The following is a 48,946-nucleotide window of genomic DNA, read 5'->3' as shown; positions in this document are numbered from 1 at the left end:
CCCGCCATTTTTATTATACGGGGGATGAATGAAAGAATTAAGCATTTTTGTAGATGAATCTGGGGATTTTGGAGTTTATGATTATCATGCACCATTTTATATTATATCTATGGTATTACATGATCAGGCAGTTAACATTGTCGACGATTTGAAAATATTGGAGAATGAACTTAGTAATATTGGATGGCCAAAGCATAGTGTTCATTCTGGACCGGTGATAAGGTCGGAAGAAGAATATCGAGGATATGATTTAAAAGAACGACAAAAAATTATTATGAAAATGATGAGTTTTGTACGTCGTTTGAATATAAACTTTAAGTCAATATACATAGAAAAGAAACATATAGAGGATTCTATAGAAGCAACCGGAAAGCTTAGTAAGCAATTGGCTGTATTTATTCGTGATAATTATGCTTTCTTTTGCAATTATGATACTGTTAAGATATATTATGATAATGGACAAGTGGAGGTAACAAGAATTCTATCATCAGTTTTTAACGCATTATTGGAAAACGTTGAATTTCGTAAGGTAATTCCAGCTGATTATAGATTGTTTCAAGTTGCAGATTTGATATGTACACTTAAGTTGACGGAACTAAAGATGGAGAATCATTTGTTGTCAAAATCAGAAATATATTTTTTCAATGATGAGAGAACATTAAAGAAGAATTATTTGAAGCCGCTATCAAAGAAAGAATTGTAGAGCAAAATTATAGAAAGAATCGGTAGACAGTAAAATGTCAGCCGGTTCTTTTTATTTTATCCAGAAAATGATGTAATATTGTGTTATATTGCAGTTAGTGCAAGAACAGGTAGTAGTTTAAACAAAGGAAGGGCATAGCCAACGACTTTATCGTTGCTGTGCCCTTCCCTTAAAAATATTTACTCTGCCAGTTCTTCCCACTGCTCGTATAATTTCTCCAACTGTTCCTGGCAGGAAGTCTGCTCTTTGGACAGCTCCTGCAGCTTTGCCACCTGGGTGCCGATGGCGGGATCGGACATTTCGGTGTCGATCTCGGAGATGCGGGCTTCCAGTTCGGCAATCTTTTCTTCGCATTTTTTCAGGTCGTTTTCTTTCTTGCGGAGTCTCGCCTGTTCTTCCTTCTGGGCTTTCCAGTCCAGTTTGACTTCGGATTCTGCAGCTTTAGCTGCAACTGTGTTATCTGCGTCAGTATTCTGCGGAGCACTGGCTTCTATGGCAGCCATCACCGTGTCGTGCTTTTCGAGATAATAGTCATAATTTCCAACATAATTTACGAATTGTCCCTCCGTCAGATCCAGGATCCTGTGGGCGGTACGGTTGATGAAGTAACGGTCATGGGAGACATACAATATGGTACCTTCGTAACCGTTCAGGGCATCTTCCAGTATTTCCTTGGACATAATGTCCAGATGGTTCGTTGGCTCATCGAGGATAAGGAAGTTCGCATTGGAGAGTACCAGCTTGGCGAGAGATACACGACCGCGCTCGCCGCCACTCAGATCACTGATACGCTTGAAAACATCCTCCCCGGTGAAGAGGAAAGCCGCCAACACATTGCGGATCTGGGTATTGTTCAGGTAGGGATAATCGTCGGAGATCTCTTCGAACAATGTCTTGTCACTGTGCAGGACATGATGCTCCTGATCGTAATAGCCGATCTCCACATTGGAACCTAATCGGAAGGTGCCCTGATCGGCAGGAACGAGACCATTTAAGATCTTAAGCAGAGTGGTCTTGCCGCTGCCATTATCACCGATGATCGCCACGTGTTCGCCGCGCTTGATCTCGAAATTAACATCGGTAAAAAGCTTATGGGAATCAAAGCTTTTGGACAGATGCTCCACAGTCAGCACATCATTGCCACTTAAGATCCGGGGCGTCAGTGTCAGCTTCATATCCGTGCGGACCTCGGAGGGTTTTTCGATGACCTCGATCTTGTCCAGCATTTTCTCACGGCTTTCCGCCCGTTTGATGGACTTTTCCCGGTTGAAGGATTTTAATTTTTCGATGACCTCTTCCTGATGTTTGATCTCACGCTGCTGGTTCATATAGGCATTCCAGGCAGCAACGCGCAGCTGTTCCTTTTTTACGGCATAATCGGAGTAATTGCCCATAAAGGTTGTAGCCTTGGACTGGTCGATCTCGATGACTTTCCCGGCGATCCGGTCCAGAAAATACCGGTCGTGGGAGACGATGAGAACGGCTCCCTTGTAATTCAACAGATAAGTCTCCAGCCAGGCGATGGAATTCATATCTAAGTGGTTCGTCGGCTCGTCTAGGATGATGAGATCAGGGTTCTGTAACAGAAGCCGTCCTAACGCCACACGGGTCTTCTGACCGCCGGAGAGTGTGGCAACCGGCTTGGAGAATTCATCTTCGGTAAATCCCAGTCCCTTTAACACACCGACCAGCTCACTGCGGTAGAGATAGCCGCCGCCGGTCTCGAAAGCATGGGTGAGAGAGGTGTACTGCTTCATCAGGTCTTCCAGCGCATCTCCTTCGGCATGCTTCATATTGTTTTCGCATTCCCGGATCTTTTCCTCCAGGCGCAGCAGATCCGCCTTGACAGATAACAGTTCCTCGTAAATGGTGTGAGAGGTGTCCACAGTGCTGTTCTGTGCAAGGTATCCCAGGGTCTTGTCCCTCGCCAGAACCACCTGCCCGTCATCGGGAGTCATTTCCCCTACGATGATGCGGAGCAGTGTCGTTTTCCCGGCACCGTTGATGCCCACGATGGCAGCTTTTTCATGATCCTCTATATGAAAAGAGACATTTTTCAATACCTGATTTTCTACAAATGCTTTTGAAATATTCTGACAAGATAATATCATGGTAGTAAGTATCCTTTATTTCCAACCCACGGAGACCGGGCTTTTTAAATTTCATTGTAACGAAAAGAAGAAAACCTGTCAATTCATTGACAAGTTTTTAACACATGGTGTATACTAAAAAAAACGGAGGTGAAAGTATTGGAAGTAAAAGAAATTTCACAGGCTGTGATTGGCAGACTGCCCAGATACTTTCGATATTTGGGGGAATTGAAGGATGAAGGTGTGGAACGTATTTCTTCGCAGGAACTTTCCGGACTGATGAAGGTGACCGCATCCCAGATACGTCAGGATTTTAATAATTTCGGCGGTTTCGGCCAGCAGGGCTATGGATATAATGTAGAATCTCTGTATCGTGAGATTGGTAAGATCTTAGGACTGGATAAGCAGCATAATTTCGTCATCATTGGAGCAGGCAATCTGGGAAGAGCGCTGGGCAATTATATGAACTTCGAACGTCGTGGATTTATCTTCAAGGGAATGTTCGATGCGAACCCGGAACTGGTGGGTAAGGATGTCCGTGGCGTGAAGGTTATGCCCATGGATCAGCTGGAATCCTTTATCCGGGAGAAGGACATCGATATCGCTGTACTGACGATTCCCAAGACCAGTGCTGTGGAAGTGGCAGATAAGCTGGTGGCTAACGGGATCCGTGCTATCTGGAATTTCGCTCATGTGGATCTGAATGTTCCCGAGGGAATTCAGGTGGAGAACGTGCATCTGTCTGACAGCTTAATGAAGTTATCCTATAATATTAACCGTTACAGTTCAGACATGAAATAAGCAAGCGTATGATTGCTTATTTCATAGGCGGAGTGTCTGAAAATGAATAAAAGGAAAAGTCGCAAGGCGATGACGGATGCGAAGCAGCCGCTTTTATGAATTTCAGCGCACCGAGAAATAATACAACATGAAGTAAGGCATCAAAGGAGTGATTTTATGGGCAACGGTAACGCAGAAGAAAATGCACAGGACCGACAGGCTGCTTTCAAAAATGCATTGACGGGAAAGCATCTGCCCGTACTCACCCTGGATAATAAATGGTATCGGTTGTTGAATAAGACCGGTTCCGTTCCGCTAAAAGAAACGGAAGATGCCCTGAATCAGCTGTTGAAACGACAAGGTAAGCTCAATACCGAGTCGAAGGATATCCGGAATCTGAAAAAGAAGCTGATGAAAGAAATCGTCCCTATGGTGGATGAGGCGGAACAGCAGGGCGAAAACAGTAAGCTGAACAAACAGATCGAGGATCATAAGCGCCTGATCGGGGAATGCAATGAGAAGCTGGAAGCATACGAAGATGAGTTAAAAGATATCCCCAGAGAGATCGAAAGAATAAATCTTCAGCTTATGATGTTTACTATGGACTGCTGCTATGATATTATGAAGGATAATGACAAACAGATCAAAGAGACTGCGGAGTGGGTGGGTGCGATCCGTATCGAACTGAAAAAACGTCTGATCGAAAAACAGCAGATGGAACAGCAGAATCAGGAGATCTACAACTACATGCATGATATTTTTGGTGCAGAAGTGGTCAATCTGTTTGACATGAAATATAATCCGGAGCAAAAATAGTATGAGATATCTGGTAACTGCACAGGAAATGAAGCAATACGATAAAAATACCATAGAGTACCTCGGCATCCCGGGGCCGGTTCTGATGGAAAGAGCGGCTCTGGCTGCGGAGGATTTTCTGAAAGAGCGCTTTGATGCCGTGAAGGAACGGACAAAAGTGCTCATTTTTGCTGGTATGGGAAATAACGGAGGAGACGGTCTGGCTTTGGCGAGACTTCTTGCGGCGGACGGTTATACGGTATCGGTACGACTTGTGGGAGATCCGGAGAAAGCCACAGAGCAATGGAAGAGCCAGTGGCAGACCCTGCAACATTTTCCGGTGAAGACAGACAGTAATACGCAGGCAGATGAATATAATGTGATTGTAGATGCCTTGTTCGGTGTAGGATTGAGCCGCCCGGTGGAAGGCATCTATGCGGAAGCCGTAGAAGAGATGAATGTGGCGGAAGGATTTAAGCTGGCACTGGATGTTCCCAGTGGGATCTGCTCGGACACCGGCCGGGTGCTTGGTTGTGCTTTTCTGGCAGATGCAACGATTACTTTTGGTTTCTGTAAGAGAGGCCTTGTAATGTATCCGGGAACCGATTATGCTGGGCAGGTACACATTGCAAATGTGGGGATCGGACCGGAGAGCTTTCTGGGACAGAGCCCGGAGATGTATACTTATGACAGCTGTGAACAGCATCTGCCGGACAGAACATCCTCCGGGAATAAGGGAACCTTCGGCAAAGCTTTGCTGGTGGCCGGGAGCAACGGCATGGCCGGAGCAGCAATCCTGGCGGCAAGAGCGGCGTATCGTACCGGAGCCGGTATGGTAAAAGTAATCACCGCAGAGGAGAACCGGCAGATCTTACAGCAGGGAATTCCGGAAGCTTTGTACGGATCCTGCAGACAGCTGTCCGAGAGCATGGAATGGGCGGATGTTATTGCTGTCGGTCCCGGCATCGGCAGAGAGGAACAGGCACTGGAATGCCTGAAAAAAGTAGTGGAAAAGAGCAGAAAACCATTAGTGATGGATGCGGATGCACTGAATCTTCTGGCGGAAGAAAACGGTAAGGAATTGGCAGAGAAGCTGCGTACTCAGGGGGCAGAAGGCAGAATTATCATTCTGACTCCCCATGTGGGAGAATTGTCCAGACTGCTTGCGAAGACCATCCCGGAATGCAAGAAGGAGCTTCCGGAGTGTGGCAGAGAACTGGCAGAACGGTTTCACGGTGTGGCGGTTGCCAAGGATGCAAGAACGATTGTATGTAAAGAACAGGGAGAATTTTATCTGAATACTACAGGCAACAGTGGTATGGCCACTGCGGGCAGCGGAGATGTCCTGACGGGTGTGATCCTGGGACTTTTAGCTCAGGGTATGAATGCAATTGATGCAGCTGTGAACGGTGTGTATCTCCATGGCAGAGCCGGTGAGCTGGCGGCAAAACTCCATACGGAGTATGGGGTAATGGCGGGAGATATTGCGGATTGCCTGATGAAAGACTATGATGAGAAAGAAAGTGTGAAGAAATGACAAGCAAACTACAGGAAAAGATGAATTCCTACCAACGGGTATGGGCGGAAATAGATCTGGATGCCATTTGGGAGAATATGATCCATATGAAGGAAAATATTGCCCCGGAGACGAAGATACTGGCGGTCATAAAGACTGACGGTTACGGACACGGCGGTGTTCCCATCGCCAGAATGCTGGAGGATGTGGATTTTATGTTCGGCTATGCGGCAGCTACCTACGAGGAGGCGCATGTCCTCAGGGAAGCCGGTGTGAAGAAACCGGTCCTGATCCTGGGATATACTTTTCCTTATTGTTATGAGGAAATGCTCCGGGAGGAGATCCGTCCGGCAGTGTATCGCAGGGATACCGTGGAAGAACTGGCAGAGGCCGCTGCAAAGGCCGGTAAGAAAGCCAAAGTGCACATCAAAGTGGATACCGGCATGGGAAGGATCGGTATCACTCCGGACGACGAAGGGCTGGATTTTGTAAAATTTGTCATGGAACATCCCGGACTGGAAGTGGAAGGCATCTTTACTCATTTTGCGAAATCGGATGAAGCGGATAAGACTTCTGCCAACCATCAGCTGGAACTGTTTCAGAATTTTATTGATAGAATACAGTCGGAACTGGGACTGGAGATTCCGGTAAAGCATTGTTCCAACAGTGCGGCGATTCTGGAAATGCCCCAGGCCAACATGGATATGGTACGGGCGGGAATCACGACCTACGGTTTATATCCTTCCGAAGAAGTAAGTAAGGATATTGTACCTCTGCGGGCTGCAATGTCTCTCTACAGTCATATCATTTACTGCAAGACGATCCATGCGGGGCAGAGTGTCAGCTACGGTGGATTGTTTACCGCAACAAAAGATACCAGAGTAGCCACCATCCCTGTAGGATATGGAGACGGGTATCCCAGAAGTTTGTCGGGAAAAGGCTACGTGCTGATCCACGGGAAAAAGGCCCCCATTCTCGGAAGGGTCTGCATGGACCAGTTCATGGTGGATATTTCCGGAATTCCCGGAGCCATGGAGGGCGATAAGGTGACGCTCCTTGGCGCGGATGGTCAGGAGCGGATCACGGCGGAAGAACTGGGAGAACTTTCCGGCAGATTCAATTATGAGTTTGTCTGCACACTGGGAAAACGAATTCCCAGAGTCTACCGTCGAAATGGTGAGATCACAGAAGTAAAAGATTATTTTGAAAATTTCTGACGGATCTAAAGTGTTCGTATAACTCCGGAAGAATCGGCAATACTTATGTTAAATCGCTGATGAAGGAGTAGAAATGAGAAGAGGAGATATCTATTACGCAGATTTGAGACCGGTCATCGGCTCGGAGCAGGGCGGCATCCGGCCGGTGCTGATCATCCAGAACGATGTGGGGAACAAACACAGTCCCACCGTGATCTGCGCTGCAATCACCTCAAAGATGAACAAGGCGAAGCTGCCTACGCATATTGAACTGAATGCCCGCCGCTACGATATGGATAAAGATTCCGTAGTGCTGCTGGAACAGCTGCGCACCATCGATAAAAAGAGGCTGAAAGATAAGGTATGCCATCTGGACGGAGACATTATGCGGAGAGTGAACCGGGCACTGAAAGTCAGCCTGGAGCTGGATACATAGCCCGATGCATAGTGTATCCGAAAATAGGATAAAATACGAAAGGATGAAATAAAATATGGACATGAGTGGGCCTGTGGCCATTTTTCTCTTTTTCCTGCTGTTGCTGGTGGATATGTTTTTCTATGGATTTGATGCCGCCATCGACAATCTGAATGAAAAGGAGATCCTACATAAAGCAGAGGAAGAAAAGGATCGCCGGTCCATGCGGCTGAGTGAAATGATCAGCCGTCCGGGGATCTATATCAATACGGTACAGCTGGTTATTACTCTGATCAATATTTTAATGGGAGCTTTTTATCTGAATATCTGGCTGCAGACCATTGACAAGGGACTTCATGTGATCAATGTGGGAGGCATGTCTCTGGAGAATGTGCCTACGGGAGTGCTTTCAGGGATTGCCACGGTATTGTCTTTTATTGCCATGATCTATATCCTGTTGACTTTCGGTGTGCTGATTCCCCGGAAAATGGCATCCAGACAGCCGGAGAAGTGGGCGTATGCCTGTATTGACCCGATTTATATTATCACCAGACTGCTGGCACCCCTGACGGGGCTGGTGAATCTGACAGCCAAGGGAATCCTGTTCCTCTTCGGTGTCCGCAACAATACGGATGAAAATGATGTGACCGAGGAAGAGATCATCAATATGGTGCAGGAAGGTCATGAGCAGGGTGTCATTCAGGCCAGTGAGGCGGAGATGATCTCCAACATTTTCGAATACGGAGACAAGGAAGCCCAGGATATCATGACACATCGTGGAAGTATCGTGGCCATTGATGGTGAGACGAAACTGAAGGATGCCATTGCTTCCATGCTGGGAGGCAAGAACAGCCGTTACCCTGTGTATGAGGAGAATATTGATCATATCATCGGTATCCTGCATCTGAAGGATGCCATGCGGTTCCATATCAGTGATGACAAGCTGGACCTGCCTATCGCAAAACTGGACGGGCTGCTCAGAGAGCCTTATTTTGTGCCGCAGACGAAAAATATCGATGAACTGTTCAAGGAAATGCAGTCCCAGAAGCTGCAGATGGCCATTGTGGTAGACGAATACGGACAGACCGACGGACTGATCGCCATGGAGGATATTCTGGAGGAGATCGTCGGCAATATCATGGATGAGTATGATGAGGATCAGGAATACATCAAGAACCGTGGCAAGGGCGAATATGTCATGGAAGGCAAGACTCCGTTAAAGGAAGTGGAAGAGCTTCTGGGTATTACCTTCGACGAGGAAGAATTCGAGACTTTGAACGGTTTCCTGATCTCCAGACTGGACCGGATCCCGGAACCGGACGAGCAGTTCGATGTGGACTATAAGGGATACAACTTTAAAATCCTTTCCGTGGTCAAAAAAATGATAGGAAGTGTGTTGGTCCGGAAGCTTCCGGAGGAAAAAACACCGCAGAATGCAGAAGACGGACAATCAGTGCTTGAAGAAAAAAGAAAATAATGCTATGATAGAAAGAGCGTTATTGCGTAAAGACTATGCATACAAAGAGAAAGAAACTTTAAGTTCAAAGGAGTAACAAAAATGTCAGGACATTCCAAATTTGCTAATATTAAGCATAAAAAAGAAAAGAACGATGCTGCAAAAGGTAAGATTTTTACCATTATCGGCCGTGAGATCGCAGTCGCTGTAAAAGAGGGCGGTCCCGATCCCGCCAACAATTTCAAACTGGCAACCGTTATTGCCAAGGCAAAAGCCAACAACATGCCCAACGACACCATCGAGCGCGGCATCAAGAAGGCAGCCGGAGATGTGGGCAATGTAAACTATAAGTATGTGACTTACGAAGGTTACGGCCCCAACGGTATCGCCATCATCGTAGATGCACTTACCGACAACACCAACCGTACCGCTGCCAACGTAAGAAGCGCATTCACCAAGGGACAGGGTAATGTAGGTACTCCCGGATGTGTATCCTTTATGTTCGATAAGAAGGGACAGATCATCGTGGACAAGGAAGAATGTGATATGGAAGCGGACGATCTGATGATGATCGCTCTGGATGCCGGAGCGGAAGATTTCTCCGAAGAGGATGACAGCTTCGAGATCCTGACTGATCCCGATAACTTCGAAGAGGTACGCAAGGCTCTGGAAGATGCCGGAATTCCCATGATCAGTGCAGAAGTTACCATGATTCCCCAGAATTATGTAACACTGACCGATGAGACTGCAGTGAAGAACTTACAGAGAACCCTGGAACTGCTGGAAGATGATGATGACGTTCAGGCAGTATATCATAACTGGGACGAATAAATTGAAAGGTTAGGGGTAACAGCATGGAGAAACTTGCAATTGTAGTTCCTTGTTATAATGAAGAAGAGGTGTTAAAGATTGCTTCCGAGGCACTGAGGGGTGTGCTGGATGATCTGATCCATAAGGGAAAGATCGCGGAAGACAGTTTTATTCTGTTTGTAAATGATGGCAGTAAGGATCGTACCTGGGAGCTGATCGAAGAAGAGCATCAGGCACATCCGGTGCAGGTATGCGGTGTAAAGCTGGCCGGCAATGTGGGACATCAGTTCGCACTGACTGCCGGACTAATCACTGCCATGGATCTGTCTGATGTGACGGTTTCCATTGATGCAGATCTGCAGGATGATGTAGCTGTGATCGAGGAAATGATCGATAAGTTCCACAACGGCTGTGATATCGTATACGGTGTCCGTAAGGAGCGTAAGACCGATACTTTCTTCAAACGTACCACGGCGCAGGGATTTTATAAAGTCATGGAAATGATGGGGGTCAAGACTGTTTACAATCATGCGGATTTCCGACTGATGTCCAAGCGCGCGGTAGAACAGTTCTCCAAGTATCAGGAGACCAATCTGTTCTTAAGAGGTATGATGCCTTTGATCGGTTATCAGACGGACTGTGTATACTATGACCGTAAGGAAAGAGTGGCCGGTGAGTCCAAGTATCCTCTGAAGAAGATGCTTGCACTGGCATTCAACGGTATTTCTTCCTTCAGTGTGAAGCCTATCAGTATGATCCTGGGTGCCGGTATGATCATTGTGGCCTTAAGCCTTCTGGCTGCTATTTATGCGCTGATCTCTTATTGTACCGGACATGTGGTACCGGGCTGGACTTCCCTGATCCTGTCCATCTGGTTCCTGGGCGGTATTCAGTTAATGGCCATTGGACTGGTGGGCCAGTATATCGGCAAGATTTACATTGAGGTAAAACATCGTCCCAGATATAACATCGAAAAGGTACTGAAATAATGAATTATAAAAAGAATGTAATAAGTGTAATACTGTGGTTACTTTCTGCAATTATGGCGGGAACCGGAGCGATGATGGTCACTATGCCAAGCGCTCCGGAGGAATCCCAATGGATCGGCCTTGTGATAGCAGGTGTATGGCTTGCTGTCACAGGGCTTGTTGCTTTTCTGCTGTCAAGAGGACTGCAAAAGAGCAGAGAGAAAAAAACAAACGTAGATAATCGGCAGACTGCACTTGTGGTCGAGGGAATCCTCACAGTGCTGTTGGTAGCGGCGGGGATTGTCCTGAGGATTCGTGAAATCCAGCTGATGGATCTGGATGTAGCGGCGGAGGATGTCTGGTTTGATACGGTCCGAGTGACAACACAGACGCAGATCCCACAGGTAGTACATGGCGCGGTTTATCTGTATCTGCAGATACTGCACGGGCTTTTGCTGCTCCTCGGCAATAAGATCACCGTGGCACTCGGATTCCAGGCGGGCTTACAGATTCTTGGCTGGATTCTTTGTTATTTTGCGGTCCGCCGATTAACTGGACCGGCTGCGGCAGTTACGGCGCTGGGATTTGGAATGCTCTGGCCATTGTGCTGGAAGGTAGTAGTATTGGGACCGGAGGAACTTTATCAGATGTTATGGATGATAGGCCTGTGTCTGGTTGCGGCAGCACTGAATACCTTCCGACGAAAAGGTGAACAGAAGGGCGTCCGCCCGATTCTCAGTTTTTTTATCGCTGGTGTGGCAATGGGAGTGCTGACCTATCTGGATATCACGGGTTTATTACTGTATCTTCCGATACTTTCGGTTTTTGCACTGGAGACAGCGGAAGAGGAAACTGTGGGATTTTTACATAGAATGTGGGCAGCATTACTGGCAGCTTTCGGAGGCGCAGTCGGATTCTTTGTTTCAATCGCAGTAGACGCCTGTGTCAGCGGGAAACTTATGGGAAATGTTCTCACTGCATGGGGACGGCTGTTCCAACCGTCTGCTTTTTCCTGGCCGGTTGCAATTTACGACGGTACTATGACGACCGGAGCGGATACTGTGGTAGCCGGCAAGATTCTGATCTTTTTATTGGTAACAATGCAAATTCTCGGTGTATTTGGTTTCTGGTGTCAGAAACGCAGAGAACGTCAGAGTATCTGGATCCTTTTGTGGATTGTGTTGGAGTTACTGATGACGTTTCAGATCACAACCCCGGATATTCAGGGAATGTGGATGCATGTCCGGCTTCGTTATCTTCTCATTGGAGCCGGAGTACAAAGCCTGATTCCCTATGTGACCATGATGCAGGAAAAAGAAAGGGAGAGTACGGAAACGGTGAAACGCAGATCCCGGCTGAAAGTACAGGATCTGGAGACCGAGGAATTCCCGGAGGAAGAGCCAGCGGATTTCCAGGAAGAGCCTGTAGAAACGGAAAAAATACAGCTGATCGAAAATCCACTGCCCCTGCCGAAAAAGCATGTGCCTAAGGTACTGGATTATAAGCTGGATAATGACGATGACAGTGATTTTGATTATCCGGTAGCGGATGACGATGATTTTGATCATTAAAAATCTGTTGGTTTCCTAATGAAATGTTGGATTGACGGACATACTAAAAGACGATACGAGAGGTGGAATGCCTTTGTGTCGTCTTTTTTTGTTATTTAAATTTTCAAAATCATAAAATCATTGAAACTGGGAGGAAACAGGCCATGCAGAATCAGAAAGATAACAATCAGAACAAGAATGAAGCGCCGAAGACCGAGGCGGAAGAACACAGAGACGAAAGAATTGAAAAAACGGGACAACTGACGCTGTCGGATGCGGCATCCGGGGAAAAGATCCATCTGCTGACCATTATCGGTGAAATCGAAGGGCATGATAATCTCTCCGGTAATTCGAAGACCACGAAATATGAGCATATCCTGCCACAACTGGCAGCCATCGAAGACAGTGAAGAAATTGGCGGTGTGCTGGTACTTTTAAATACCATGGGCGGAGATGTGGAGGCGGGACTGGCTATTGCAGAGATGCTGGCATCTTTAAGCAAACCCACCGTATCCCTGGTGCTGGGTGGCAGTCATTCCATCGGGGTGCCTATTGCGGTGAGTTGTGACTATTCCTTCATCGTACCCACTGGAACCATGGTGATACATCCGGTAAGAATGAATGGCATGGTGATCGGTGTGCCCCAGACCTTTGAATATTTTAAACTGATCCAGGACCGGATCACGGGCTTTGTATGCAAACACTGTAAAATCAGCCGGACAAAACTGGAAGAACTCATGATGGAGACCGGATTCTTAACGAAGGATGTGGGAAGCATTCTGGTGGGAGAAGAAGCGGTGAACCACGGTATTATTGACGAAGTGGGAGGTATCGACCGGGCCATCTGCAGGCTTCGGAAGATGATCGAAGGGAACAGAAAAAGGGATGACAAGGCCATGGAAAAATGATATACTTCTAATTATGACTATAATGAAGTTAGGAGTATGATGACATGGCATCTTCATCAGGCAAAAGAACATCATCTTCCAATAGGACGAGAAAAAGTACCACAAACAGCCGCAGCAGGCAGGCACAGAGAACAGCACAGGACAGTGAACTGTTCCATGAAATCGGTCTGATCGTTTTGTTTGTGGTAATGGTGATATTATTTTGTTGTAATTTTGGTATTATCGGCCCGGTCGGCAATGCGATCAGCGGGGTCTTATTCGGTATCTTTGGATTTACTGCATATATAGCACCTATTGTGATATTTCTGGCTGTGGCTTTCTGGTTCGCCAATGAGGGGAACCCTACCGCTGTACGCAAAATGATTGCAGGTGTCGTATTGTTTCTGATGCTCGGTGTGATCTGTGATCTGATCGCCAGGATTGCCGGCTCTATGGAACAGTATGATATCAAACTGTTATATACAAACTGCAGTACCGGTAAAAAGGGCGGAGGTATTCTGGCAGGAAGTATCTGCTATCTGTTGCTGCATTATCTGGAGACGGTAGGAACGGTTCTGGTGGTCTTATTGTGTTCTGTGATCAGTCTGATCCTGGTAACGGAGCGTTCTTTCTTAAACAGTATGCGAAACGGTGGTGACCGGATCCGGGAACTGTCCAGAGAGGATGCAGTGCGCAGACGGGAAAATGCACAGATCCGCAGACAGGAACAGGAGGAACGTAATTCCCAGAGAGAGGAAGCCCGTCGTATCCGGGAAGAGGAACGACGGATCCGTGAGGAAGAGCGCAGACTCCGTGCGGAAGAGAAAGAGAATGAGCAGATCTTAAACGCCATTCCCCGCAGAGAGAAAAAAGTCAGCGGTGTTATGATGGACACTTCCCTGAAAAAGCAGGAGACACAGCCTGTGGGAAGACGGGAAGATATTCATGAGATCGTTTATGAAGAGGATGCACAGGAGATTCCTGTTGTGGAAGAGACCAGAGTGACCTCCAGCGATTTTGATAAGATCAAGGTAACGGGAATGCATCAGGTGACCATGCAGGAGGCTGCAGCAGAAGAACCTTACGAGGAGATCCCCGTGGAGGAAGTGACCAGTGCTGCTACCTTCAAAAAACCTTTTGAACGCAGAGAATCCTGGCAGGAGGAGGCAGCACTCCTGACACCTCAGGCGGAATCTATCCGGATTCACAAGGAAGATATCCCGGAGCCTGTAGAGGAACCGGTTACGGAATGGCAGTCATCCTCCGATATGCGGCAGCTGCAGCCGGAGACTGAGCCTGTCGTGCGGGAACCTGCAGAGACAGCAACGGCGGAAAGCCGCATACGACCGAAAATCACGGCACCGGAGCCGCCAAAGGGTAATTCTCTGGCAGAGGATCAGATACATAAGGATATTGCGAAAGCGGCCAAACAGCCTCCAGCAGAATACCGGATTCCGCCTCTGAGCCTGTTACAGAAGGGAAAAGCAGCTACCGGAGATTCCTCCAGAGAATTGAAAGAGACCGCCATGCGCTTGCAGCAGACGTTAAATACTTTCGGTGTAAAGGTAACGATTACCGATATCAGCCAGGGTCCCAGTGTTACCCGCTATGAACTACAGCCGGAACAGGGCGTAAAGGTATCCAAGATCGTAGGCCTGGCAGATGATATCAAGCTGAATCTGGCGGCAACGGATATTCGTATTGAGGCACCGATCCCCGGAAAGGCAGCTATCGGTATCGAAGTCCCGAACAAAGAGAACATGACAGTAGCACTCCGGGATCTGTTAGAGAGCAAAGAGTTTCAGGAGTTTAATTCCAATATTGCATTTGCCGTAGGTAAGGATATCGCGGGCAAGACTGTGGTGGCGGATATTGCCAAGATGCCTCATATGCTGATCGCCGGAGCTACCGGTTCCGGTAAGTCCGTATGCATTAATACGCTGATCATGAGTATTTTGTACAAGGCGCATCCGGATGATGTGAAACTGATCATGGTGGATCCGAAGGTCGTGGAACTGAGTGTCTATAACGGCATTCCTCATCTGCTGATCCCGGTAGTGACAGATCCCAAGAAAGCATCTGCTGCATTGCACTGGGGCGTCAGTGAGATGGAAGACCGTTATCGGAAGTTTGCCGATTATAATGTCCGTGATCTGAAGGGGTATAACAAGAAAATAGAGACTATGCCTGTTCCGGAAGGAGAGGAAGCACCGAAGAAGATGCCGCAGATCGTCATTATCGTGGACGAGCTGGCGGATCTGATGATGGTATGCCCCGGCGAAGTGGAGGAATCTATCTGTCGTCTGGCACAGTTGGCCAGAGCCGCAGGTATCCATCTGATCATCGCTACCCAGCGACCCAGTGTGGATGTCATCACCGGACTGATCAAGGCCAATATGCCCAGTCGTGTGGCATTCTCCGTATCCAGCGGTGTGGATTCACGAACGATCCTGGATATGAACGGTGCGGAGAAATTGCTTGGTAAAGGCGATATGTTATTCTACCCGCAGGGTTATTCCAAACCGGCCAGAGTACAGGGTGCTTTTGTGTCCGACAAGGAAGTATCCGATGTGGTGGATTATCTCAAGAACCAGGCACTGGGCAATACCTATAGCAACTATGCAGAAGATATTGAAGAGAAGATCAAAAATATCGGCTCGTCAGGTGGTTCCTCTGGAAGCGGCTCTGGTGGCGGTAACGACAGAGACGAATATTTTGAGGAGGCCGCAAGGTTTATTATTGATAAAGACAAGGCCAGCATCGGCATGTTGCAGCGTGTGTTGAAAATCGGTTTCAACCGTGCTGCCAGAATCATGGATCAGCTTTGCGAATACGGCGTGGTAGGTGAAGAAGAAGGCACTAAACCCAGAAAAGTACTTATGAGCATGGAACAGTTCGAACAGCTGTTGGAGGAAATCTGACATTCGTTCGAGACTGTCTGAATAAACGGAGGGAAAAAGGACATGAAAACAGATATTGAAATCGCACAGGAAGCGGTAATGGAGCCCATCACCAAAGTGGCTGAAAGTATTGGCATTGAAGCAGAAGACCTGGAACTTTACGGAAAATACAAGGCAAAGCTTTCCGAAGAATTTTTACGTAAGATCCAGGATCGTCCCAATGGAAAACTGATTCTGGTAACAGCTATCAACCCAACTCCTGCAGGAGAGGGTAAGACCACGACCACGGTAGGTATGGGAGAAGCTTTCGGCAGAATGGGCAAAAAGGCTGTAATTGCGCTCAGAGAGCCGTCCTTAGGCCCCTGCTTTGGTATCAAAGGTGGAGCTGCCGGCGGCGGTTATGCACAGGTAGTGCCTATGGATGAACTGAATCTGCATTTTACCGGTGATTTTCATGCCATCACCTCTGCCAACAACCTGTTGGCTGCGTTGCTGGACAATCATATCCAGCAGGGCAATGATCTGGGCATCGATACCCGGCAGATCGTGTGGAAGCGCTGTGAGGACATGAATGACAGAGTCCTTCGTAATATTGTGGTAGGACTTGGCAACAAGACAGACGGCTTTGTCAGAGAGGATCATTTTGTCATTACCGTAGCCAGTGAGATCATGGCGATCCTGTGTCTGGCAGACGATATGAAGGATCTGAAGGAGCGCCTGTCCAGAATCGTTGTGGCTTACAACTATCAGGGTGAGCCGGTGACCGCCGGCCAGCTGAAAGCAGTCGGTGCCATGGCAGCACTGTTAAAGGATGCCATCAAGCCCAATCTGATCCAGACCTTAGAGCATACTCCAGCATTGGTACACGGAGGTCCGTTTGCCAACATCGCTCACGGATGTAACTCCGTCAGAGCTACTAAGGCAGCCATGAAGATGGCAGACTATTGCATCACGGAAGCCGGCTTCGGTGCGGATCTGGGAGCAGAGAAATTTTTCGATATCAAATGTCGTAAGGCAGGACTTACTCCTGATGCAGTGGTACTGGTAGCAACCATCCGTGCACTGAAATACAACGGTGGCGTTGCAAAGGCGGATCTGGGAGCAGAGAATCTGGAAGCGTTGAAAAAAGGTATTGTGAATCTGGAGAAACATATTGAGAATCTTCAGAAATATGGTGTGCCTGTAGTGGTTACCCTGAACTCTTTTATCACCGACAGTGAGGCGGAGACCGCTTATGTCAGAGAATTCTGTGAGACAAGAGGCTGTGAGTTCGCACTCTCCGAAGTGTGGGAGAAAGGCGGAGAGGGTGGAATCGCTCTGGCTGAGAAAGTATTAAAAGCAATCGACGAAAAAGAGAATCACTTCCATGTTTTATATGAAAATGAACTGTCTCTTCAGGATAAGATCAAAAAGATCGCGCAGGAGATCTACGGAGCGTCTGATGTAGTGTTTGCTCCGGCGGCAGCAAAACAGTTAAAGAGACTGACGGAACTTGGCTTTGGTGATCTGCCGGTATGTATGGCAAAGAACCAGTATTCTCTGTCAGATGATCCTACGTTACTGGGAAGACCTTCCGGTTTTGAATTGAATGTAAGAGAGGTCTATGTGTCTGCCGGTGCCGGTTTTGTTGTAGTGCTCACCGGTGCGGTCATGACCATGCCCGGCCTGCCCAAGGCTCCAGCTGCTTACAATATCGATGTGGATGACAGCGGTAGGATCGTAGGCTTGTTCTAGTAAGGAGGAAAGTGTCTCATGGCACAGTTAATAGATGGAAAAGTTATTTCCGCACAGATTAAAGATGAAGTCAAAGAAAAAGTTGCAGGGTTAAAAGAGCAGGGCTGTGAAGTAACGCTGGCGGTGATCCAGGTAGGTGCGGATCCCGCATCTTCCGTATATGTCCGCAACAAGAAAAAGGCCTGCGAATATGTAGGTATCCGGTCTCTGGCATATGAACTTCCAGAGGAGACAACAGAGGAAAAATTACTGGAGCTGATCCGGGAATTAAATGACAGAACCGATGTCAACGGCATTCTGGTGCAGCTGCCGTTACCGAAACATATTGACGAAGAAAAGGTACTGGATTCCATTTCTCCTTTAAAGGATGTAGACGGATTTCATCCCCAGAATGTCGGTGCACTCTGCATCGGCAAGCCGTGCTTTGAGTCCTGTACTCCTGCAGGAGTCATACAGCTGCTGAAGCGTTCCGGTATTGAGATCGCCGGAAAAGAGTGTGTGGTGGTAGGCAGAAGTAATATCGTCGGCAAGCCCATGGCATTGTTGCTGCTTCGGGAGAACGGTACGGTGACGGTGGCTCACAGCCGTACCAAAGATCTGGAAGAAGTAACCAAAAGAGCGGATATTCTGGTGGTGGCTGTCGGCAAGCCGAAAATGATCACGGCAGAATATGTAAAAGAGGGTGCGGTTGTCATTGACGTGGGAATTCACCGCAACGAAGAAAACAAGTTGTGCGGTGATGTGGACTTTGACAGTGTGGAGCCTGTATGCAGCGCCATTACTCCGGTTCCCGGCGGCGTAGGTCCTATGACCATAGCTATGCTGATGAATAACTGCCTGGAATCGGTATCCTTGCAGGCAGTAAGAGGATAATTATATGAAGTGTCCGAATTGCGGGGCGGAAATGAAAGAAGGTACGCTTTACTGCGAGCACTGCGGGGAGGATATCCATATTGTTCCCGATTTTGAACCGGAAATTGAATACAATATGGAGCAGACTCTGCATGATATTGCCAGGGAAATGACACCGGAAGAAGATGCCACGGACGATCAGGATGCACAGCAGAGCATGACGGAATTGCAGGACTGGGATGAAGAACCGCTGGAAAATACGGCAAAACATCCCTTTCGCTGGAAATTCATTGTGCTGATCCTGGTGCTTGCGGTAGTAGCGGTGGTATGTACCGGTTTCGGAATCTCTTATTCCCACTATCATTCCGCTGAATATCAGATAAAGAGTGCGAGAGAGTATGTAGCTTCCGGGGAATACGATCAGGCGGTCACCTGTTATGAACGTGCGCTGGAAATCGATCCGGGGAACATCACCTTAAAATTTGAACTGGCGGATATTTATTTTCAGAAGAACAACAAAATGGAATATGAATATCTGCTTCGGGAGATTGTTGCGGATGCCGCGGCTACTTCCGAACAACTGGAAAGTGCTTATGGAAAGCTGATCGCCATCTATGCGGCCAGGGAAGATTATAAGACCATTAATGATCTGTTGTTGAACTGCGGTAATGTAAATATTATGAGTAAATACCAGAGCTATATGGCAATGGAACCGGAATTCAGTCTGCAGGAGGGATATTATACCAGCATCCAGCCTTTGAAACTGACAACTTTCGGAAGTGGTAAGATCTACTATACTACCGACGAAACCGAACCGGGAGAACACAGTCTGCTGTATACGGCACCCATCCTTTTAGAGAGCGGTGATTACTGTATCAAAGCCGTCTACATCAATGAGAATGGGATCAGTAGTCCAGTGGTTACCAAAAATTACCATATTGAGATCGAGGAACTGAGTGCTCCGGAGGTAACGGCGGTCAGTGGGGATTATGAATTCCCAATCAATATCGAGGTGACCGACGGATATGATGTTTATTACACAACGGATGGTTCCGATCCTACGCAGAATTCCACGGTGTATAATGGACCGATCCCCATGCCTCTTGGCAAATCAGTCTTCCGGTTTATCCGCATTGCGGAAGGAAGAAAGAGCGAGATCGTGGAGAAAAGCTACAATCTGGTCATGAACACGGAGTTTATGCCGGAGGATGCCGTGACAAAAGTAGTGAATTATGCCATAGAAAGTGGTAAAATAACGGAAGCATCCGGAAGCTTTGATGAATCCGGTGCCGCATATCTCTATCAGTATCAGTATGTGACGAACATCAACAAGATAGATGATTTCTATGTTGTTGCCGAGATCTACCGGGGAGAAGATGGGACAGTCACAAAGACGGGGAATCTGTTCGCCGTAAATGCCTATACCCGGGAACTGTACAAATTGCAGACCGACGAAAGCGGCCGCCATTATACGCTTGGTGACCGTTTAGATATATAATCCTAACAGAAGGGACGGAAAAAGAGAAATGTATAAGATCGTAAAAAAACAGGAGCTGACAACCAACATCTATCTTATGGAGGTAGAAGCAAACAGAGTGGCAAAGACCTGTGAACCCGGTCAGTTTGTCATCGTAAGAATGGATAGCGAGAGTGAGCGTATCCCTCTGACTATCTGTGATTACAACAGAGAAAAAGGAACAGTAACCATTGTGTTCCAGACCGTTGGTGCCGGTACAAAACTGATGGCACAGCTTTCCGAGGGAGAATACTTCCATGATTTCGTAGGTCCTCTGGGATGTCCTTCCGAGCTGGTAGAACAGCCTCTGGATGAGGTAAAGGCAAAGAAGATCCTCTTCGTGGCTGGTGGTGTCGGTGCGGCACCGGTATATCCCCAGGTAAAATGGCTGCATGAGCATGGCGTTGCTGCAGATGTTATCGTGGGAAGCAAGACCAAAGATCTTCTGATCCTGGAGAAGGAGATGGAAGCTGTCGCAGGAAATCTGTATGTAACCACCGATGACGGCTCCTATGGAAGAAGCGGTATGGTAACCCAGACCATCAAGGATCTGGTGGCAGAAGGTAAAAAGTACGATCTGTGTATTGCCATCGGTCCTATGATCATGATGAAATTCGTGTGTCTCTTAACCAAAGAACTGGAGATTCCCACAGTTGTCAGTCTGAATCCTATTATGGTAGACGGTACGGGAATGTGCGGCGCATGCCGTGTAACTGTCGGCGGCAAGGTAAAGTTCGCCTGTGTAGACGGACCGGAGTTCGATGGACATGAGGTAAACTTTGATGAGGCAATGAGACGTCAGCAGATCTACAAGACTGCAGAAGGACGTGCAATGCTGGCCATGGAAGAGGGAGATACCCATCACGGTGGCTGCGGCAACTGCCAGTAGTCATACAAAAGTTTGAACACGATAAATCAGAAAGGCATGGTTAAAATAAAATGGATGTATTAAAGAGAATTCCTGTCAGAGAGCAGGATGCGAAGGAACGTGCTACCAATTTCAAAGAGGTTTGTCTCGGATATAACAAAGAAGAAGCAATGGAAGAGGCTTCCCGCTGCATTAACTGTAAAAATGCACAGTGTGTAAAGGGCTGCCCCGTAGCAATCCAGATTCCACAGTTCATTGAACAGGTGAAGAACGGCAACATTGAAGAGGCTTATCGTATTATCAGTGAATCCAGCGCCCTTCCCGCTGTCTGCGGCCGTGTATGCCCTCAGGAAAGCCAGTGTGAAGGAAAATGTATCCGTGGCTTCAAGGGAGATCCGATCTCCATCGGTAAGCTGGAGCGTTTTGTGGCTGACTGGGCAAGAGAGAATGGCATCAAGCCCACTCCCGCAGCACAGAAGAACGGTAAGAAGGTAGCTGTGATCGGTTCCGGCCCTGCTGGTCTTACCTGTGCCGGAGATCTGGCAAAGCTGGGATATGATGTGACCATTTTCGAAGCACTGCATGAGGCAGGCGGTGTACTGGTATACGGTATTCCCGAGTTCCGTCTTCCCAAGACCGGTGTTGTGGCAAAAGAAATCGAGAATGTAAAATCTCTCGGCGTTCATATTGAGACTAACGTGGTGGTAGGTAAATCCGTGACCATCGACCAGCTGATGGATGAGGAAGGTTTTCAGGCTGTATTCATCGGTTCCGGTGCCGGACTGCCGAAGTTCATGGGTATCCCCGGTGAGAATGCCAACGGTGTCTTCTCTGCCAACGAGTACCTGACCAGAAGCAACCTGATGAAGGCTTTTGATCCCGACTCCAGAACTCCTATCATGCATGGTAAGAAGGTAGCCGTTGTCGGCGGCGGTAACGTGGCGATGGATGCAGCAAGAACCGCACTTCGTCTGGGTGCGGAGGTACACATTGTATACCGTAGAAGCGAAGAGGAGCTGCCTGCCAGAGTGGAAGAAGTACATCATGCAAAAGAGGAAGGCATCATCTTTGATCTGCTGACCAATCCTACTGAGATTCTTTCCGATGATAAGGGATGGGTGACCGGTATGAAGTGCATCCGCATGGAACTGGGTGAGCCCGATGAGAGCGGCAGACGCCGTCCGGTAGAGGTTCCGGGATCTGAATTCGTGATGGAACTGGATACCGTGATCATGTCTCTGGGTACTTCCCCGAATCCTCTGATCTCTTCTACAACCAAGGGACTGGATACCAACAAGTGGAAGTGCATCATTGCGGACGAGAACAATGGTAAGACCACAAAGGAAGGTGTCTATGCCGGCGGAGATGCGGTAACCGGAGCAGCGACCGTTATTCTGGCCATGGGCGCAGGAAAAGCTGCTGCCAAAGGCATTGACGAATATCTGAGTACAAAATAAACACCCCGGATCCTGTCCACAGACAGGATGGAATGGAGGATTACATGGTAAGACATATTGTTCTGTGGAGTCTGGAAGGCAATCTGACAAAACAGGAAAAGAAAGAGACCGTCGGGAAGATCAAGGAGTTACTGGAGCCCATCAAAGAGAAGGTTCCCGGTGCCGTAAAGGTGGAAGTGATCATCAATGAACTGGACAGCAGCAACCGGGATGTGGCTCTGATCTCTGAGTTTACAGATACTGAGGCGCTGGCTGCCTATCAGGTGCATCCGGATCATCTGGCAGCAAAGGAATATATTGGATCCGTGGCAGGCAACAGAGCCTGCCTGGATTACGAGTATTAAGGATGGTGTTGGTATATGGCATGGTGTCCGAAATGTAAAAACGAATATCGGGAAGGAATCACCGTATGTCCCGATTGCGGAGAAACGCTGGTAAGCGAGGAAGAATTGACGGACTGGACTTCCGTGCTGTTCGGTGAACAGGACGAAATGGAGAAACTGAAAGATTTCCTTACATACAATGGGATCCGCAAGAGCAAACTTTCCTTCGATGAGGCGGAACAGGTCTATGAACTGTTTGTAGATGCAAAAGAGGAAAAACAGGCGAAGACGATTGCCCGGGTATTTCTGGAACAGCAGGAAAAAGAGCGGACGGAAAATGCTGCTGAGGAAGAGGCTGCGGTAGATGAATTCCTGATGCCGGAGACAGAAGAAGCATCGGAGGAAGTCAATCCCGGAGAACTGCTGAAAACAGCTTCCGCCCAGGGTGGACTTACTTATATGAACAGTGGAGCCAAAGCAGAGGAGAATCGTTCCTCTGCCTGGGTACTGCTGGTGGTGGGAATCCTCGGAATGCTTGTCATGATCCTGGGAATTACCGGCGTACTTCCTTTGAACATCGGCAATCCCTATATGTTCTACGGAGTGATGAGTGCTGTTTTCATTCTGTTCATTGTCATGGGCGTGGTATCCATGCGGAATGCAAAGCTTTTTGAGAAAAAGGCAGAGTCCGAGAACTCTCTGGTGGATACTCTTCTGAAGTGGAGTGAAGAAAATCTGACGGCGGAAAAAATTGACGCTCAGATTGAAAATGCTGCAGATACACCGGAAGAGGCTCTTTATTACAAGAGATTCGAAGTAATCCGCAGCCAGATGAATCATCAGTTTATGAATCTGGATCAGCAGATGCTGGAGAACCTTATTGACACAAAGATCTATGAACAGATCTTCCCGGATACAAACGGAGCAGAAGAATGATCAAAATATCCATCGTATGTGTAGGGAAGATCAAGGAGAAATTTTTCCGGGACGCCATAGAAGAATACAGCAAACGTCTGGGGCGTTATACGAAGTTAAATATCATCGAAGTGACGGATGAAATGACACCGGATGGAGCCAGTGCGGCTCTGGAAGATCAGATCCGTGAAAAAGAAGGGGCAAGGATCCTGGCGAAACTGCCACAGGATGCCCTGATCGTTACGCTGGAGATTGCCGGTAAAAACTTTTCTTCCGAAGAATTTGCGGCATGGATTGAAGATTGCACTGTCAGAGGAAAAAGCCATATCTGCTTTGTCATTGGCGGATCGCTTGGTTTGCATCCAAGTGTCTGTAAAAGAGCGGATCTGGCCTTAAGCTTTTCCAAAATGACATTTCCTCATCAGTTGATGCGAGTGATCCTGTGCGAACAGATCTATCGTGCATTCCGGATCATTCAGCACGAACCTTACCATAAATAAAGAGTAAAAGTAGAAGTATATGACAAAAAAACAACGTGCATTAGAAATTATAGAACGTCTGAAAAAGGAATACCCGGATGCCGGATGCACTCTGGATTACGATCAGGCATGGAAACTGCTTGTCAGTGTCCGCCTGGCAGCTCAGTGTACCGATGCCCGGGTAAATATCGTAGTGGAAAAGCTGTATGAGAAGTTCCCGGATGTGGATGCCCTGGCAGAGGCTCCGGTGGAAGAGATCGAGGCCATTGTAAAGCCCTGTGGCCTGGGTCACAGCAAAGCCAGAGATATCAGTGCCTGCATGAAGATTCTGCGGGATAAATATGACGGAAAGGTTCCAGACGATTTTGACGAATTATTGTCTCTGCCTGGAGTGGGCAGAAAAAGTGCGAATCTGGTCATGGGGGATGTCTTTGGCAGACCTGCCATTGTGACAGACACCCACTGTATCCGCCTGGTGAACCGTATGGGACTTGTGGACGGGATCAGGGAACCGGCAAAGGTGGAGAAGGAGCTGTGGAAGATCATTCCGCCCGAAGAAGGCAGCGATTTCTGCCACAGACTGGTATATCACGGCAGAGAAGTGTGCACCGCCAGAACCCATCCTTACTGTGAAAAATGCTGTATCAGTGACATCTGTAAAAAAGTCGGCATATAAAAGGCGGACAGGGAAATCTACTGCCGCAGACAGGAGCAAAGCCTATGAGAATGTATGACATTATCATGAAAAAAAGAAACGGCGGAGAGCTTTCGAAAGAAGAGATCCACTTTTTTATCGAGGGCTATACCCGTGGAGAGATTCCTGATTATCAGGTATCCGCGCTGATGATGGCGATCTACTTTCAGAAGATGACCGAGAAGGAGACTTATGAACTGACCATGGCCATGGCACACAGTGGTGAGATGTTGGATCTGTCCGGAATCCATGGCTGCAAGGTGGACAAACACAGTACCGGAGGTGTGGGGGATAAGACTTCTCTGGCATTGACACCCATGGTGGCTGCCTGTGGGATCCCGGTGGCCAAGATGAGCGGCAGAGGCCTGGGCCATACCGGAGGGACCATTGACAAGCTGGAAAGCTTTCCCGGATTTTCCACATCACTGACCACGAAGCAGTTTATTGAAAATGTGAATCGGATCGGCATTGCCATTATGGGACAGACCGCAGATCTGGCACCGGCGGATAAAAAGCTGTACGCCCTGCGGGATGTGACAGCTACCGTAGATAATATGTCCCTGATTGCCAGTTCCATCATGAGCAAGAAACTGGCAGCCGGTGCAGATGCCATTGTACTGGATGTCAAGACCGGAAGCGGTGCCTTTATGAAGAGCAGGGAGGATGCTTTTGCTCTGGCGGAGGAAATGGTGAAGATCGGTAAGAATGCCGGACGTAAGACTATTGCCATAATCTCGGATATGGATCAGCCGCTGGGCCGGGCCGTGGGAAATGCCCTGGAAGTGAAGGAAGCCATTGCAACCCTGCGGGGAGAAGGCCCGGAAGATTTCAAAGAACTTTGTATGGTACTGGGAAGTCGGATGTTACTTGCCGGTAGTAAGGCGGAGAGTGTCGAAGAAGCCAGAAATATGCTTACAAATGTCATCAGAGATGGCAGTGCTTTACGGAAGCTGGAGCAGTTTGTGGAGGCCCAGGGCGGTGACCCTGCGGCGGTAACGGATCCGGAGCTTCTGCCGAAGGCATCCATGGTGGTTCCTGTCTGTGCGGACAGAGACGGCTTTGTAGAAAAAATTGCCTGTGAGGATATCGGAATTTGTTCTCTGCTCTTAGGCGGCGGAAGAGAGACCAAGGAAAGTGAGATCGACCTGTCTGTTGGCATCCTCTTAGAGAAGAAAAAAGGGGATGCGGTGAAAAAGGGAGAGGTACTGGGATACCTTCATGCCAATGATGAGAAACGCCTGGAAGCGGCGAAGGAAAAGTTCCGGAGTGCCTATTTCATCACCGGCCATCAGCCGGAGGCAGAACCTCTGATCAAAGGGATTTTACAGTAACATATTCCGGCATCCGCTTTCATATAGTTTTATATGAAAATGAAGAGAATGCCATCGAAAAAAGAAAAATGGATCGATTCCCTGCAGTTACCCAAGGATGTCTGTATGGGAGCACTGCGGGTGACGCTGACGGGAAACTCCGAAGCCTGGATTGAAAATTACAGAGGAATCCTGGAATATACCGGAGAGCGGATCCTTTTGCAGGCCAAGACCTGTCAGGTGTGCCTGGAGGGAACCAGGCTTTCCATTGACTATTATACCAATGAAGATATGAAGATCAGCGGAAATATCAGTGCACTGCGATATTTGCGTGAATAATCATTTTTATGAGAGGTTAACAGGATGACGGAGTGGGTCAAACGTCTGCAGGGTTATGTGAAGATCCGGGTATGGGGCTTTGCACCGCAGCGATTTATCAATCTGTGCAGTAATAAGGGAATATTGCTGTGGAATATAGAAAAACAGGAAGATGTTTATACCATGTGCATCGGCCTGCGGTCTTTTTACGAACTGCGGCCCATCGCCAGAAAGACAAAAGTAAGGGTAGTCATATCGGAAAGATATGGACTACCCTTTTTTGTGCCGGGAATGCTGCGCAGAAAAGCGTTTCTGGCAGGTTTATTTCTGGCGGTGGCTTTCTGGCTGATTTCGTCTTTATTTGTGTGGGATATTCAGGTGACTGGCAATTATCAGGTGACGGATGACGTGTTCTATTCCTTCCTGGAGCAGGAGGGCATTCACACCGGAATGCGAAGGAGTGAACTGAATATAGGTGAGCTGGAAAAACAGATAAGACGGAAGTTTTCGCAGGTTACCTGGACCTCCGGCCGTCTGGACGGGACCAGACTGGTGATCGAAGTAAAGGAAAACGATATGTCGGTTCCAGAAGTCGTACAGGATGCTGCAGGGGCAGGAAAAGATCTGGTGGCAGAATGCAACGGGGTGATCACGGATATGATCGTGCGTTGTGGTGTCCCGAAAGTATCCATAGGCAGTGAAGTGGCAAAAGGAGATATTCTGGTGGAAGGCAGGATCCCCATTTATGCCGAGGATGGAACCGTCAGGGAATATCGGCCGGTGACCCCGGATGCGGATATAGTGCTGGAGCATACCGGAACCTTTCAGGCATATCTTCCGGCAGATTATATCCGGAAAAAATACACCGGAAGACAAAAGACATTTTATTTTATCCATTTCGGTGACCGGGAGTGGAAACCGGAGAAAAAAATGGATTTTTTGCAATATGACAGCGTGCTGGAAGCATGTCCCGTAAAAGCGTTGGAGTATCTGCAGATCCCCTGCATGGTAGGCAGGATCACGTACAGAGAGTATCAGAAAACAGAATATTATTATACAGTGTCGGAAGCAGAAACGGTTTTACAGAAAAAAATCATGGATTTTCTTGAAACTTTAGATGAAAAAGGGGTACAAATAATCTCGAAAGATGTTAAAATAGAAACAAAGTGCGCCGGCTGGACCGCACACGGGGAACTTTTGCTGCGGGAAGCGGCGGTCAGTCTGGTAGATTCCCGGGCGGAGGATACCGGAGCAGAAGATTTGGACAGAAATGAGGATTAAGACATAAATGAGTGTGACAGCAATCCGTCTGGAAATGGATACAGAACAGATGCAGAAGATCTTCGGTATGCAGGATGCGTACATCAAGAAGCTGGAACAGGATTTTCAGGTAACTATTGTGGACCGCAATGGAAGTGTAATGATCACCGGGGAAGAAGAAAACGTTTCGAAGGCCTCCCGGGTATTACGACAGCTGACCGCATTGTCGGATCACGGCAATGAGATCGAAGAACAGAGCGTGGATTATGCCATTGAAATGGGAAAAGAAGACCAGGAGGAAAAACTGATGGAGATGGATGCGGACTGCATCTGCCATACCATCAGCGGAAAGCCGATCAAGCCCAAGACCCTGGGGCAGAAGGCTTATGTGGATGCCATCCGGAAAAACATGATCGTATTCGGACTGGGACCGGCCGGTACCGGTAAGACGTATCTGGCCATGGCCATGGCGATCACCGCTTTTAAGAACAACGAGGTGAGCCGTATCATCCTGACCAGACCGGCCATTGAAGCCGGAGAAAAGCTGGGCTTTTTGCCCGGTGATCTGCAGAGTAAGGTAGACCCGTATCTGCGTCCCCTGTACGATGCCCTGTATCAGATCATGGGAGCGGAAAGTTTTGCCAAAAATATGGAAAAGGGTCTGATCGAAGTGGCACCGCTTGCCTATATGAGAGGCCGGACACTGGACAATGCCTATATTATTCTGGATGAAGCACAGAATACCACACCGGCACAGATGAAAATGTTCCTGACCCGTATCGGTTTCGGCTCCAAAGTGATCGTAACGGGTGACTCCTCCCAGAAGGATCTTCCCGTGGGAGCAAAATCCGGTCTGGATGTAGCAGCCAGAGTTCTGAAAAATATCGATGATATTGCCTTCTGTACCTTGACCAGCAAAGATGTGGTAAGACATCCGCTGGTACAGAAGATCGTAAAAGCTTACGATGACTATGAAGCCCGGACGATCAAAAGCAAAAGAAGTCCGAGATTAAACAAACGTCCGGATAAAGGAAACAGATAAATATGAAGAACAAAGAGAAAAACGGATTTTCGCGGCTTTTGCTGCCGGAGATGCTTACGGTACTGATCGGAGGTGCCGCAGTCTACGGACTGGGACTTTTGGGAAAACAGTTGTCTGTGGAAAATGCCCTGCGGGATGCCGTGATGGCAACACTGGGACTTGCAGTGTCAGGATTTTTCCTGCGCAGGGAAGTAGTGGATTCCCGCCTGGATTATGATAACGGAGAGCACCTGATGAGATTCTGGACCGCTGTCTGGTGCAGCCTTTTGTTTTCGCTGGCCTGTGCATTCCTTCCGGCGGGAGGATGGCCGTTTCTGGCGGTCTTTGTGGTATTGTCCCTGTTCAGCAATCTATCAGTGGGAATTGTGTTTTCCGGGGTGTTTCTGATGATTGCCACGCTGTGGGGACAGTCAGTGGGCATTTTTTTCCTGTATTTTATCAGCGGTGTTTTTGCAGCCTGTCTTTTCCAGCATTTAGAGCAGGAATTTGCCATCGGGATCCCCCTGTTCTTATCTCTGTTCTGCCTTTTGCTGTGCGAGACCGCAAATGTGGTACTGCTTGCCAATGAACATTTAAGTCTGGAACAGTTTCTGGTTCCGGCAGCAAATCTGATCGTGTCGGGAATACTGCTTCTGGGTATTTTGAAAATTTTTTCGGGCACAGTGGTGTTCAGGGATCGTGTAAAATATCTGGAACTGAATGACACCGAGAATCAAGTACTGGTAAAGTACCGCGAGGAAGACCGATCCGAATATTTCCTGTGTGTACATACAGCCTATTTCTGTGAGCGGATCGCAAATAAGCTGGAACTGGACAGGGATGCCCTGAAATGTGCCGGATTATATCACAGAAAAGGCTGGGATCTTATGCAGGAGACACCGGATATGGAATTCCCGGCAGGCGCATCGGAGATCCTGGAAGAATATAAAGGAACCCGGAAATACAAAAAAGCGGAGACCGCAGTGCTGTATTGTTCGGATGCGGTAGTCAGTGCGATCCTTTTGCTGTTGCAGAAGGAACCGGAGAAGAAGCCGGATTATGAGCAGGTGATTGACAGGATTTTTGAGAGAATCCGGGAAAAAGGTATTTTCAGCGAATGTGACCTGTCCTTAAGGGGCTGGAATCGGATGCAGAAGATATTCAAGGAGGAGAAATTATACTATGACTTTTTACGTTGAAAATGAAACCGATGAGACATTTTCAAATGGGGAAAACAGTTTCCCCATAGAGGAGACCGTGGAGCAGGTAGCCACGGCGGTTCTGGATATGGAGGGATGTCCCTATGAGATCCAGTTAAATGTACTGTTGACAGACAATGACGGTATTCATGCTTACAATAAGGAATACCGGAAGATTGACCGGGAGACTGATGTATTGTCCTTCCCCAATCTGGATTTCGATGAGCCTGGGGATTTTGAGATCTCTGAGGACAGAGAGGCAGATTATTTTGATCCGGATACAGGAGAACTGATCCTCGGGGATATCATTATTTCTGTGGACCGGGTCAAAGAGCAGGCGGAAAGCTATGGACACAGCCAGAAGAGAGAGTTCGCATTTCTGGTCGCTCACAGTATGCTTCATCTGTGTGGCTATGACCATATGGAAGAAGATGAGGCAAAGGTAATGGAGGCAAAGCAGGAGCAAGTTCTCGCATCCCTTGGAATTACAAGAGATTAAAAAGGGCGTGTCATACACGTAAAGGTAGCTTACATGAATCAGGTGGAAGTAAAAAGAAGACAAATACAGAGTTTTTCCTATGTCCTTGCCTGTATCAATATCTGGGTGTTCGGGAAAAGCATCGGAGATAACGGCCTGGGATATCTGGCAGCGGCTGTTCTGGTATTTGCCCTGTTCTGGGTGCTTACCGGGAAAAATCTGCCGGACAGAATGGGCAGAATGCTTCGGGGCAGAAATGCCAGGGGGCAGTATCGGAATGTCTCCAGAATGCGTAAGAACATGATGCTGTTCCAGATCGCAGAGGGACTTCTTGGGACTGTTTTGTGCATGAGTCTGGGCTGGATTCTTTTGGAAAAAGTCTTTCTGGTGCCTTACGGAAGCATGATCCTGTGGATCTTAAGCCCGGCACTTTTTCTTCGTTGTATCCAGTCGGTATTTTTAGGATATTTTCAGAGTGAAGGTTCGGAAATGCCATCTGCGGTATCTTCGGTGCTGCGGCAGGTATTTTTCCTGGGCCTGGGTCTGGTGTTCCTGGGGATTTTCCGGAACTACGGGGAGAAAGTAAGTCTTTTATTAAAAAGGGCAGACTTTACATCCATGTACGGAGCCATGGGTATCGCAGTGGGAATGCTGCTTTCGGAGGTGTTGGTACTGCTATTTGTCTTTGTGATCTACCGTGGCAGCATGGCAGGCAGAAGAGAAGCGGAAAGCGGTATGAAGGGAACGGACTCTTTTTCCTCGCAGCTGCGTACATTACTGATTCCTATGGGTGGGGATATTCTCAGAGACATGTTTTTATTACTGCCTTTGTGGGTCGGCCTGCTTTTCTTCCAGAAAAGATCGGCGGATATTTATGCATCCGTTTCTGCGTATGGTATTTTCGTCGGCAGATATCTGATCACGATCCTGATGCCCGTAGCAATTTTAAGTGCGGGAATTCTGCCGGGGGTGGCCAGAACCGGCAGCCATATCCGCAAAAAAGAAGAAAGATATGCCAGAACTGCATTTCAGGCAGGAGTACAGGGGACGGTGGTACACGGATTCTTTTTCACGGCATGGATCGCGGTACTGGCAACACCACTGTCACAGGCTTTGGATAAATCTGCGGAAATGGCACTTACCGGTTTGTTCACTACGGGATCTTCGCTGATTCTGTGGCTTCTGCTTTTGTTTTATTTTTCGGAGATACTGGAACTTCGGGGGGAAAAGCATCTGCTCCTGGCAGGATACGGCATTCTGGATATCGTGAGCATCGTGATATTGCTGATTCTTCTGAATACGGGAAATACAACAACGGCATTATCTTTAAGCCTTGTTCTGGGGATGGCAGCGGGAGGAATTGTTCTCGGCATACTTGCCTGCCTTCGAATGAAGACCTGGCCGGATCTGTTGCGGACACTGGCAATTCCCGCCGGAAGCTGCTGTGCCTGCGGATTGCTGGCTTTTGGGCTGGAGAAGATCTGCCTGCCCCATCTGGGGGCGATGGTAACGGTGCTGCTGGAACTGGTGATCACCGGTGCGGTCTACTGGTTTTTGCTTTTGATGTTACGCAGTTTCCGTGGACAGGATCTGAATTATGTTCCCGGCGGTAAAGTGCTGCGTGCTTTCGGAAAAACGCTCCGGCTGCTCTAAAACTGTTTTACGGATGTATATTTTCGATAAAATAACTGATACTGATACAAAGAGTCAATAGAAACATCATGGATGTGAGGCAGTATGAAATTTGTAAAACGTATCAGTTACTTTTTTGTGATTCCGGTTGTGTTTTTAATTCTTGGAATCTTTCTTGGTGTCTGGGGCATTCATTTTTTCTATCCCGGACAATGGCAGGATCTGAATGAGAACCGACTTGCCCTGCCGCTCACGGAAGAGGAGACTGCGGCAGACACAGATCCTTATGAAGCGGCACCCAGTGTGGAGGCGGCAGCCTCCGGGGAGACACTTTGTGCGGATACCGAATATGTGTTGGAAGAGGCAGATATTGTACGGGGTACCACAGTGGAGACCTCATGGAAGATCCCACATAAATATATTGGGATGAACAGGGAAAATTTTCTGGAGACCATGGAACTCTATGCGGCCCATCCGCCATTGTCGGAGATCGAGCGGGGCTTTGTGGGGTTGGAGGTATTGTCTTTTTCCCGGGAAAAAGTAATGGTCCGTATGGATTACCGTTATGTCCAGCCCAGCGCAAGTTTTTATCTGGCGGTGTCGGACAATGAAGTGGTGGTCTATCTGGAAGACAGATCCACGGTATATATCAATACCGGGATCTCGCTGGAAGAATTGCCGGAACAGATACAGCTCCAGATCATGGACATGCTGTTTGTTCCGGATGAAGAAACATTGTATGATTTTCTGGAGACGTATTCGTCCTAGAATTCTGAATAAAGGTGATGCAGATGAAAAAACAGATCGGTGTGATCGGCGGAGGCGCTGCCGGAATGATGGCAGCCATAACCGCGGCAAAAGAAGGCGCACAGGTGACGATCCTGGAGCGTAATGACCGTGTGGGAAAGAAAATATTGCAGACAGGAAACGGGAAATGCAATCTGGGAAATCGTGCGCTTTCCGTGGAGTGTTATCACGGCGGAGATTTGGAATGGATCCGGGATGTGCTGGAACATTTTGATACGGAGGATACGATACGCTTTTTCCAAAGTATCGGTCTGATGGTAAAGGAGAAAAATGGCTATCTCTATCCCGTGTGTGAGCAGGCGGCTGCGGTGCTGGACGTGCTGCGTTATGAATTACAGGCACTCGGTGTGGAGATACAGTATCAGTGCAAGATCACAAAGGTCGAAAGGCTGGCCTCCGGAAAGCTGCAGGTCAGTGACGGAGAAAAGACATGGCAGTTCGATGCGGTGATTGTGACCTGTGGTGGAAAAGCCGCACCGGCTACCGGATCGGACGGCAGTGGATTTAAAATTGCAAAAAAAATGGGACACACCTGCATTCCTTCAGTGCCCGCACTGGTGCAGCTGCGCTGTAAGGAGACCGACCTGCTAAAGGGGATTGCCGGTGTCCGGGCGGACAGTGAGATCCGGGTCTTCTGTGACGGCGGGGAAATATGCCGGGAACGGGGAGAACTACAGCTGACGGATTACGGCATCTCAGGCATTCCCATTTTCCAGCTAAGCCGCAGGGTGAACTATCTGCTCAGGGACAGGCGGAACGTGACAGCACAGATTGACTTTTTGCCGGATCTGACACAGGAAAGCTATGAAGAATTACAGGCAGGGCGGAAACTTTTACAGGGAGACCGGACAGCAGAGGAATTCTTTACCGGAATGTTACATAAAAAACTGACCGCTGCGCTGCTAAAAATGGCAGGGATTCGTCTGGCTACTCTCATGAAGGAGATCCCGGAGGAAAAGATTCATGCTTATTATAATCTCTGCCGTAACCTGAAACTGCATATCACAGAGAGCAATCCTTACGAAAATGCACAGGTATCCGCCGGAGGCGTGGATGTACGGGAAGTAAAGCCTACTATGGAATCAAAGATCTGCTCCGGGGTCTATTTTGCGGGGGAGATCCTGGACGTGGATGGCCGATGCGGGGGCTATAATCTCCAATGGGCCTGGAGCAGTGGTTATCTGGCGGGATACCACGCTGCGTTAGCATAAAATAATTTTTTACACGTGACGTATGCCTGCGTAAGGTGCAAAAGCTCCGGAAAGGCGGCAGGTCATTGAAAGATATGAGGATGAAAATGATCAGATTAAATCAGCTGAAGCTTCCGGTAGATCATACCCGGGAGCAGCTTATACATAAGACGGCACAGTACTTACGGATCCCGGCGGCGGATATCCTCGAACTGCAGATTGTAAGGCAGTCTCTGGATGCCAGAAAAAAGCCGGCACTTTTTTACAGTTACAGTGTGAATGTAACGGTGAAAAAGGAAGAAAAAGTATATAAGGATGCCTGCCGCAGACTTGGAAAAGCCAATGTTCTGCTGACCGAAAAAACGGAATATCTTTTTCCGGCAGAAGGCTCAACGCAGCAGAAGCATCCCACCGTGATCATCGGAATGGGTCCTGCTGGACTTTTTTGCGGATATTATCTGGCACAGCACGGTTATGCACCTGTCATTCTGGAACGGGGTGCAGACGTGGATGCCAGACAGGCGGATGTAGAAGCTTTCTGGCAGACGGGCAGATTAAAGCCGGATTCCAATGTGCAGTTTGGAGAAGGCGGTGCTGGAACTTTTTCGGATGGTAAACTGAATACTTTGGTAAAGGACAAATACGGCAGAAATACGGAAGTATTGAAAACTTTCGTAAAGCACGGTGCTGATCCGGCAATTCTTTATCAGGCCAAGCCCCATATTGGTACGGATGTCCTGAGCAAAGTGGTAAAAAGCATGCGGGAAGAAATATTGCGTATGGGTGGGGAAGTCCGATTTCATAGTCAGATGACGGAGATCCTTACAGAGAACGGGCAGGTCACAGGAGTAAAGGTGAATGACACGGAAGTGCTCCCCTGTGAGCAGGTGGTACTGGCACCGGGGCACAGTGCCCGAGATACCTTTTCCATGTTGTACCGGAAGCAGTTTCCCATGTCGGCGAAACCTTTTGCAGTGGGATTCCGTGTGGAGCATCCCCAGAGCCTGATCAATATGAGCCAGTATGGCGCTGAGTCGGTAAAAGGTCTGGGTGCAGCGGCTTATAAGGTGACGGCTAAGACAAGCACCGGCAGAGGAGTGTATTCTTTCTGTATGTGTCCGGGCGGCTATGTGGTCAACGCATCTTCCGAGCCGGGAAGACTGGCGGTGAACGGTATGAGCTACAGCGGTCGTGACGGGAAAAATGCCAACAGCGCCATTATCGTTGCGGTGACTCCTGCGGATTACGGTTCCGATCATCCACTGGCAGGAATCGAATTCCAGCGGGGACTGGAACAGAGAGCTTATGAATTATGCGATGGGAAACTGCCGGTACAGCGGTACGGAGATTTTAGGGAGAAAGTCACCGGAGAGCATCCTGCGGAAACGGACGGAGTACAAAGAAGTGGCCCGGAAGCATTGGAACCACAGTGTAAAGGTGCTTATGAATGGGCGGATCTTACCGGAATTCTTCCGGCAGAGTGTAACCGGGCCTTCGTGGAGGGGATGGACAGCTTTGACAGACAGATCCACGGCTTTGCCTCTCCGGGAACGATCCTGACCGGTGTGGAAAGCAGGACGTCTTCCCCGGTGCGGATCGAACGGGATGAAGAGTTACAGTCTGCCATCCGGGGTTGCTATCCCTGTGGAGAGGGGGCCGGATATGCCGGAGGAATCACTTCCGCCGCCATGGACGGTATCCGCGTAGCAGAACAGATCGCTTCACAGTTTGCTCCGCTACAGCGTTGACGTATGGCAGAAAATGTTATATGATTCAAATATTCAGAGATTGCATCCTGCAGATCGGTTTTTCGGGGGAGGCGCTGAATATTACTGTAATAATATGGACTTAGAAAGGCAATCACGTGAATAACATAAGGGAACAAATCAAGGATAAGAAAAGAATCGTCGTTAAGATCGGTTCTTCCTCCTTACAGCATGCCGAGACGGGAGACCTGGATTATACTCGTCTGGAAAAGCTGGTAAGAGAGCTTTGCGATATCAGCAATCAGGGGAAAGAAGTCGTACTTGTGACTTCCGGTGCTATCGCCGCCGGAAAACAGGCAGTGCATTTAAAGACTACGGAGGGGCAGACTCAGGCAGAATCCATGGCGATCAAGCAGGCCTGTTCCGCCATCGGCCAGGCAAGACTGATGATGACCTACCAGAAGCTTTTTGCGGAGTACAATCAGGTGGCAGCACAGATCCTGATGACGAAAAATACCATCGTGGACAATCTGAACCGCTACAATGCCCATAATACCTTCACCCAGCTATTGAAAATGGGAGCAATTCCCGTTGTCAATGAAAATGATACGGTAGCGACCTACGAGATTGAGATCGGTGACAACGATACCCTGTCGGCTATTGTGGCAGCACTGATCGATGCAGATCTGCTGATCCTGTTGTCAGATATCGATGGCCTCTACACCGATGATCCCAGGCAGAATCCCAATGCGGAATTTATCGAACAGGTGGATGAACTCACGGAGGAATTCATGCATATGGGCAAGGCCAGTACCGGCAGTAATGTGGGGACCGGCGGCATGAATACCAAAATGATTGCAGCGAAGATTGCCACCAGTTCGGATGTGGATATGATCATTGCCAACAGCAAGGACATCGGAGTACTTCATCGTCTGTTATCCGGTGAAAACGAAGGTACTTTATTCGTGGCACATAAGGATGAAAGCTTTGATCTGCCGGAATTTGTACAGAATCTGCACAAAAATCAGTGATGATACGTCAACGAAAAGAGGAATACATTATGAATATGGATGAAAGAATAAAGCGCATCAATGAGCTTTATCATAAATCTCAGAGCGAGGGACTGACCGACGAAGAAAAGCTGGAACAGTCCATTCTCAGACAGGAATACGTGGACAGCATCAAGCGCAATATGAAGGCGCAGCTGGACAGCATCGAAATCGAAAGGCCGGACGGCACCATTGAAAAATTAAAGCCGTCCTATAAAAAGAAGAAATGAGCACTGAAGAACGCAGAGAAGTGAAAAAGAAACTGCGCAGGGAAGTGTTGGCCCGCAGGGCGGCACTGACGGAGCCGGAACGGGAGAGAGGGAATCTTCTCATTACCGAGCGGATTCTGGGACACCAGTGGTATTACCTCTCGGATACGATTCTGGGCTTTGTCAGCTACGGAAGTGAAATCTGCACGACAGAGATTCTGGAGAATGCCCTGCAGGATGGCAAACGTGTCTATGTTCCGAAGGTGGAAGGTCAGGAAATGCGTTTTTACCGGATTCAATCCCTGGCGGAATTGAAAGAGGGCTATAAGGGAATCCCGGAGCCGGAAGGCAATACGGAGAGCTATGAATATGCTCCCGAAGAGGCAGCAAACTGTCTGCTTCTGATGCCGGGAAGTGTATTTGATCCCCTGGGCAACCGGATGGGATACGGCGGCGGATTTTATGACCGCTATCTGGCAGACAGGGAAGCCTTAAGACTTCGCAGTATTGCTGTCGGGTTCCGCTGCCAGCAGGTCGAAAGTGTTCCTGTGGAAGAGACAGATGTAAAGCCCTATCAGGTGATTTTGGTATAAATCTTTGGTTTTGGAAAGGCGGGGAAGGAATGTCGGAACTTTTAGAACTGGGAAAAAATGCCTGCGATGCCAAATATGTATTGCAGAAGCTTACTACAGAAGAGAAAAACAAGGCGCTGCAGACAGCGGCAAATGATCTGTGTGAAAGACAGGAAGAGATCCTTGCAGCCAACGTACTGGATCTGGAAAACGGGAAAAACAACGGAATGAATCCGGGACTGCTGGATCGTCTGAAGCTTACCGGAGAGAGAATCGCGCAGATTGCAGAGGGCCTTCGGCAGATTGCGGCTCTTCCGGATTGCATCGGTGAGACCATGGAACATTTCGAACGTCCCAACGGACTGAAAATCGATAAAGTCAGAGTACCGTTAGGGGTTATCGGCATTATCTATGAGGCTCGTCCCAACGTGACGGCGGATGCCTTCGGATTGTGCTTTAAGACGGGAAATGCAGTGATCTTAAAGGGAGGCAGCGATGCCATTCATTCCAATATCGCTATTGTCAAAGTATTACAGGATGCACTGGAAGCCTGCAGTATGCCCAGGACTGCCGTACAGCTGATCGAAGATACGGATCGTGCGGTCACTGCGCAGTTTATGAAGATGAAGGAATATGTGGATGTGCTGATCCCAAGAGGCGGTGCGGGACTGATCCGCAGCGTGGTGGAGAACAGCACGATCCCCGTCATAGAGACCGGAACCGGCAACTGCCACGTCTATGTGGACAAGGATGCGGATGTGGATATGGCGGTAAAAATACTGATGAATGCCAAGACCCAGCGGATCGGTGTCTGCAATGCCTGTGAGTCTCTGGTGGTGCATCGTGCCGTCCGGGATAAGTTCCTTCCGAAGATGGCGGAAGCCCTGAATACGAAGAACGTAGAACTGCGGGGAGACGAAAGCACCCGGGAGATCCTGCCGGACTGCATTCCCGCTACAGAAGAAGATTACGGTACGGAGTATCTGGATTATATTCTGTCTGTCAAGACTGTGGACAGCGTGGAAGAGGCCATTGCCCATATCAACCGTTACAATACGAAGCATTCCGAATGTATCGTGACGGAAAATACGGAGACTGCAGAGAAATTTTTAAACGAAGTGGATGCAGCCTGTGTTTATGTTAATGCCTCCACAAGATTTACAGACGGTTTCGAGTTTGGATTTGGTGCAGAAATCGGTATCAGCACCCAGAAGCTGCATGCCAGAGGCCCCATGGGCCTGAAGGAGCTGACCTCCTATAAATACAAGATACATGGAAACGGTCAGATCCGCAGATAAACATTTGCGACCCGCCACAGGCGGATAATCTGCGTATTCTCCGGCTGGATATTTTGTTCTGTATGCAAAGACATCTGTCGGAAATAACTATAGAGGAAGAGGAGAAGATTTATGAAAGAAGTAAATGGAAGTATTTGGCACACTATGAGCACCCAGAGAGTCACTCCCACAGATTTTGTCTGTGTCATCGAGATCTCCAAGGGCAGCAAGAACAAGTATGAACTGGACAAGGAGACAGGCCTTCTGATCCTGGATCGTATCCTGCATACCTCCACTCATTATCCTGCGAACTACGGTTTTATTCCCAGAACCTACGGTGATGATGGTGACCCGTTAGACGTATTGTTACTGTGTTCCGAGCCGGTACAGCCCATGACACTGGTAAGAGCGTATCCCATCGGCGTGATCTCCATGCTGGACAACGGCAAAAATGACGAGAAGATCATTGCAGTTCCTTTCAATGATCCCAATTACAACTGCTATCATGATATTTCCGAGCTGCCCAGTCATGTGGTGGACGAGATGGAGCATTTCTTCACAGTATATAAGGCACTGGAGAACAAGACCACTGCTGTCAATGAAAAGGGCAACAGAGATGAGGCAATTGAAGTCATTAAAAAGTGTCTGGACAATTACATTGATACCTTTATCAAGAGTTGGTAAGCTGTTGATAATTGATTTTCAACAATCACAAAGCACCGTATTTCCCATGCAGTTCATTGGGGGATACGGTGTTTATTTCTATAAACTATTGAAAAAAATTGTCAAAACCCCTAGATTTTTTAAAGGAAATATGAGAGAATGAACACGACCATTATGATATTATTTTATCAATAGTATTATAAGTACATATTGAAAGGAGATTTCACATGATTTATTCAAAAGAAGTTGAAGAAATGTGTCCCGTTGCACAGGGCGTACATCATGGTTGTGCTCCCATTCCCGAAGAGGCAAAATGGGTGCAGGCAAAAGAAGTTAAGGATATTTCCGGTCTGACTCACGGTGTGGGCTGGTGTGCACCTCAGCAGGGTGCATGTAAACTGACCCTGAACGTTAAGGAAGGTATCATCCAGGAGGCTCTGGTTGAGACCGTTGGATGTTCCGGTATGACTCACTCCGCAGCTATGGCTGCTGAAATCCTGCCCGGTCTGACCGTTATGGAAGCTTTAAATACTGACCTTGTATGTGATGCAATCAATACCGCTATGAGAGAGCTGTTCTTACAGATCGTTTATGGTCGTACCCAGAGTGCATTCTCTGAGGAAGGTCTGCCTGTAGGCGCAGGTCTGGAAGACCTTGGTAAGGGCTTAAGAAGCCAGGTTGGTACTATGTACGGTACTCTGAAGAAGGGTCCCCGTTATCTGGAGATGGCAGAAGGTTATGTAACCGGTATTGCTCTGGACAAGGATGATCAGATCATCGGTTACCAGTTTGTTAACCTGGGCAAGATGACCGACTTCATCAAGAAGGGTGACGATGCCAACACTGCATGGGAGAAGGCTAAGGGCCAGTATGGTCGTGTAGACGATGCAGTTAAGATCATCGATCCCAGAAAACAATAAGATACAGGAGGACAGAAAAAATGGCTTTATTTGAATCATATGAAAGACGTATTGATAAGATCAACGCTGTACTGAACAGCTATGGTATCTCCTCTATCGAAGAAGCAGAGAAGATCACAAAAGATGCAGGCCTGGATGTATACGATCAGGTAAAGAAGATCCAGCCCATCTGTTTTGAAAATGCTTGCTGGGCTTACACTGTAGGCGCTGCAATCGCAATCAAGAAAGGCTGCAGAAAGGCATCTGAAGCAGCTGCAGCTATCGGCGAAGGTTTACAGGCATTTTGTATCCCCGGTTCCGTTGCTGATACCCGTAAGGTAGGTCTTGGCCATGGTAACCTGGGCAAGATGCTGCTGGAAGAGGATACTGACTGTTTCTGTTTCCTGGCAGGACATGAGTCCTTCGCAGCAGCAGAAGGTGCTATCGGTATCGCAGAGAAGGCTAACAAAGTTCGTCAGAAGCCTTTACGTGTTATCCTGAACGGTCTTGGTAAGGATGCTGCAAAGATTATTTCCCGTATCAACGGATTTACCTTTGTTGAGACCTCTTATGATCCTTACACCAACACCGTTACCGAAGTAGAGAGAATCGCTTACTCCGAGGGACTTCGTGCTAAGGTTAACTGCTACGGCGCTAACAGCGTTCCCGAAGGCGTAGCTATCATGTGGAAGGAGAACGTAGACGTATCCATCACCGGTAACTCTACCAACCCTACCAGATTCCAGCATCCCGTAGCTGGTACTTACAAGAAGGAGAGACTGGAAGCAGGCAAGAAGTACTTCTCCGTAGCTTCCGGCGGCGGTACCGGACGTACTCTGCATCCCGATAACATGGCTGCAGGTCCCGCTTCTTACGGTTTCACCGATACTCTGGGCCGTATGCACTCTGACGCGCAGTTCGCTGGTTCTTCCTCCGTACCTGCACACGTTGAGATGATGGGTCTGATCGGCATGGGCAACAACCCGATGGTAGGTGCTACCGTAGCTGTTGCTGTATCCATCGAGGAAGCTGCTAAGGCTGGTAAGTTCTAAAACATAAAATCAGATAAATCAAGGATTTCAAGGCTCCCGACATTGTTCGGGAGTCTTTATTTCCACAAAATTACTTTGTAATCGAACATGCATTCTGCTATAATCATTTATAGAAAGTGTTTGAAAGGAGGCAGCAATGGAATCACAATCCCATACTTATATTGCCATGGATCTGAAGTCTTTTTATGCCTCCGTGGAGTGCGTTGACAGAGGGCTGGATCCTTTGAATACGAATCTGGTGGTGGCGGATGCTTCCCGGACGCAGAAGACCATCTGCCTGGCGGTATCTCCCTCTCTGAAATCCTATGGAATCCCGGGACGGGCAAGACTGTTCGAAGTGATCTCCAAAGTAAGAGAAGTAAATGCCATGCGGAAAGTGCGGTCCCCTGGCGGCAGATTTTTGGGAAAAAGCACCTTTGCGGATGAATTGCAGAGGCATCCGGAACTGGAAGTTGGTTTTGTGACCGCCACGCCCCGGATGGCGAGATATCTGGAATATAGTACCCAGATCTATAATATTTATTTGAAATATATCGCACCGGAAGATATTCATGTCTATTCTATTGATGAAGTGTTTCTGGATGTGACACAATACCTGAAGACCTATGGTATGACAGCGAGAGAACTAGCATCCAGAATTGCAACAGAGATTCTGGAGAAAAAAGGGCTGACCGCCACAGCAGGAATCGGAACCAATCTGTACCTGTGCAAGATTGCCATGGATATTGTAGCGAAGCATATGGAACCGGATGATAACGGAGTCCGGATCGCCGAATTGGATGAGATCAGCTATCGGGAACTTTTGTGGGATCACAGGCCGCTGACGGATTTCTGGAGAGTCGGCGCCGGATACCGCAAGAAGCTGGAAGCCGCCGGAATGTTTACCATGGGCGATGTGGCCAGATGCTCTATCGGAGGACCGGGAGATTACTATAACGAAGATTTGCTGTACCGGATGTTCGGCATCAATGCGGAGCTTTTGATCGATCATGCCTGGGGGTATGAGCCGGTGACCATGGACCTGATCAAATCCTATCGACCGGAGACTAACTGTATCAGCTCCGGTCAGGTACTGCATTGCGCCACGGATTTTATGCAGGCCAAGATCGTAGTCCGGGAAATGGCAGAACAACTGGCAATGGATCTGGTGGAAAAAAAGCTGGTCACAGATCAGATCGTGCTGACTGTTGGCTATGATATTGACAACCTGAAGATTCCGGAGATCGCAGATCATTATCATGGTGAAATCACGGTAGATCGTTATGGCAGAAGCGTGCCGAAGCATGCCCACGGCACTGGAAACCTTGATGCAATGACTGCGTCAGTCAGCAGGATTACAGAGACAACAATGGGATTATATGAACGGATTGTAGATCCCATGCTGCTGACCCGAAGAATCACTCTTGTGGCCAATCATCTAAAGGATGCGGACAGCGTAAAGGAAGAGCCGTTCTACGAACAGCTGGATCTGTTCTCCGGAGGCTTTTTGCAAACGGGGCAGAAGGAAACTTCCTGGGAAACAAAGCAGCTGGAAAAGGAACGGCTGGAAAAAGAAAAACACTTGCAGGAAGCAATGCTAAGCGTAAAATCAAAGTATGGAAAGAATGCGATTCTGAAGGCTGCCGATCTGCAGGAGGGAGCCACAACCATAGACAGGAACCGTCAGATTGGCGGACATAAGGCATAATATTTATCGGACCACAAAATCCGATAACAGGAAAAGAGTAAAAAGATGAATGAAAAATATAAGGACATGCTCCATCTGCCTCACCCGGTGTCATCCACCCATCCCCGAATGGCTTTACAGGACCGTGCTGCACAGTTTTCACCGTTTGCAGCATTGGCGGGATATGATGACGCTCTGAGAGAAACGGCCCGCCGGACAGACCGTTTTGTGGAACTGGATGAGGACAGGAAGCAGGAGCTCGACCGCCAGATTTCTTATTTGCAACAGCATCTGCTGGACACAGTGCCGGTGAAAATTATTTATTTTGTGCCGGATGAGAAAAAGGACGGCGGCAGTTATACTGCCGTAGAAGGCTGTGTCCGCAAAATCGATGAAAACACAAAAAGCCTTCGGATACAGGGAACAGAAATTCCGGTAGAGAGGATCTACGGGATCGATTTTCTGTAGTTACATTGTAAATAGTTCAGAGAAATGCTAAAATATTACCAATAGTATTTTGAGAACAAGAATGGAAAGGAATTTCTGACAATGAAGAAAAAATGTATCAGTACAGCAACACTGTCAGTGCTTTTGCTTGTACTGTTTCTTCCTGTTTTCTATTATATAGTATTCTACGGGACCAATGTGAACTACAACGAAATGCATAAGATCATTACCGTGGAGGGAAATAAAGTACTATCCCTGTGCGCGGTGATCGGAGTGGCTGTACTGGGGGCAGCGTACTATTTTCTGCGAAAGATTCCTTACACCGGACGCATAGCAGTCTGGTTTACCGGGATCACACTGGCAGTCTGTATTCTGTTCTGTCTTGTGAATATAAAAATATCCAAATGCATTGCATTTTACGGTGGCTGGGATTGCGGCATGGTGGCCAATTCCGCCCGCTGGCTTTATGAGGGCCAGACACTGGGGTATGACGATTACTATACGATCTACAGTAATAATATTCCCGTTACATGGCTTTTGTATCAGTTGTATTCTTTTGCCTCAGGACTTAAGGGGTATCCCTACAATCCGGAATTTATCTGGATCCAGTTCCAGTGCGTCATGCTGTCACTGGCGGTATTCTGTTCAGTACTTCTGGTCCTTCAGGTCAGCAGGAACCTTGGAATTTCCGTGATTGCCCTGGTCTTTCAGAGCATCTTTCTGGGAATCTCTCCCTGGAAGATTATTCCCTATACGGACGGAAGCACCATTGCCATGCCGATCCTGATTCTTCTACTGTATTCATTGTTCCGGAAGAATGGGAGAAAACGGAAATACCTTTTATGGTTTTTGATAATGTTTCTGGGGTGCCTTGGCGGAATCATGAAAGCCACCTGCTATGTCACATTGATTGCGGTAGTACTGGTGGATCTGGTATGGTCTGCCTGGGAAGAGGTGCCAATGCGTAAGCGGCTGCAGAAGACCGGCTTAAAAATCTTGCTTCTGATAGCGGCTTTCGGACTTGGGGCTTTCTGTAAGCAGGGAATCTACTGTTCCGTACAGTATGATTATAATGCGGATATGGAGATCGGCTGGAGTAATTATATGTATAACGGCCTCAATGAGGATACTACCGGGGCCTGTTCCGGAGAGGGACTTGAGATCGTACGATCTTTTGCTGGTACGGATAAAAATACCCGGATACAATATGAGATGGAAGGAATCCGCAAAAGAATCGGTGATCGTGGTATTTGGGGTACAATCCGGTTCTGGCTGCGTAAGCAGGTCATGAATTTTAACGATGGGACGTTCAGCTGGTATCAGGAAGGGTATTTTCAGGCGTGGGAATATCCGTTGAACATTGACAGCTCCGGGAAAGAAGCTCTGAGGGCTTTTTACTGGCAGGACGGCAGCAATTATATCTGGTTTACGACGATCAGCCAGGGATTATGGCTTTTTGTACTGTTGGGAGTCATAACAGAGGCTGGTATGCTTTTGTGGACGGCGGTGTCAACAATCCGCAGACCTAAATACCGGACAGAAGAGAACCTGTCTGACCGGCTGTGTCTTTCTACTGTGATGATCGTTACATTTATCGGTATGTTTTTATTTGTTATGTTATTTGAGGCAAGAGCCAGATATCTATATAATACCATTCCGGTATTCTCTGTCATGGCAGTTTTTGGATATTACGAATTGTATCGGAAATTATTCATATTTTGTGACAAAAGGCGGAAATAACTTCGTTTTCCGGTAGAAATTGCACGTTATGAGAGCCTATAATGTGAAAATAGCACTGGTAAAATATATAAACATCCTGTATAATGTACAGTAATGACTGAGAAATGAGTCAGGAACAAAAAAGAGGGAGGAAGAATAAATGTACTTTTGTAAGAATTGCGGCGAGCCTTATATGACAGACGAAGCTGTGATGTGCGTAAAGTGCGGTGTGGCCAAGGGACAGGGGAATAATTACTGCCATAACTGCGGTAAGCCTTTAGCTCCGGATGCTGCAGTATGTTTAAACTGTGGCGTAGCCAATAAGCAGGCACCGGCACCGGATGCAAAATCCAAACTGGTAGCCGGTCTGTTGGCAATTTTCCTTGGTACGTTCGGCGTACATAATTTCTATCTGGGCTATACCGGTAAGGCAGTTACCCAATTGGTACTTTCCATCGTGGGAATCCTTTTATGCTGTGTGGTAGTCGGCGTATTCATTGTTATGGGTGTAGGTATCTGGGGACTGGTAGAAGGTATCATGATCCTGACCGGCAAGATCGACACAGACGGCAAGGGTAATCCCCTGGCAGATTAATATCAGGCCTTTTCCAGGCCAGAAAGAGGAGAAAATGGACGGACAGAATTTTGAAAATGAAAACAATGTTACAGTAGATACTACTGCAACAGAAGTAAGCTCCGCAGCAGAAACTGTACAGGAGACCCCGGTAACAGAACAGCCTGTGAACAATTATCAGGATTATACCGCAAATGTACAGCCTCAGGCAGCTACAACAGCTCCTGTACAGCAGCCGGAGGACAAAGAAACCAATGTACTGGCTATTGTCAGCCTGGTACTGGGTATCCTTTCCATCGTACTTGGATGCTGCACTGGATGGATCGGCGCACTGTTTGGAATCGGTGGTATCATTTGCGCAGTATTTGCCAATAAGCAGGGCAAGACCGGCCTGGCAAAGGCTGGACTGATCTGTTCTATCATTGGTATTGTACTGGGAATTATCATTACAATCTTAGCTGCTGTATTTTCTGTAGCATTTATGAGTGAACTTGCAAACTACTACTAAAAACCAGCGGAGCCTGGAAGATCAGCTTTATATTGCAGGATGGATATTTCTGCTGGTCGGAAGCATCGGAAGCTTTCTGTATCTTCATATAATCGTTCCGAGACTGCAGGGATATACCTGCGTGGTCTATCGATTATTTGGGATTTACTGTCCCGGCTGTGGTGGAACGAGAGCGGTAAGTGCACTGCTTACTGGACATCCGCTACTGGCCACCTGGTATCATCCACTGGTTACGTATACTGTTGTTATCTTTGGAGGTTTTATGCTAAGTCAGACCCTTGCCAGATTACATATTGGCAGGATCAAAGGCTGGCGCTTTCATGAATGGCATCTGTATGCGGCGGTAGGGATCATGATAGGGAACTTTATTCTGAAGAATATTTTGCTTCTGAAGTTTCACATTACATTATGACTGTATTTGCATTTTTTACATATACAGAATATTTTATCGCACAAAAGTGCAGAGGGAGAAAACATGAATAAAAAAACTACGGGTATCATTGCTTACATTACCTGGATCGGCTGGATCGTTGCTTTTTGCGCAGGTGACAAAGAGGGTGCTAAGTTCCATCTGAATCAGGCTCTGGTTATTCTGATCGGCCAGATCGTTGCAGCAGTAATCAACTACATTCCTTATGTAGGTGGTATTGTTGGCACTATCTTAAGCATCTTTCTGTTTGTATGCTGGATCATGGGTCTGATTTATGCTTGCCAGGAGCAGGAGAAGGAAGTTCCTCTGATCGGCCAGATCAAGATTTTAAAATAATAAAAATGACAATAAGTCATAAAAAGAATCCCCGGTGTTCATTACATCGGGGATTCTTTTTATGGGTGCGCCTGGCAGCGCACGTTTCTGTGATTATTAAAAAATTGTAACTATTCTGCAGCAGAAGCAGCCGCTGTTTCCTCTGCAGTGGTCAGATTTACATCTTCGGGCTGTTCACCGTGCAGGAAAGTGATGATGATCTGGATCCGCTTGTAAGCTCTGGCATAATTTTCCTTTGCATAGTCTGCGGTCAGCTGATTGTAACCACCGTTATCATAGGCATCGTGGTAACTCTCTACCGCAGTGGTCATATATTCGCTTGCTTCATCGGCAAGAGATTCCAGATAATCAAATTCAGTAGGAAAATCCAACGCTGCAAAATCCTGAAAAGCGCTGTCCAGCTGATCCAGATAACCGAGAAGTTCATCGGTGGCATTTTCGGATGTCGCGTCTACGTTGTTGATCTCGGTATCTATATCGGAGATCTTGGTACAAAAAGAATCTATTTCCTCCTTAAACTGTGTCAGCGCAGGATCCTTTCCGCAGGCGGTAAGCGTAAGTGCGGTCAGCAGTCCGGCCGTAAGGGCAAGTATTTTTTTCTTCAAAATTATATCCTCCAAATCATTTGATCCATCTAAAAATTTATCATATTCTGCAGTTTTACGCAACCTTATAATGTTAAAACGTCCCCTTTACGAATAAAAGGACATTGTGGTATGATTAAAAGAATCAAGATACAGGAAAAGAGAACTATGACAAGAGAAGAATTTATTACGTTAAGTAAAGACCATATTTTATATCTGGACGGCGCTACAGGATCCAATCTGGTGAAGGCAGGAATGCCTTCCGGCGTCTGCCCGGAGCAGTGGATCCTGGAGCATCAGGATGTCATGCTGCAATTACAGAAGGATTACGTGCAGGCGGGAACCAATATCCTGTATGCCCCTACCTTTACCGCCAATCGCGTCAAACTGGCAGAATATCATCTGGAAAAAAATATGACTTCCATGATTCGTGATCTGGTGGCTATTTCGAAGAAAGCGGCAGAGAGTACTCCGGGACATCCGGTTTATGTGGCCGGTGATCTCACAATGACTGGTGAACAGTTAAAGCCCATGGGAAAAATGGAGTTGGAAACACTGATCGATATTTATAAAGAGCAGATTCTTTGTCTGGTGGATGCCGGGGCGGATCTTCTGGTGGTGGAGACCATGATGAGCCTGGCGGAGACCAGAGCGGCACTGATCGCGGCGAAAGAAGTCTGTGATTTGCCGGTAATCGCTACACTGACCTTTGAAGCGGATGGAAGAACTTTGTTCGGTACGGATGCGAAAACGGCGGCCATTGTGTTGGAAAGCCTGGGGGCCAGTGCTATCGGTGCCAACTGTTCCACTGGTCCGGCTCAGATGGAGAGCATTATTTCGGAGATGGTATCCCATACCAGAATTCCTGTAATTGCAAAACCCAATGCCGGACTTCCTTTTCTGGATGAAAACGGAACTACCTGCTACAACATGGAAGCAGAAGAGTTTGCAGAAGAGATGGAAGTACTGGTCAATGCCGGAGCTACGATTCTTGGCGGCTGTTGTGGTACCACTCCGGAATTCATAAGACAGATCCATGAACGATTTGGTACAGATGCGAAGGTTGCAGCATCCCGAAGACCGGATGGAATTCGATATCTGACCTCCGAACGTATTACCCACAGCTTTGGTCTGGA

The 48,946-nt window shown here is 47.8% G+C and carries 48 protein-coding genes (1 of these 48 running past the window's edge); 46 read left to right on the top strand and 2 right to left on the bottom strand.

Annotated features, from left to right (window positions below; genetic code table 11):
* Positions 1-28 precede the first annotated feature (28 nt).
* Positions 29-703, top strand: coding sequence for a DUF3800 domain-containing protein (locus tag OCV96_RS14870; protein WP_118669140.1), 675 nt, complete (start codon positions 29-31; stop codon positions 701-703).
* A gap of 179 nt (positions 704-882) precedes the next feature.
* On the opposite strand, the gene OCV96_RS14865 is transcribed toward OCV96_RS14870, so the two are convergent.
* Positions 883-2,814: an ABC-F family ATP-binding cassette domain-containing protein gene (locus OCV96_RS14865; protein ID WP_262594803.1), complete on the bottom strand. Its 1,932-nt coding sequence runs from the start codon at positions 2,812-2,814 to the stop codon at positions 883-885.
* A 138-nt stretch (positions 2,815-2,952) separates the two neighbouring features.
* Here OCV96_RS14865 and OCV96_RS14860 point away from each other — a divergent pair, with 138 nt between their 5' ends.
* The 44 genes from OCV96_RS14860 to OCV96_RS14645 all read left to right on the top strand — a co-directional run bounded on the left by OCV96_RS14860 (position 2,953) and on the right by OCV96_RS14645 (position 47,226).
* Entirely contained in the window at positions 2,953-3,594 is a 642-nt protein-coding gene (locus OCV96_RS14860) for a redox-sensing transcriptional repressor Rex (RefSeq protein ID WP_262594802.1), read from the top strand.
* Between the two features lie 156 nt (positions 3,595-3,750).
* Positions 3,751-4,389 (top strand): hypothetical protein, encoded by a 639-nt coding sequence (locus OCV96_RS14855; protein ID WP_262594801.1) that lies wholly within the window; start codon positions 3,751-3,753, stop codon positions 4,387-4,389.
* A 1-nt stretch (position 4,390) separates the two neighbouring features.
* Positions 4,391-5,905 carry an NAD(P)H-hydrate dehydratase gene (locus tag OCV96_RS14850; protein WP_262594800.1) on the top strand — a complete coding sequence of 505 codons (1,515 nt, stop codon included), beginning with the start codon at positions 4,391-4,393 and terminating at the stop codon, positions 5,903-5,905.
* A 20-nt stretch (positions 5,906-5,925) separates the two neighbouring features.
* On the top strand, positions 5,926-7,101 hold the full coding sequence (gene alr / locus OCV96_RS14845; RefSeq protein WP_262594807.1) for an alanine racemase: 1,176 nt from the start codon (positions 5,926-5,928) through the stop codon (positions 7,099-7,101).
* 73 nt (positions 7,102-7,174) lie between these two features.
* On the top strand, positions 7,175-7,516 hold the full coding sequence (locus OCV96_RS14840) for a type II toxin-antitoxin system PemK/MazF family toxin (protein ID WP_022312232.1): 342 nt from the start codon (positions 7,175-7,177) through the stop codon (positions 7,514-7,516).
* Positions 7,517-7,571: 55 nt separating this feature from the next.
* The gene (locus OCV96_RS14835) at positions 7,572-8,972 is read left to right on the top strand and encodes a hemolysin family protein (RefSeq protein ID WP_022312233.1); all 1,401 of its coding nucleotides are present in this window, start codon (positions 7,572-7,574) and stop codon (positions 8,970-8,972) included.
* A gap of 81 nt (positions 8,973-9,053) precedes the next feature.
* A complete protein-coding gene (locus OCV96_RS14830) occupies positions 9,054-9,782 on the top strand; it encodes a YebC/PmpR family DNA-binding transcriptional regulator (RefSeq protein ID WP_022312234.1) in 729 nt (242 codons plus the stop codon).
* 23 nt (positions 9,783-9,805) lie between these two features.
* Complete coding sequence (locus OCV96_RS14825; protein ID WP_118503739.1) at positions 9,806-10,750, top strand: glycosyltransferase family 2 protein; 945 nt, start codon at positions 9,806-9,808, stop codon at positions 10,748-10,750.
* Positions 10,750-12,300, top strand: a complete 1,551-nt coding sequence (locus tag OCV96_RS14820) for a hypothetical protein (protein WP_118503741.1) — start codon at positions 10,750-10,752, stop codon at positions 12,298-12,300. Before OCV96_RS14825 ends, OCV96_RS14820 begins: the two co-directional genes overlap by 1 nt.
* Before the next feature lie 143 nt (positions 12,301-12,443).
* Positions 12,444-13,187, top strand: a complete 744-nt coding sequence (locus OCV96_RS14815) for a ClpP family protease (RefSeq protein ID WP_117569014.1) — start codon at positions 12,444-12,446, stop codon at positions 13,185-13,187.
* A gap of 44 nt (positions 13,188-13,231) precedes the next feature.
* Positions 13,232-16,087, top strand: coding sequence for an FtsK/SpoIIIE family DNA translocase (locus tag OCV96_RS14810; RefSeq protein ID WP_262594799.1), 2,856 nt, complete (start codon positions 13,232-13,234; stop codon positions 16,085-16,087).
* A 42-nt stretch (positions 16,088-16,129) separates the two neighbouring features.
* On the top strand, positions 16,130-17,800 hold the full coding sequence (locus tag OCV96_RS14805) for a formate--tetrahydrofolate ligase (protein WP_262594798.1): 1,671 nt from the start codon (positions 16,130-16,132) through the stop codon (positions 17,798-17,800).
* 18 nt (positions 17,801-17,818) lie between these two features.
* Entirely contained in the window at positions 17,819-18,673 is an 855-nt protein-coding gene (folD, locus tag OCV96_RS14800; RefSeq protein WP_262594797.1) for a bifunctional methylenetetrahydrofolate dehydrogenase/methenyltetrahydrofolate cyclohydrolase FolD, read from the top strand.
* 4 nt (positions 18,674-18,677) lie between these two features.
* On the top strand, positions 18,678-20,150 hold the full coding sequence (locus tag OCV96_RS14795) for a chitobiase/beta-hexosaminidase C-terminal domain-containing protein (protein ID WP_227733236.1): 1,473 nt from the start codon (positions 18,678-18,680) through the stop codon (positions 20,148-20,150).
* A 28-nt stretch (positions 20,151-20,178) separates the two neighbouring features.
* A complete protein-coding gene (locus OCV96_RS14790) occupies positions 20,179-21,057 on the top strand; it encodes a sulfide/dihydroorotate dehydrogenase-like FAD/NAD-binding protein (RefSeq protein WP_262594796.1) in 879 nt (292 codons plus the stop codon).
* A gap of 50 nt (positions 21,058-21,107) precedes the next feature.
* On the top strand, positions 21,108-22,493 hold the full coding sequence (gltA, locus tag OCV96_RS14785) for an NADPH-dependent glutamate synthase (RefSeq protein ID WP_117466340.1): 1,386 nt from the start codon (positions 21,108-21,110) through the stop codon (positions 22,491-22,493).
* Positions 22,494-22,537: 44 nt separating this feature from the next.
* The gene (locus OCV96_RS14780) at positions 22,538-22,837 is read left to right on the top strand and encodes a Dabb family protein (RefSeq protein WP_262594795.1); all 300 of its coding nucleotides are present in this window, start codon (positions 22,538-22,540) and stop codon (positions 22,835-22,837) included.
* 15 nt (positions 22,838-22,852) lie between these two features.
* Complete coding sequence (locus tag OCV96_RS14775; RefSeq protein WP_117466338.1) at positions 22,853-23,752, top strand: TFIIB-type zinc ribbon-containing protein; 900 nt, start codon at positions 22,853-22,855, stop codon at positions 23,750-23,752.
* A complete protein-coding gene (rlmH, locus tag OCV96_RS14770; protein WP_117466354.1) occupies positions 23,752-24,231 on the top strand; it encodes a 23S rRNA (pseudouridine(1915)-N(3))-methyltransferase RlmH in 480 nt (159 codons plus the stop codon). The genes OCV96_RS14775 and rlmH overlap by 1 nt, the downstream gene beginning before the upstream one ends.
* 19 nt (positions 24,232-24,250) lie before the next feature.
* Positions 24,251-24,886 carry an endonuclease III domain-containing protein gene (locus OCV96_RS14765; RefSeq protein ID WP_022312807.1) on the top strand — a complete coding sequence of 212 codons (636 nt, stop codon included), beginning with the start codon at positions 24,251-24,253 and terminating at the stop codon, positions 24,884-24,886.
* A gap of 44 nt (positions 24,887-24,930) precedes the next feature.
* Positions 24,931-26,235, top strand: coding sequence for a pyrimidine-nucleoside phosphorylase (locus tag OCV96_RS14760; RefSeq protein ID WP_118669132.1), 1,305 nt, complete (start codon positions 24,931-24,933; stop codon positions 26,233-26,235).
* Between the two features lie 48 nt (positions 26,236-26,283).
* Complete coding sequence (locus tag OCV96_RS14755) at positions 26,284-26,553, top strand: YabP/YqfC family sporulation protein (RefSeq protein WP_227062202.1); 270 nt, start codon at positions 26,284-26,286, stop codon at positions 26,551-26,553.
* Between the two features lie 24 nt (positions 26,554-26,577).
* Positions 26,578-27,813, top strand: coding sequence for a sporulation protein YqfD (locus OCV96_RS14750; protein WP_262594794.1), 1,236 nt, complete (start codon positions 26,578-26,580; stop codon positions 27,811-27,813).
* Positions 27,814-27,820: 7 nt separating this feature from the next.
* Entirely contained in the window at positions 27,821-28,834 is a 1,014-nt protein-coding gene (locus tag OCV96_RS14745) for a PhoH family protein (RefSeq protein WP_118503757.1), read from the top strand.
* 2 nt (positions 28,835-28,836) lie between these two features.
* Complete coding sequence (locus tag OCV96_RS14740; RefSeq protein ID WP_262594793.1) at positions 28,837-30,012, top strand: hypothetical protein; 1,176 nt, start codon at positions 28,837-28,839, stop codon at positions 30,010-30,012.
* Positions 29,996-30,511 carry an rRNA maturation RNase YbeY gene (gene ybeY, locus OCV96_RS14735; RefSeq protein ID WP_022312801.1) on the top strand — a complete coding sequence of 172 codons (516 nt, stop codon included), beginning with the start codon at positions 29,996-29,998 and terminating at the stop codon, positions 30,509-30,511. The genes OCV96_RS14740 and ybeY overlap by 17 nt, the downstream gene beginning before the upstream one ends.
* A gap of 33 nt (positions 30,512-30,544) precedes the next feature.
* Positions 30,545-32,143: an MATE family efflux transporter gene (locus OCV96_RS14730; RefSeq protein ID WP_262594792.1), complete on the top strand. Its 1,599-nt coding sequence runs from the start codon at positions 30,545-30,547 to the stop codon at positions 32,141-32,143.
* Between the two features lie 84 nt (positions 32,144-32,227).
* Positions 32,228-32,890, top strand: a complete 663-nt coding sequence (locus tag OCV96_RS14725; protein WP_022312799.1) for a TM2 domain-containing protein — start codon at positions 32,228-32,230, stop codon at positions 32,888-32,890.
* 23 nt (positions 32,891-32,913) lie between these two features.
* Positions 32,914-34,140, top strand: a complete 1,227-nt coding sequence (locus OCV96_RS14720; RefSeq protein WP_262594791.1) for a BaiN/RdsA family NAD(P)/FAD-dependent oxidoreductase — start codon at positions 32,914-32,916, stop codon at positions 34,138-34,140.
* Between the two features lie 86 nt (positions 34,141-34,226).
* A complete protein-coding gene (locus OCV96_RS14715) occupies positions 34,227-35,867 on the top strand; it encodes an NAD(P)/FAD-dependent oxidoreductase (protein ID WP_022312797.1) in 1,641 nt (546 codons plus the stop codon).
* Between the two features lie 116 nt (positions 35,868-35,983).
* Complete coding sequence (gene proB, locus OCV96_RS14710) at positions 35,984-36,856, top strand: glutamate 5-kinase (RefSeq protein ID WP_022312796.1); 873 nt, start codon at positions 35,984-35,986, stop codon at positions 36,854-36,856.
* Positions 36,857-36,885: 29 nt separating this feature from the next.
* Positions 36,886-37,104: a DUF896 domain-containing protein gene (locus tag OCV96_RS14705; RefSeq protein WP_022312795.1), complete on the top strand. Its 219-nt coding sequence runs from the start codon at positions 36,886-36,888 to the stop codon at positions 37,102-37,104.
* Complete coding sequence (locus OCV96_RS14700) at positions 37,101-37,676, top strand: 5-formyltetrahydrofolate cyclo-ligase (RefSeq protein ID WP_227733229.1); 576 nt, start codon at positions 37,101-37,103, stop codon at positions 37,674-37,676. Before OCV96_RS14705 ends, OCV96_RS14700 begins: the two co-directional genes overlap by 4 nt.
* Before the next feature lie 29 nt (positions 37,677-37,705).
* Positions 37,706-38,953: a glutamate-5-semialdehyde dehydrogenase gene (locus OCV96_RS14695; RefSeq protein ID WP_262594790.1), complete on the top strand. Its 1,248-nt coding sequence runs from the start codon at positions 37,706-37,708 to the stop codon at positions 38,951-38,953.
* Between the two features lie 111 nt (positions 38,954-39,064).
* Positions 39,065-39,616: an inorganic diphosphatase gene (locus tag OCV96_RS14690; protein WP_118503773.1), complete on the top strand. Its 552-nt coding sequence runs from the start codon at positions 39,065-39,067 to the stop codon at positions 39,614-39,616.
* Between the two features lie 206 nt (positions 39,617-39,822).
* A complete protein-coding gene (locus OCV96_RS14685) occupies positions 39,823-40,515 on the top strand; it encodes an iron-sulfur cluster assembly scaffold protein (RefSeq protein WP_022155100.1) in 693 nt (230 codons plus the stop codon).
* 20 nt (positions 40,516-40,535) lie between these two features.
* On the top strand, positions 40,536-41,546 hold the full coding sequence (locus tag OCV96_RS14680) for a GGGtGRT protein (protein ID WP_118503774.1): 1,011 nt from the start codon (positions 40,536-40,538) through the stop codon (positions 41,544-41,546).
* Positions 41,547-41,682: 136 nt separating this feature from the next.
* The gene (locus tag OCV96_RS14675) at positions 41,683-43,233 is read left to right on the top strand and encodes a Y-family DNA polymerase (RefSeq protein ID WP_262594789.1); all 1,551 of its coding nucleotides are present in this window, start codon (positions 41,683-41,685) and stop codon (positions 43,231-43,233) included.
* Positions 43,234-43,278: 45 nt separating this feature from the next.
* On the top strand, positions 43,279-43,680 hold the full coding sequence (locus OCV96_RS14670) for a YolD-like family protein (protein WP_262594788.1): 402 nt from the start codon (positions 43,279-43,281) through the stop codon (positions 43,678-43,680).
* 81 nt (positions 43,681-43,761) lie between these two features.
* Positions 43,762-45,399 (top strand): glycosyltransferase family protein, encoded by a 1,638-nt coding sequence (locus OCV96_RS14665; RefSeq protein ID WP_262594787.1) that lies wholly within the window; start codon positions 43,762-43,764, stop codon positions 45,397-45,399.
* 139 nt (positions 45,400-45,538) lie between these two features.
* A complete protein-coding gene (locus tag OCV96_RS14660; RefSeq protein ID WP_022312890.1) occupies positions 45,539-45,973 on the top strand; it encodes a TM2 domain-containing protein in 435 nt (144 codons plus the stop codon).
* A 34-nt stretch (positions 45,974-46,007) separates the two neighbouring features.
* Positions 46,008-46,460 carry a DUF4190 domain-containing protein gene (locus OCV96_RS14655; RefSeq protein WP_262594786.1) on the top strand — a complete coding sequence of 151 codons (453 nt, stop codon included), beginning with the start codon at positions 46,008-46,010 and terminating at the stop codon, positions 46,458-46,460.
* Positions 46,444-46,872: a DUF2752 domain-containing protein gene (locus OCV96_RS14650; RefSeq protein WP_022312892.1), complete on the top strand. Its 429-nt coding sequence runs from the start codon at positions 46,444-46,446 to the stop codon at positions 46,870-46,872. The genes OCV96_RS14655 and OCV96_RS14650 overlap by 17 nt, the downstream gene beginning before the upstream one ends.
* A 63-nt stretch (positions 46,873-46,935) precedes the next feature.
* Positions 46,936-47,226, top strand: a complete 291-nt coding sequence (locus OCV96_RS14645) for a DUF4870 domain-containing protein (protein ID WP_022312893.1) — start codon at positions 46,936-46,938, stop codon at positions 47,224-47,226.
* A 110-nt stretch (positions 47,227-47,336) separates the two neighbouring features.
* Here OCV96_RS14645 and OCV96_RS14640 read toward each other — a convergent pair whose 3' ends face one another.
* Positions 47,337-47,831, bottom strand: a complete 495-nt coding sequence (locus OCV96_RS14640) for a hypothetical protein (RefSeq protein ID WP_118669126.1) — start codon at positions 47,829-47,831, stop codon at positions 47,337-47,339.
* Positions 47,832-47,978: 147 nt separating this feature from the next.
* Between OCV96_RS14640 and OCV96_RS14635 the strand changes: the two genes are divergently transcribed.
* A protein-coding gene (locus OCV96_RS14635) for a homocysteine S-methyltransferase family protein (protein ID WP_262594806.1) crosses the window boundary here: on the top strand, positions 47,979-48,946 show its beginning. The gene runs 1,549 nt beyond the window's last position; the window shows 968 of its 2,517 coding nt (coding positions 1-968); its start codon is at positions 47,979-47,981; its stop codon lies beyond the right edge, outside the window.

The sequence above is a fragment of the Waltera acetigignens genome, from assembly GCF_025567015.1.
Classification (GTDB): Bacteria; Bacillota; Clostridia; order Lachnospirales; family Lachnospiraceae; genus Acetatifactor; species Acetatifactor acetigignens.
This window is presented reverse-complemented; position numbering and strand designations above follow the sequence as displayed.

Bases quoted from the DNA above. Each gene is read 5' to 3' on its own strand.
- OCV96_RS14870 (WP_118669140.1), top strand. From the start codon at position 29: ATGAAAGAATTAAGCATTTTTGTAGATGAATCTGGGGATTTTGGAGTT.
- OCV96_RS14865 (WP_262594803.1), bottom strand. From the start codon at position 2,814: ATGATATTATCTTGTCAGAATATTTCAAAAGCATTTGTAGAAAATCAG.
- OCV96_RS14855 (WP_262594801.1), top strand. From the start codon at position 3,751: ATGGGCAACGGTAACGCAGAAGAAAATGCACAGGACCGACAGGCTGCT.
- OCV96_RS14850 (WP_262594800.1), top strand. From the start codon at position 4,391: ATGAGATATCTGGTAACTGCACAGGAAATGAAGCAATACGATAAAAAT.
- alr (WP_262594807.1), top strand. From the start codon at position 5,926: ATGAATTCCTACCAACGGGTATGGGCGGAAATAGATCTGGATGCCATT.
- OCV96_RS14840 (WP_022312232.1), top strand. From the start codon at position 7,175: ATGAGAAGAGGAGATATCTATTACGCAGATTTGAGACCGGTCATCGGC.
- OCV96_RS14835 (WP_022312233.1), top strand. From the start codon at position 7,572: ATGGACATGAGTGGGCCTGTGGCCATTTTTCTCTTTTTCCTGCTGTTG.
- OCV96_RS14830 (WP_022312234.1), top strand. From the start codon at position 9,054: ATGTCAGGACATTCCAAATTTGCTAATATTAAGCATAAAAAAGAAAAG.
- OCV96_RS14825 (WP_118503739.1), top strand. From the start codon at position 9,806: ATGGAGAAACTTGCAATTGTAGTTCCTTGTTATAATGAAGAAGAGGTG.
- OCV96_RS14820 (WP_118503741.1), top strand. From the start codon at position 10,750: ATGAATTATAAAAAGAATGTAATAAGTGTAATACTGTGGTTACTTTCT.
- OCV96_RS14815 (WP_117569014.1), top strand. From the start codon at position 12,444: ATGCAGAATCAGAAAGATAACAATCAGAACAAGAATGAAGCGCCGAAG.
- OCV96_RS14810 (WP_262594799.1), top strand. From the start codon at position 13,232: ATGGCATCTTCATCAGGCAAAAGAACATCATCTTCCAATAGGACGAGA.
- OCV96_RS14805 (WP_262594798.1), top strand. From the start codon at position 16,130: ATGAAAACAGATATTGAAATCGCACAGGAAGCGGTAATGGAGCCCATC.
- folD (WP_262594797.1), top strand. From the start codon at position 17,819: ATGGCACAGTTAATAGATGGAAAAGTTATTTCCGCACAGATTAAAGAT.
- OCV96_RS14795 (WP_227733236.1), top strand. From the start codon at position 18,678: ATGAAGTGTCCGAATTGCGGGGCGGAAATGAAAGAAGGTACGCTTTAC.
- OCV96_RS14790 (WP_262594796.1), top strand. From the start codon at position 20,179: ATGTATAAGATCGTAAAAAAACAGGAGCTGACAACCAACATCTATCTT.
- gltA (WP_117466340.1), top strand. From the start codon at position 21,108: ATGGATGTATTAAAGAGAATTCCTGTCAGAGAGCAGGATGCGAAGGAA.
- OCV96_RS14780 (WP_262594795.1), top strand. From the start codon at position 22,538: ATGGTAAGACATATTGTTCTGTGGAGTCTGGAAGGCAATCTGACAAAA.
- OCV96_RS14775 (WP_117466338.1), top strand. From the start codon at position 22,853: ATGGCATGGTGTCCGAAATGTAAAAACGAATATCGGGAAGGAATCACC.
- OCV96_RS14765 (WP_022312807.1), top strand. From the start codon at position 24,251: ATGACAAAAAAACAACGTGCATTAGAAATTATAGAACGTCTGAAAAAG.
- OCV96_RS14760 (WP_118669132.1), top strand. From the start codon at position 24,931: ATGAGAATGTATGACATTATCATGAAAAAAAGAAACGGCGGAGAGCTT.
- OCV96_RS14755 (WP_227062202.1), top strand. From the start codon at position 26,284: ATGCCATCGAAAAAAGAAAAATGGATCGATTCCCTGCAGTTACCCAAG.
- OCV96_RS14750 (WP_262594794.1), top strand. From the start codon at position 26,578: ATGACGGAGTGGGTCAAACGTCTGCAGGGTTATGTGAAGATCCGGGTA.
- OCV96_RS14745 (WP_118503757.1), top strand. From the start codon at position 27,821: ATGAGTGTGACAGCAATCCGTCTGGAAATGGATACAGAACAGATGCAG.
- OCV96_RS14740 (WP_262594793.1), top strand. From the start codon at position 28,837: ATGAAGAACAAAGAGAAAAACGGATTTTCGCGGCTTTTGCTGCCGGAG.
- ybeY (WP_022312801.1), top strand. From the start codon at position 29,996: ATGACTTTTTACGTTGAAAATGAAACCGATGAGACATTTTCAAATGGG.
- OCV96_RS14730 (WP_262594792.1), top strand. From the start codon at position 30,545: ATGAATCAGGTGGAAGTAAAAAGAAGACAAATACAGAGTTTTTCCTAT.
- OCV96_RS14725 (WP_022312799.1), top strand. From the start codon at position 32,228: ATGAAATTTGTAAAACGTATCAGTTACTTTTTTGTGATTCCGGTTGTG.
- OCV96_RS14720 (WP_262594791.1), top strand. From the start codon at position 32,914: ATGAAAAAACAGATCGGTGTGATCGGCGGAGGCGCTGCCGGAATGATG.
- OCV96_RS14715 (WP_022312797.1), top strand. From the start codon at position 34,227: ATGATCAGATTAAATCAGCTGAAGCTTCCGGTAGATCATACCCGGGAG.
- OCV96_RS14705 (WP_022312795.1), top strand. From the start codon at position 36,886: ATGAATATGGATGAAAGAATAAAGCGCATCAATGAGCTTTATCATAAA.
- OCV96_RS14700 (WP_227733229.1), top strand. From the start codon at position 37,101: ATGAGCACTGAAGAACGCAGAGAAGTGAAAAAGAAACTGCGCAGGGAA.
- OCV96_RS14695 (WP_262594790.1), top strand. From the start codon at position 37,706: ATGTCGGAACTTTTAGAACTGGGAAAAAATGCCTGCGATGCCAAATAT.
- OCV96_RS14690 (WP_118503773.1), top strand. From the start codon at position 39,065: ATGAAAGAAGTAAATGGAAGTATTTGGCACACTATGAGCACCCAGAGA.
- OCV96_RS14685 (WP_022155100.1), top strand. From the start codon at position 39,823: ATGATTTATTCAAAAGAAGTTGAAGAAATGTGTCCCGTTGCACAGGGC.
- OCV96_RS14680 (WP_118503774.1), top strand. From the start codon at position 40,536: ATGGCTTTATTTGAATCATATGAAAGACGTATTGATAAGATCAACGCT.
- OCV96_RS14675 (WP_262594789.1), top strand. From the start codon at position 41,683: ATGGAATCACAATCCCATACTTATATTGCCATGGATCTGAAGTCTTTT.
- OCV96_RS14670 (WP_262594788.1), top strand. From the start codon at position 43,279: ATGAATGAAAAATATAAGGACATGCTCCATCTGCCTCACCCGGTGTCA.
- OCV96_RS14665 (WP_262594787.1), top strand. From the start codon at position 43,762: ATGAAGAAAAAATGTATCAGTACAGCAACACTGTCAGTGCTTTTGCTT.
- OCV96_RS14660 (WP_022312890.1), top strand. From the start codon at position 45,539: ATGTACTTTTGTAAGAATTGCGGCGAGCCTTATATGACAGACGAAGCT.
- OCV96_RS14655 (WP_262594786.1), top strand. From the start codon at position 46,008: ATGGACGGACAGAATTTTGAAAATGAAAACAATGTTACAGTAGATACT.
- OCV96_RS14645 (WP_022312893.1), top strand. From the start codon at position 46,936: ATGAATAAAAAAACTACGGGTATCATTGCTTACATTACCTGGATCGGC.